Origin of the sequence: Streptomyces sp. NPDC087787 (genome assembly GCF_044743035.1) — a bacterium.
GTDB lineage: Bacteria > Actinomycetota > Actinomycetes > Streptomycetales > Streptomycetaceae > Streptomyces.
The window spans coordinates 1-57405 of record NZ_JBIUVQ010000006.1; the positions used below are offsets into that span (position 1 = coordinate 1).

Here is a 57405-nt window from a genome sequence, read left to right on the forward strand (position 1 = left end):
TTCTTCGACCCGTCCTCGCGGGAGCTGCTGCGGGTGCGGCCCAACCCGCTCAGCGGCGAGGAGGTGCAGCGGCTGCGGGGCCTGCGGCCCGCGGGCCCGCCACCGAGACCGCGGGTGGAGCCGGTCCGGGTGCAGCGGCGGGTCAGCGCGGTCGGCACGGTCATGGTCTGCCGGCAGGTCGTCTCTCTGGGCCGCCCGTACGCGGGCCGGACCGTGACCGTGCACGTGGCGGACTCCACCCTCACGGTTGAGCTGGACGGCCAGGTCCGGGTCATCCGGCGCACCACCGACATCCCCGTCCGCCACGTGAAGGCGAACAAGCCCCACAAGGTTTCCGATGTTGTCTAGGCCCACCGTCAAGCAACAGCTGGGACCAGAACGTCAAACATCACCTGGGACTAGACACCCGCCGTTCGGACACCCGCCGTTCGGACACCCGCCGTTCGGACATGTCCGCCGTTCGGACACCGTCTGGGGCTTGTTCTAAGGGCTGTCCCATCGCTGTGGTTGCGGACAGCCACAGCCTGGTCAGGTGCTCGGGTTTTTCCACAGATGCCGCTCTTCCAGGATCCCGAATCGCACGTCTCCGCGTTCAAGGTCGACGAGGATGGGCCAGCAGTCCAACAGCTGCTCCCTCGCATCACGCGAGGCGAGGTACTGCACAGAGTTGTAAGGCACGATCAGGAGACCATTGCTCTCGCGGACTCGCCCTGCGTCGATGGCAAGAGGCGGCTCGTCATCGCGCTGGCTGTTCGTGAGAAACGCCACCGCGAGCTGCAGGGCTTCGTCCTGCTCCATCATTCGTTTCCCGTCCGTCGACTCAACGAAGGCACCCTAACCGTCCTGGATAGCCCCCTTCACTGGGCGGAGCCGTAGCCGTTGAAGCCTTCTCGGACGATGCGCTGGGCCACGTTGACGCGGGCCGCCGCGAGTTCGGCGGCGATCCGCCGTTCTCGTCCAGCGTCCATCACCACGGCAGCGGGCGCGGGCTCGCCGACGAGCAGACAACTACTCCTGAGGTGGGTCGGCGGATGGGTCGTGTCGACGCTGTGCCCGCGCCGGGAGCCGACACGCCGCTGCCGCTCGTACTCGTACTCGGGGATCGACGCCATATGCGCTCTGAGCCGCTCCCACAGCTCCTCCGCCCCGGCGTTGGCTGTGCGGGAGCCTCGCGGCCCGGCGAGGGCGGCCTGATTGGCCTCGCGCTGGAGGGCGACGACGGCCGAGTCACTGACCAGGAGCCAGTCCATCAGGCCGACGGCCGCCTCGGTCGACGCGGCGCGGGCAGCCTCGCGGTCGGCCAGGTATTCAGCTCGCTGGGTGGCCCGCAGCGTCAGGTGTTCGAGCAGTGTCAGCAAGCCTAGGACAAGCAAATTGGGCGCGATGCAGAGCAGGTTGCCAACCATTTCGACGAAGGACGGGTTCCGCACAGGGAGCAAGACGTAGCGCCAAGTGGTCAGTGAGCGGTACGCCGTCTTCACGACCAATCCGTGGCGGGTGTCTCCGTTGCTGTAGTGGGCGAGTTCGTGGCCCAGCAGTGCGATCCTCTGCTGTGGGGTGAGGATCTCCCACAACGGCAGCCCCAGCACCAACAGTCGACGCCCGCGTACGCCACACGTCGTGACGCTCGCGTTGAGTTCCGCGTCGGCCGTGATCAGGTCCACGCCGCGGGTGCCGACCACCTGGGCGACCTCGTCGACCAGCGCAAAGAGCTCGGGCGCGTCGCTGCGGCGCAGTATCGGGCCCTCCTCGGGCAACTGCACCACCCGCGGTCTGAGAAACCACGCGATCGCCAAGAGGATCACCCCCGGCACCATCCCCGCGCCGCCCCACCCGCGCACCAGCCACCAGATCCCGCCGAAGGCCAGGGCCATGGTGGCGCCGTGCACGAGGAGCGCGATCGCGAAAGCAAGGAGCGAGGAGGCGTCGCGCCGGGCGCGCAGGTTCCCGCCGCCCCGCACCTCGGCCAGCAGCTTCTCGCCGTGCCGTCGGGCCAGGGCGCGCCGCGCTCTGTCCAGCCGATCCCACTCCTGCTGAGGCGTTCCCGGGTCCACGTTCCAGTCACAAGCGCCGCACCAAGTAACGAACCTGCCGCCTGTGCGGATCTCGGCTCCGCACTCCGGGCATGACGGAGACTTTTGCTCGCCGGTGCGCATGGCTGTGCGCTCACTCCCCATCCCCACGACCCTCCCCAGAGGCCGCCCGTTCATGACAATCCGAGATGATCACGCCGATGCGCCCGCGTAAAGCACCTTCGTGGCACGGGGTCCGTCTGTGATCCAAACGAAACGCTCTAGCTCACAGGTGCCATATGCTGAGCTTGCTCAAGGCTTCGGCGCGTTCTGCTCAATGATCTTCATCCGGGCACGTCGCTCGGCTTCATGGTGGTGGGCGTCCTGAGCAGTGCTCTGTCCGGGCCACTTGCGGTAGAGCAATCCGCACTCCTCGATGAACCACCCAGTGCTCACGGCGTTCAGGGCCATCAGGAGGCCGGTGTCATCCCCGTCCCGGAGAAGGGCCAGCGCTACGTGGCGGCCCGCGAGCACGGCATGCATGCCCTGCGGCACTTCTACGCCTCGGTGCTCCTGGACGCCGGGGAGAGCATCAAGGCTCTGAGCCTGTACCTCGGCCACAGCGACCCAGGGTTCACGCTCCGCGTCTACACGCACCTCATGCCGTCCAGCGAGACCCGGACCCGGAAAGCCATCTCCGCGATGTACCCGGGCCGCCGGTCACGCTCATGACGGCCCAGAGACGGCCCAGGCTGCCTGACACGGCCCCTCATCAGCGGGAAACCTGCTGGTGAGGGGCTTTTTCATGCCCTCTCGTGGCAAGTAACACCCCATCTTGCCGTACCGCCACCCCTGGGGGGAAACGCGTGCGGCCGGGGGGGCTGTGACCTGGGGTTTCGCCACCGGCGGCTGGGGCTCGTCCGTCACCGCTGGTTGCCGTCGAGGTCCGTGCCCCATGTCTGACGGACGTCTTACACGCTGCTTGGGGGGTCTGCGGAACCCCCGGCGTTCGTGCCGGGCGCGCGAAGAGCCCGCGGGCCCGGTGGGGACGGGTGGCTCATGCCTGTTCCAGGGCGTCGCCGAACTCGCGGAGGGACTTGCTGCGGTGGGTGCGGGCCAGTTCGTGTCCGACGGCGATGGCGAGCGCGACCGGCCATTCGATGAGGTCGAACGCCGTGAGGAGACCGAGGCCCGCGAGGTAGGCGAGCTGGTCACGCGGCGGCAGTTCGAAGCGGAGACCGCCCACGGAGACGGTCACCGTGTCACCCGAGACGACCCGTTCGGCCGCGGCGCGGGCGCCGTGGTGCTTGGTGATCGGAACCGGTGCGCCGGCAGGCGCTGTGTCGGAGTCTGTCCTGCTCGCGCGCACGGTCATGTCACGTCCCGTTCAACGGCCGGTACCGGGCATCCGCTCGATGTCCCCCCACCACGCTAGGTCAGTTCCCGGCGCTCTTCCTCTTGTGGACGATGCTCAGGGCCGTGGCACCCAGAACCAGCAGGCTGAGGCCGATGGCGGCGATCATCGGAGTCGTGCTGGTGCCACCCGTCTCGGCGAGGTTGGGGTTGGGCGAGGTGTCGCCTCCCGCCATGACGGGGGTGGGTTCGCCGACGGTCTGGGTCACGGTGCCGCTCGGGCTGCCCTGGGTGCGGCAGTCGAGGACGCCGGCGAAGCGCTGCGCGTGGCCGCCGGAGTCCCTGATCGTGAAGTCGTACGCCTGGTCCTCCTGGAGCGGGATCATGATCGTCTCGGACCCGCCCGCGGCGATGGTGTACCGGGTGTCCATCAGCTCGAAGGTGAACGGCTCGTCGCCCTTGTTGGCCGCGCTGATCTCCAGGGCGCCCTTGGCGCAGTTCTTCACCGCGGACAGGGCGGGTATCGCGCCCCCGGCGGCCCAGGCCGCACCGCTGGTGGCGGAGACCGTGGACTCGCTGGAGCCGGCCAGGATCTGGGTCTGGCTGCGGCTGTCGGAGGTGAAGGCGCGGCCGACCGGCACCGTGGTGGAGGCCTGCGCGGTCAGCGTCGCCGAGCCGTCCCCGGCGTCCTCGGGCACGTCGAAGAACACCTGGCTGCCGTCCCGGGCGGACGTGATCTCCTCACCCTTCTTGCCGACGATCCGCACACCGCTGGTCGCGGCGCCCGCCGGAGGTGTCAGGGTCACGCTGCTCGCGTTGGTGTGCACGGTCACCGGGCCGAGCCGCTCGCCCGGGTGGCCGGAGACCGCGGGCGGGTCGAGGGTGAGCGAGGCGCGCGGCTCGGGCAGGTCACCGGCGCTCTTCTCCAGGTAGTCCGCGAGCTTCTCGGCCCGCGGGTCGAGGGCGTCGACGTCCGCGCCGTCGGAGTAGCGCCAGATGGCCACCTGGGTGCCGGCCGCCGCGTCCTGCTCGGTGAGGTTCCTGACGCCGGCCTTCTCGGCGAGCGCCGCGAGATCGTTGACCTGCGGGTAGGAGTTCTGCAGGATCCAGCGGATCTTCCCGGCGTTCTTGTTCGTGGCCAGCGAGGTGCCGCTCCAGGGCGTCTCGCGGTACTTGGCTTCCCGCTGCGTGGGGTTGTGCACGTCTATGCAGTACGTCTGCAGGGTCCCGCCGCCGTCGACGGACATCTCGAACAGGCCCGCGGAGACCTGGTGGTCATCGCCGCCGTCATGGATGACGGCGGTGCCGTAGGTCTTCAGACTGCCGATGGTGGCGGTCGCGCCGCCCGGACTCTGCGGCATGCCGTCGGCGGCGGCCGGGCCGGCGGCGGTCATCAGACCGGCGGCGACGAAACCGGAGACCAGGGTGGCGGCGGCGAGCCGAGCCGCCCCCCGCCTGCGCGCGGACGGCGCAGAGTAAGCACACACAGAAATCCCCTTCGAGCAGGACCCGTTGACGTGGGGGTGCGGTCCCACCGGCAGAATCTTCAAGCCCAGTGACAAGCCCAGAGAGCTGTGTCCGGCATCCTATGGAGCCCGCGCACCAGGACTTCGCTGTCGTATCGTCAGATCGCTGATCCGAATCGCAATCGTTATCACCAAGATCACCTCAACAGGCCGCAACGGCGGGTTCCGGCTCCTGCGGAGACCCGGTGTCCGACGGAGCCGTCTCCCACGTGGGCTCCGGTTGCGGAGGCGGACTCGCCGTCTGCGGCTCCGCCCTGACGGTGCGCCGGAAGGCCGACGTGCCCCGCGTCAGATCGTGGCCGATCGCCAGGGCGTCGATGTCCGCCGAGGTCCGGCTGGTTCCGTCGCGGGTCTCGGTGCGCACCTTCAGCCGGCCCTGCACGATGACGGGGTCGCCCACGGTCAGTGACGCCACCGCGTTGGCGGCGAGCTGGCGGTTGGCCCACACCGTGAAGAAGTTGGTGTGGCCGTCCGTCCAGGCGGCTTTCTCCCGGTCCCAGTAGCGCGAGGTCACCGCCAGCCGGAACCGCGCCGAGGCACCCGAGGGCAGCTCCCGGTGCACCGGCTGCGTCGCCACGTTGCCCACGGTGCAGACGATCGTCTCGTTCATCGTCGAAACCCCTCCCTCGCCCGGACGCCCGGCCCGGGCGGACATGCGTACGGGCCCGTCCCGTACGGCTGCGTCTGTCGTGACGACCGCGTTCGTCGCGATCGCCGCGGGACCAGACTGCCTCCGTCCGGGCCGAGCCCGCCGAGCGCTGTGGACCGCCGCCTGCCTGTGGAAAACTCCCTCACCCTCACGGGTGAAGCCCGCCCCTCGCCCGCCTCACGACTGAAGCCGCCTCACGGCTGAAGCGGCCTCACGGGTGAGGCCCTCCTCGCCCCACCTACCGGCGAAGCCCGCCCCTCATCCGACCCCCGCTCCCTTCACCAGCGCGTACTGCTCCCGCACCTCCCGATATCGCAGGAGTTCCGCCGCCACCGGATCCAGCACCCGGGCCCGGCCGCACCCCGAGGCCGCCTCCCGTAGTCGGCGCTCGGCCTCCTGGCCGTACCGCCGTGCGGGCCCGCGCGCCGCGATCCGGCAGCTCCACTCCACGAGCGGCCCGCCCACGATGCCTGCCAGCATGAGCAGCACGGGGACCCCCAGGTTCGGCACCATCACCCCCGCGATCTGCCCGACCAGCCACAGACCGCCGGCCACCTGAAGGATCGTCATCGCCGCCTGCGCGAGAACCGCGACGGGCCACCAGCCCGGGCGCGGGGGCCGCCCCGGGGGCAGCCCGGCCCGCGCCGCCAGCTGGTCCAGCGCCTCGGGCAGCCCCTGCGCACCGCGTACGGCGGCCTCGCGGACGGCCTGCGCCCATGGCCCCGGCATGCCGGCCGAGGCCTGGTCGGCCACCGTGCGCACCGCGTGTTCGACACGCTGACGCGCGGTGGCCTCCTCGTCCTCCTGGGTGCGCAGCATGAGGCGTCCGGTGGGTGCCTCGCGCCGGCTCCGGCACCACCGCCACAGCCGAAGCCAGGGCGTGCCGCAGGCCTTGTTGGCGTTGCGCAGCCAGGCCCGCTCGGCCGCGTCGCCCGCGGCGGTGGCGCCCACCGCGTCGGCGAGCCGGGCCGAGAACTCCTCGCGCGCCTCCTCGCTGAGCCCGGTGCTCGACCGGGTGGCGTAGACGGGCCGCAGGTGCTGGGCCGCGGCGTCCACGTCGGCCGAGATCCGCCGCACCGCGGCTCCGCGCTCGGCCACGAACTGTCCCAGCGCCTCGCGCAGCTCACCGACGCCGTGCCCGGTGAGCGCGGACAGCGCGAGCACGGTCGCGCCCGGCTCGCCGTACTCGCCGAGGGCGATCCCGTCCTCGTCGAGCAGCCGTCGCAGATCGTCGAGGACCTGGTCGGCGGCCTCGCCGGGCAGCCGGTCGACCTGGTTGAGGACGACGAACATGACCTCCGCGTGGCCGGCCATGGGCCGCAGGTAGCGCTCGTGGAGGACGGCGTCCGCGTACTTCTCCGGATCGACGACCCAGATGACGGCGTCGACGAGCCGCAGGATGCGGTCCACGTGCTCGCGGTGCTGCACGGCCGCCGAGTCGTGGTCGGGCAGGTCCACCAGGACCAGGCCGCGCAGTTGCGGGTCGGCGTCCTGGGCCTGCACCGGGCGCCGGCGCAGCCGTCCCGGGATGCCGAGCCGGTCGATGAGACCGGCCGCGCCGTCGCTCCAGCTGCACGCGATGGGAGCCGCGGTGGTCGGCCGCCGTACGCCGGTCTCCGAGATGGCGACGCCGGCGAGGGCGTTGAACAGCTGGGACTTGCCGCTGCCGGTGGCGCCCGCGATGGCGACGACGGTGTGCTGCCCGGAGAGCCGGCGCCGCGCCGCGGCCTCGTCGAGGACCCGGCCCGCCTCCGCGAGGGTGGCGCTGTCGAGCCGGGTGCGGGACAGGCCGACCAGTTCGCGCAGCGCGTCGAGCCGGGAGCGCAGCGGTCCGTCGTACGCCAGTGGGGGCACGGCCGAGTACCGGGAGGGCCGGGGCTCCACGGGTACGAGTTCGGCGGCGGCCGTCTCGCTGACGCGGCGCGCGATCAGCCCGTCGTCCCAGGCGTCCCCGGCCTCCGTACGGCTCTGTGCGTCGTCGTCCGTCCCACGCGCGTCGTTGTCGTCGTGCTCCACGCGCGCGTGGGCGACGTCGGCCTCCTTGACCATGCTGACCTGTCCCGTCACCTGGTGGTCGGGGGCCGCCGCCCCGGCGACCCGGTGGCCCTCGGCGTCCCCGGGCGTCTCGGCGTCCTCGGCGTCCGGGACGCCTTCGGCGCCGTGGCCGTCCTCGGACCTGGCGTCCGGCGCCCTGTCCCGGGTCCAGTCGTCTCCGCGCGTGTGCTCCCCGCCGGCCGTTCCGTCCGCCCTTCCGTCCGTCTCCTGGTCCGTGAGGACGGTGCCCTGCTTCTGATCGGTGTGTTCCGTTCGGTCCTGGTCAGTGACGGCGGTCACCGGTCACCTCTCCTTCAGCAGTACGGACAGCGCGGCGATGAGTTCGGCCTGGGGCTCGGCGTGCACGTCGAGAGCGTCGAGCGGGGCCAGACGGCGCTCTCGTTCGACGTGGATCACCCGGTCCAGGTGTTCGGTCAGCAGCCGCCCGGCGCGGTCGCGCAGCCGCAGCGCTCCGTGCGCGCCGATCCTCTCGGCGAGCCCCTCTCCCGCGGACCGCGCCCGGCGTCCTCCCAACAGCCCGGTCGCGGCCAGGGCGGCGACGGCTTCGGCGTCCGGCGCGATGCTCCTGTCCAGCCTGCGCACCTCGTCATCGGCGTACTCCTCCAGCTCCCGTCGCCAGCGCCGTACGGCAAGGCCGATGCGGTGCTCGGCGCTCTCCGAGGCGCGGTCGCGGTCGGCGAGCTCCGGCGCCGTGGCGGCCTGCTCGTGCCGCCAGGCGTCGTCCACGCGCTCGTCGGCGGCGGTGACGGCACACAGCAGCAGGGCGGCCAGGCTCTCCACGAGCGCGTCGAGCAGCTCCCCGGCGGTGCAGTCCAGGGGGAAGGCACGCCACCTCTTCAGGGCGTCCCCGGCGAGCACCGCCCCCGCCTGGAGACGTCCTCGTACACGCGCGTGCTCACTGTCGTAGGCGGTCTCTACGGCCGAGGTGAGCCGCAGTGCGGCGGCGTACTGGGAGGCGGTGGCACTGGCCAGCTCGGGCATCCGGGATTTCAGCGAGTCGAGGAGGCCCTGGGCCGTGCGGGCCATGGCGTACTCCCGGGCCCCGGGGTCCTGGGTCTGGTGCACCAGCCAGGTGCGCAGCTGTGCGACGGCGGAGGCGGGCAGCAGGCCACCGCCCCAGGCCGACTCGGGCAGCTCCGGCACGGTGAACCGCGGCACCTCGCCGAGTCCTGCCTTGGTGAGCAGCGCCCCGTACTGGCGGGAGACCTCCGAGGCGACCTGGTGCGGCACCCGGTCCAGCACGGTCACCAGCGTGGCGTCGTACTCCTTGGCCGTGCGGAGCAGGTGCCACGGGATCGCGTCGGCGTACCGGGCGGCCGTGGTGACCATGACCCAGATGTCGGCGGCGCAGATCAGCTCGGCGGCCAGGACACGGTTGTCGGAGATCAGGGAGTCGATGTCGGGCGCGTCGAGGAGAGCGAGCCCGGGGGGCAGGGTGTCGACGGTCTCCACGCGCAGCACCCGGGTGGGGGTGCTCTCCTGCAACAGCAGGTCGTCGCCGGCTCCGGGGTCGCCCCTGGGCACCCACACGCGTGTGAGGTCCGGCAGTACGCGCATGCCACTGAACCAGTGGTGGTCCTCCGGATGGCAGACCAGCACCGGTGTCCGAGTGGTCGGCCGCAGCACGCCCGCCTCGCTGACCCGCCGTCCGACGAGCGAGTTCACGAGAGTGGACTTCCCGGCGCCTGTCGACCCGCCGACGACAGCCAGCAACGGTGCATGGGGCCTTCGCAACCGCGGCACCAAGTAGTCGTCTAGCTGAGCGAGCAGTTCGTCGCGGTTGGCACGCGCGCGTGGAGCCCCCGCCAGGGGCAGCGGGAAGCGTGCGGCGGCGACACGGTCGCGCAGGGCGGATAGTGCGTCGAGCAGCTGAGGCCTTACGTCCAAGGTCACCACATGTGAAGAATGCCCAATTTTAGGGGAATTCTGAAGCATATGAGCATGTCTGCGCGCCGATTGGACACAACGGACGGAAGGGATGACTGGGACGCGGGCACAGTCGAGGCATAACGAGTGCACAACACCAGGTGCGCCGGACGTCAAAAGCGATGCACGATTCGTACCCGCCTGCGATTATCAGGACCGCTTCACTGAACCTCCACATTGAGCCACGGAGGCGAAGCAACCGGGACATGGATCCGGGAGCCCTATCCTTGTCCCCGGCGATGTCACGGATCAGCCCCACCAGGGCACCGCGACAGAGGCCACCACACCTGGCCCCCGTAGCTCAGTGGATAGAGCAGGCGCCTTCTAAGCGCTTGGCCGCAGGTTCGAGTCCTGCCGGGGGCGCCAGTCTCCGCCCTCCCTTCCGGGAGGGCTTTTCGCTGGTCAGGCCGGGTTTCACCGCGCACGACGAAGCCCCGGGCACTCCCCCGACCCCCGTGTCGGTCCACTGCTTGCCGACCTCCGGCGTCGCCGTGCGGGTCAGAAGTTCACCCCACTGGCCCTCGGTACCAGGAGCGGGCAACGTCACGTCTTTCACCTGAATGGCCACTGGGGGCAGAGGCCGAGCCGGAACGGCAAGCGCATCCCGGAGTCAGTGGGTGCTGGCAGGATCCGCCGCATGACTTCCGCCACCGCCGCCGACTACGGCTGGATACGTTCCTCTTCCTCGCTGTTCGCGCACGGGTTGGAGGTCGGGTACACCCTGACGCTGGTGCGGGGAGTCTCGCCTTCGGAGTTGCTCCGGATCGTGGAGGCCGAGCCGCGAGGTGTGTGTCAGGGGCTGAGCGAGCTCATCGAAGCACAGCAGGAGTTCTTGGACGGGTACGAGGCGTGGCCCGAAGCCTTTCTCGCGGGGGCGTTCACCGCGCGGGGCGAGGGAGGGGACTGGACTCTCGCCCTGGAGTTCGGAGGCGATCTGGGCACGCGCCCGCGCCTCATGGAGGCACTCTCCGCCGGGACGCGTGCCGTCTCGCATTCGAGCAACGGGGGGAAGCCCATGGACTTCTTCCACTGGTACGAAGACGGGGAGTTGCGGACCACTTTCGAGTGGCCCGCGGACAGGACCGGCAGCACTCCCGATGCGCTGAACCCCCTGATGCTGGAGGTCGGCCTCAACCCGTCGGGGGACGAAGATCCCGATGTCGACAGGAAGGCAGCGGTCATGGCGCTGGCAGAGCGCCTCACAGGTGTACGGGTGACCGAGGAGATACTGGCGAAGGCCGAGTACCAGGTGGGGGAAGTCCCGGAGGAACCCGTCGAGGAGTGGCAGAGCAAGTAGTACAGGGTGGCGCGCGGTACGCGGGGCGGTGACCGGGGCCGGGTCATAGTGTGTCGTCGCTCCACTGGTCGAGCAGGTCCTCGTCCGAGGGGCCGTCGAACGGTGCCGCCCCGCCGTGCAGGGGCTGCTCGGTCCAGATGACCTTGCCGGTGGGGGTGTACCGGGTTCCCCAGCGCTCGGCGTACCGGGCGATGAGGAACAGACCGCGTCCGCCCTCGTCCGTGGTCGCCGCGTAGCGCAGGTGGGGCGAGGTGCTGCTGCCGTCCGAGACCTCGCAGATCAGCTTGCGGTCGCGCAGCAGGCGCACGTGGATGGGGTCACTGCCGTAGCGGATGGCGTTGGTGACCAGTTCGCTGAGGACGAGCTCGGTGGTGAAGCTGGCGTCCTCAAGGCCCCAGTCCTTCAGCTGCCGGGCGACATCGGCGCGGACGCGGGAGACGGCCGCGGGGTCGCGCGGTACGTCCCAGTCGGCGACCAGGCTGGGATCGAGTACGCGGGTACGGGCGACCAGCAGGGCGATGTCGTCGCTCGCGCGGTCCGGAGGGAGGGCGTCGAGCACAGCCTGGCAGGTCTGCTCCGGGGACCGGTCGGGATGGGCCAGCGCGGCGCTCAGGAGTTCGAGGCCTGTGCCGATGTCCCGTTCGCGGTCCTCGACGAGTCCGTCCGTGTAGAGGACCAGTCGGCTCCCCTCGTGCAGACGCAGTTCGGTGGCCTCGAAGGGGAGGCCGCCCAGGCCCAGGGGCGGGCCCGCGGGCAGGGCCGGGAAGGTCACGGTGCCGTCCGGGTGGACTAGGGCGGGCGGCGGATGGCCGGCCCGGGCCAGGGAGCAGGCGCCCGAGGACGGGTCGTAGACGGCGTACAGGCAGGTGGCGCCGGTGAGCCCCTCCTCACCGCCTCCGGCCTCGCCGTCCCGGTCGAGCCGGGCCACGAGGTCGTCCAGGCGGCCAAGGAGCTCGTCCGGGGCGAGGTCCAGGGTGGAGAAGTTGTGCACCGCGATGCGCAGCCGTCCCATGGTGGCCGCCGCGTGCAGTCCGTGCCCCACCACGTCGCCGACCACCAGGGCCACCCGGGCTCCGGACAGCTCGATCACGTCGAACCAGTCCCCGCCCACCCCCGCCTGGGCGGGCAGATAGCGGTAGGCCACCTCGAGGGCGCCCAGTTCGGGCAGGGCGCGCGGCAGCAGACTGCGTTGCAGGGTGACCGCCATGGTGTGCTCGCGCGTGTAGCGGCGGGCGTTGTCGAGGGCCACGGCGGCCCGGGCGGCCAGTTCCTCGGCGAACGGCACGTCCTCCTCGTCGAAGGGCTCCCCTTGCCGGCAGCGCCAGAAGTCCACCACCCCCAGCACCATGCCGCGGGCGCGCAGCGGCACCGCGATCAGGGAGTGGATGCCTCCCTCCAGGAGGCGGCGCGCGCGATCGGGATCCGTCGTCCGCCACTCCCGCGCGGCCGCCAGATCCGCCACGAGCACCCCGCGGCCGGTCTCCGCGCACCGGGCCTGCGGCGTGCTGGGCGCGAAACTGAGCCGACTGCCCACCCCCGACATCGGTGGGTTCCCGGAACGGCCCCGCACCGCGGCCCGGCGCACCTCGCCGATCGCCCCGGTCGGCTCCTGGCCCCGCAGGACCCCCTCGGCCAGTTCCACGGTGACGACGTCGGCGAAGCCGGGAACGGCCACGTCCGCCATTTCCTGCGCGGTGCGCGACACGTCCAGGGTGGTGCCGATCTCCACGCCGGCGTCGTAGAGGAGTTTCAGGCGCTCGCGTGCCACCTCGGCGCGTCCCGACAGTGCCCGCAGCTCCGTGGTGTCCCTGAGGGTCACCACGCTCCCCGCGTACCCGCCGTACGGGGCGGTGGGCCGCTTGTTGACCGCGAGCAGGCGGTCGGCCGTGAGGTGGACCTCGTCGCTGGCCGTGCGCTCCGACGTCAGCAGCTCGGCGATGCCGGCGTCCAGGGGCAGGTCGGTGACCTTGTGGCCCTCGGCGTCCGGCGGCAGTTCCAGCAGCCGCTGCGCCTCGTCGTTGGCGAGCAGCAGCCGTCCGTCGCCCCCGACGATCAGCACGCCCTCGCGCACCGCGTGCAGCACTGCGTCGTGGTGGTCGTACATCCGTGTCATCTCGGCCGGTCCCAGGCCGTGGGTCTGGCGCAGCAGCCGCCTGCTCACCAGTGCGGTGCCGCCCGCGGCCAGGGCCAGCGCCCCGCCCGCCGTGCCCAGCAGGACCGGAAGCTGGCGGCCTGCCGTACTCTCCACCCTCTGGACCGTGATCGCGACCGCTACGGTGCCGACGGCCTCGCCGCCCGGCCTGGTGACGGGGACGTACGAGACCACCGAGCGTCCCTGGGTGGTCCGCAGGACATGGGTGACGGCGGAGTGCGGCGGTTTACGGGGACCGAGGACCGGTTTGCCGATGAAGGCGGGGTTGGCGTGGGTGTACCGGATCCCGGTCTTGGAGTAGATGACGACGAGGTCGACATCGGCACCCTTCATGATCTTCTGCGCGACGGGCTGCAGCACCTTGGTGGGGTCGGGGCCGGTCATCGCCTTCAGCGTGTCCGGCGCGTACGCCAGCGTCTCGGCGATGCCGAGGGACCGTTCCCGGGCGTCCTTGGTGCTGTCGTCCCTGGCCTGGAGTACGAGGGCGATCAGCGCGGCGGCGACGATCAGGACCCCGATGACCACTTGCAGCAGGAACACCTGGCCCGCGACGCTGCGCGGCCTGAACAGGGACCGCAGTCGCCCCTGGGGCGGCTGCGGCGAGTTGTCGCGCCCGCCGCGCCGGAGAGATCGACGGGAGTGTGCGATCACTTTTCCATTTTGCGCCCTGTGTCCCAGTCGGCATTCCGGCGAGGGCATGGTGGAGCGCACCGCGGCCGGCACTACGGATGGGGGTGGTCCTGAGCCGGCTGCTGCACGGGCGGGTGCGGGCCCCGGTCACGCGCGCCGCGCCGCCTGGCCGGGGCGGGGCGGGCGGGGCCACGGCCCCGGCCCGCGGGCCGGGGCTGCTACAGGCCGAGGCCGGGGCCGGCCGTCAGGTCGGCGCCGGGGGTGGTGCGCAGGACGGGGGCGAGGACGGCCAGTTCCGGTTGCTTGAAGGTGGGCAGCTCGCCGGGGCTGGGGTTGGTCAGGGGGGCGTCCAGGGCCAGTCCCGGGGTCAGGGTCCGGACGTCGGAGGCGGGCAGGCCTACGTCGACGTGGTCGAAGCCGTCGTCGAGGGCGTGGGCCAGCGGGGCGCGCAGCTCCAGGCCGGGCAGGCCGCCGTCGACCGGCAGCCGCGGCACGGTGTGCTCGGGCAGGAGCCGTCCCTCGACGAAGCGCGGGGGCTCCGGCACGACCGGCGCGGGCAGCGGCACCTGGCCGCCGACCTCGGGCAGTTCCGTGCCGAGGGCCGCCTCCGCGCCGCCCAGCGGGACGGGGACGGGAACCGTGCCGGCCGCGGCGGCGGGGGTCGCGGCCGCGCCCATGGCCGCCGCGATGCCCGTGATGACGGCGGCGAGGGTTCCTCGAGTGGTCGACTTCATGTCAGGTACGGTCCTTTTCCGGGTTCGGGGCTCGACGTCCGTACCGTCCAACGATCCTGACGCCACCAGCAGCACGGGATTCCCCCGAGTGCCGCAGTAGTACGACGGTTCACCGGCCGGTACGGAGGCGCCGAGCTGACGCCTTACGTGGCTCAGCGCTGGAGCGCGAGGCCGCCGAGCAGTGGTTTCGGGGCGTTCAGGGTCTTGGCGGTGCCGTTCACCGTGTGGAGCAGTGAGTTCCGGTTCTCGGTGTCGAGGGCGTTGGACTGCTGCTGCAACGGCATGACGTCGACGGGGCCCTTGGTGAGCCTGTTCACGGCGCCGGTGAGGCTGTGGGGCGTGAGGTCGGCGGAGTTCTGGGCGAACGCGGGCGCGGCGGCGCCGGTGAGGGCCAGGGAACCTGCCAGGACGGCGGCAGCCTTCAGGGACTTCATCGTCTTGTTCCTTTCTTCGGCGGCGTCGGTCACCGCGGGGTTTGTGCCGCCGTGTCCAACGAGCTTTGGCCGGACCGGAAACCCCGGCGGCGCGAAATCGCCGGGTCCTCGTGCGGGACCCGGCGACGCATGGGGCTGTGACACGGCCGGCCGCCGTCCCCGGAGGAAACCGGGGGACAGCGGCCGGCCGGACGAATGCGCGCGGACGTCAGCCGTTGACGCAGGCGTTGCCGAACGCCGGGTTCAGCACGCCGATGACGTCGATGGTGTTGCCGCAGACGTTGACCGGGACGTGCACGGGAACCTGGACGACGTTGCCCGACAGCACGCCCGGGGAGTTGGCGGCGCCGCCGGTCGCGCCGCTGCTGGCGGCGGCGATGCCGGCACCACCGGCGACGGCCGCGGCGGCGACGGAGGTAAGGACAAGGCCCTTGGCGATACGCGACATGGAGAAGTGCTCCTTGGGTTGACGCAAAAACACCCGGGCGGGATGCCCGGCGCTGTGTCAACGCGCGGCGCTCCCGCGAGTTGTGCCGCCAAAGGAGTGATATCGAAAGTTCCGGGGCGTGCGGCGGGTTGCGCGCCGGGGGTCACGGGGGCGCGCCAGGCGCGGGCCGAGGTTACGACGGGCGGGGCCCCTGACAGGCCAGGACCGGGGTGGGCCGGTCAGGGTGGGGGCCGGCAGCAGGCCAGGGGCGGGGACGGCGGCAGGTTGGGAGGCGCGACGGAGCGAGGCCGGGTGCGCGACGGAGCCTGCGGCAGGTACCACGGCCGGGGCCGGCGGCACGCCGGGGCGCGGGCCGGCGGCACGCCGGGGCGCGGGCCGGCGGCACGCCGGGGCGCGGGCCGGCGGCACGCCGGGGCGCGGGCCCGCGGCACGCCGGGGCGCGGGCCCGCGGCACGCCGGGGCGCGGGCCCGCGGCACGCCGGGGCGCGGGCCCGCGGCGGGGCCGAGGTGGGCCTGGGCCGCGGGCGGCCCAGGGCTGGTAACCGCGCGAGGCAACAGCACCCGACGACCGCGATCAGCGGCAAGTCGAAGAGAGCCGATGGCACACCGGGGGCAGGGACGCAGCGGGGCCGAGGCCGTGGTCGGGCCGGGGCCGGGAGTGGAGCGGGGCCAACGGCACGCCACACGGCCGGAAGCGACGACGAGCCGGGACGAAGGCCGGCGGTACGCCAGGAGCACAGGGACCCGGTGGGGCCGCGACTTCCCGTGCCAGAGCTGCGGCTGCCCTGTACCTCAAGCAGGCCGGTGCCTCGGGAAGGTCAGCGCCTCCAGCCGGCCAGCGCCCAGGCAGTCCAGGGCCTCGCGCAGAGCTGGGCCGCAGGTGGTCGCTCCGGGCGTCGGCAAGACATGCGCCCGGCCCGGCAGCAGGGCCCGCGCGACGGAAGTCAGCGAGGAAACCGCGTCGGCCGTCTGCGAGACCCCCGACGGAAGTCAGCAGACCACCGCGTCAGCACACGGACGGACGTCAGCAGACCACCACGTCAGCACCCCGACGAAGTCGGCAAGACCACCGCGGCCGGTCGGCTGTGGAGACGCAAACGGGTGCCGGACGTCGTGTCCGGCACCCGTGGGGGCCGATGCGGTGGCCCGGGGTTCAGCTCTGGCGCTGAGTCGCCGTGCGGCCGCGGCGGTAGAGGAACACGCCGCCGGCGATCAGGGCCGCGCTGGCGGCCGAGGACGCCAGCAGGGCGCCGGTGCCGGTCTCGGCAAGCTGCGGGGCCGCGTCGGGCGTTCCCTCCTCGAAGGATGCCGGAGCCGGCAGGGTCTGGGCTCGCTGGGGCTCTGGCGCCGCCTCGTCCACCACTCGCACCGGAGTCCCCGGGTCCGGCGTGGCGTCAACCGGCGTCTGCACCGGCGTCGCCACAGGCGGCGGAGTCGGCGTCGGCGTCGCCACAGGCGGCGGAGTCGGCGTCGGCGTCGCCACAGGCGGCAGAGTCGGCGTCGGCGTCGCCACAGGCGGCGGAGTCGGCGTCGGCGTCGCCGCAGGCGGCGGCGTGACCCCGGGTGTCGGCACCGCGGTCGGCGCCGAGCCGTTGGCGCAGGTGTTGCCGAACGCCGGGTTCAGCAGCGCCACCACGTTGACGGTGTTGCCGCAGACGTTGACCGGCACGTGCACGGGAACCTGGACGACGTTGCCCGAGAGCACGCCCGGGGAGTTCGCGGCGGCGCCGTCGGCGTGCGAGTCGGCCAGGGCGGGGCTGCCGTACATGGTCAGCATGCTCGTCGCGGCGGCGGCCGCGAACACTCCCCTGCTAAGAGTCTGTCGCAATCTCGTTGTCTTCCTGCTTGCAGCCGCTCGCTCCGAGCGGCTTGAAGAAGTGGGAAGGCCGGCCTTGGGCGAGAGATCGGTGTCCAAGGCCGGCCGTGACACAGCCGGTGCGGCTGGGTGCGCCGGACGGTCAGCCGTTGGCGCAGACGTTGCCGAACGCCGGGTTCAGCAGCGCGATGACGTTGACGGTGTTGCCGCAGACGTTGACCGGCACGTGCACGGGAACCTGGACGACGTTGCCCGAGAGCACGCCCGGGGAATTCGTGGCGGTACCCGCGGCTCCGGAGTCGGCGAAGGCGGGGCCCGCCATGCCCAGGGCCACGATGGCGCCGGTGACGACAGCAACGCTCTTCTTCATGAATTGTTCCCTTCTTGGGGTCGATGCCCCGATGGCGGTCTGAAACCGAGTGAACACAACCGATACGGTCGTGATGCTGAACGAGGAATAGCCGTAATGGAAAAACGCGGAACGTGAGTCGCCGAGCACTTCACTCGTTTGACCCGCGCGACCATACGATTCACCCTCGACTGCATTGCCTGGAAAGGGTTCTTCGGAAAGGTACGGGCAGCCCTCGGCAAAGCGGCGGGCCCTGGGCGGACCCGGTCCGGTTCAGCTCCCGGTACTGGCGGAGAGAACCGACAGGTCGTCGCCGATGGCGAGCGCCGCGGGAGCGGCCGCCACCGGCATACCGGCGACAGAGGCGGCGGCTGCCACGGCGACCTTTGCCTTCTTGAGCACTGCCCGTTCCTTTCCTCGTAGCGACGCACGTCCTACGACTTCATCAACCCGGTGCGGCATGTTTGGTTGCGGGGGTTCACCCGCTTGGACCTCACCGCATTCAAAACTGAGGAAAATCACGGGAGTCCAAAAAACACACAAGCAGTCCGGATCGTCGACCGACGGAGTGAAAGGGAAAAACCAGCTCCGGAGCCCCGTCTCTGACCGCGCGCCCGTGCGGAGGCGTGTTCAGTGCCGCGGCGGTGAAGGCTCCGGATGAGGATGTACGTGCCCCGGGTCATGAAGGAGGCAGCCGGGCCGAGGCGCTCACTACCCGAGCCCCCTCACCCGGCTCCGCCGCGAGCAGGGGCTCCTACGAGACCACGTCCTTGCGGGCGAAGCCGCGGAAGGCCAGGGCGAACAGCACCAGTGCGTAGCTGACGGAGACCGCCGTGCCCTGGATCATGCCGGACCACTCGGCGTGCGGCTGCACGGCGTCGGCCCAGGCGTACTGCCAGTGGGCGGGCAGGAAGTCGCGCCAGTGCCCGAGGGCCGTGACGGCGTCCAGGACGTTGCCCACGATGGTCAGGCCGACCGCACCGCCCACGGCGCCCAGGGGCGCGTCCGTCCTGGTGGACAGCCAGAACGCCAGGGCCGCGGTGACCAGTTGCGACACGAAGATGTACGCCACGACCACCAGCAGCCGCTGCGCGGCGGTCCCCGCGTCGAGCGCGCCGCCGGTGGGTATCCGCAGCGGGCCCCAGCCGTAGGCGGCGGTGCCGACGGCGAGCGCGACCAGCGGTAGCAGCACCATCGCGGCCAGGCTGAGCCCGAGTCCGACGACGAGCTTGGACCACAGCAGCCGGGCCCGCGGCACGGGCGCGGCGAGCAGATAGCGCAGGGAGGACCAGCTCGCCTCGGAGGCGACGGTGTCCCCGCAGAACAGCGCCACCGGGATCACCAGCAGGAAGCCCGCCGAGACGAACAGGTTCACCGCGGCGAAGTTGGCGGCGGAGGCGGTGGCCGTGTCCATCAGCGTGACCCGGTCACCGCGGCCGCCCGGACCGCCGCCGATCGCGAAGGCGACGGCCAGCACGAAGGGCAGCGCGGCCAGGATGCCGCCCATGACCAGCGTGCGGCGCCGCTTGAACTGCCGCACCAGTTCGACTCTCAGGGGCAGGGTGCGGCCCGCCCGGTAACCGGAGGCGACCTCGGCGCTCTCGGCGAGCGTGCTCATGCGGAACCTCCGATCAGGGTGAGGAAGGCGTCTTCGAGCCGGCGGTGGGGGCCGACCGCGACGACGGGCACCTCAAGGCGCACCAGCTCCGCGACCAGGTTCTGCGCCGTGCCGCCGGTCTCCAGCCGGACCAGGAGGCCGTCCTCGGTGCGCAGCGCCGAGGCGACGTCCGGCAGGGCGGACACCTTCTCCACGACCGGGTCCTCCACCGGGGTGGCGGTGCCCACGAGCAGCGTGTCGCCGGAGCCGGTGATCTCGCCGACCGGACCCGCCTGCACCAGACGTCCCCGGTCCATCACCACCAGGTGGGTGCAGGACTGTTCGACCTCGGAGAGCAGATGGCTGGAGACGATCACCGTGCGGCCGCCGGCCGCGTAGCGGATCATCACCTCGCGCATCTCGCGGATCTGGGGCGGGTCGAGGCCGTTGGTCGGCTCGTCCAGGATCAGCAGGTCCGGCAGGCCGAGCATGGCCTGCGCGATCGCCAGGCGCTGGCGCATGCCCTGCGAGTAGGTGCGTACGGCACGGGCCAGGGCGTCGCCGAGGCCGGCGATCCGGAGGGCCTCGTCCAGGTGCGCGTCCCCGGGCGGGCGGCCGGTGGCCCGCCAGTACAGCTCCAGGTTCTCCCGGCCGGACAGATGGGGCAGGAAGCCGGCCCCCTCGACGAAGGCGCCGACCCGCGACAGCACGGGCGTGCCGGGCCGTATGGCGTGGCCGAAGACGCGGATCTCGCCGTCGTCCGGCTGGATCAGGCCCATCAGCATGCGCAGGGTGGTGGTCTTGCCCGCGCCGTTCGGCCCGAGCAGGCCGAGGACCTGGCCCTTGTCCACCTGGAACGACAGGTCCCGTACCGCGTACCTGTCGGCCGACTTCGCGTAGCGCTTGCTCAGGCCGGTGATCCGCAGCGGGACGTCGGCCAGTTCCGGGTCGGGCGCGGGCGCGGCCGTGCGGCGGCGGGCGGTCAGCAGCAGGGCGAGCGCGACCGCGGCGCCGGCGAGCGGCAGCCACCACACCCAGGCGGGCAGCGGTGCCGCCGCGGTGGTCACGCCCGGCGCGGTCGGCACCTTCAGGTCGCTCTTCAGGCCGGCGGTGTACGTCGCCGGGGCGGCCGGTGAGGCGTAGCCGAGGTCGGTGGAGGCGAGGACCAGGCGGAGCCGGTGGCCCTTCTGCACCTCGTGGTCGACGGCCGGGAGGGTGAGGGTGACGTCCTTGCCCGCCTTGGCGCCCTCGACGCGCACGGGGGTGACGAGCTGGGAGGGCAGTACCGGCTGCTGCTTGCCCGGTCCGACGTCGTAGAGCTTGGCGAAGAGCACCGCGTCGTCGGCGGTCGAGGTGACGTGGACGGTCACCGTGGGCGATCCGGTGACGCGCAGGCCGGCGCCGAGGGGTGCGGAGTCGAAGCGCGCGTGCTGGCCGGGGAAGTCGAGGGACACCCCGACGCCGAGCGAGGAGAGCTGGGACAGTCCGCCGGAGCCGCCGAGGCCCGGCAGGGCGGACACGGCGGGCGGGTTGGCCCCGGCGGGGTTCTCGAAGCGCCGCTCGCCTCCGCGCAGGGCGACGGACCGCTGCCCGCCTTCGAGGCCCGGGTACGTGCTTCCGCTCGCGCCCCGCAGCAGGGCCCTGCCGTCGGTGGAGTCCACGCCTCCGGTGCGGGTGACGCGGAAGGCGGGGCCGGTGTCGGTGTTCTTGTCGCCCTTGAGGTAGCGGTCGAACCAGGTCTTCACGCGCGCCTGGACGCGGCTGGTCTCCATGTCGCCGCCGTCGTGGCCGCCCGCGATCCAGTCGACGTCGACCGGGGCGCCGTTCGCGCGGATCGCCGTGGCGGCGGCGTCGGCCTGGCCGAGTGGGAAGAGGGAGTCCGTCTGGCCCTGCACGAGCAGGGTCGGCACCTTGATGCGGTCGGCGACGGCGGACGGCGAGCGCTCCTGGAGCAGTGCGCGCGCCTCGGTGTCCGGCTTGCCCGACTCGGCGACCCGCTCGTACATCCGGCACAGCTCGGGCTCGAACTTCGCGCATCCGCCGCCTGAGTTGATGAAGGCGCCCGCCCACAGCTTCTTGAAGACGCCGCCCGGGAAGAGCGCGTCCGCGAGGTTCCAGTAGGTGATCGCCGGGGCGGTGGCGTCCACCCGGTGGTCGTGTCCGGCGGCGAGGAGGGAGATCGCCCCGCCGTAGGAGGCTCCGGCCACGCCCACGCGCGGGTCGCCGGGCCCGTCGAGTCGCACCTCGGGCCGCCGCGCCAGCCAGTCGATCAGCCTGGAGACGTCGGCGACCTCGCCCTTGGGGTCGTTCAGCCCGATCTTTCCGGTGGATCCGCCGAAGCCGCGCGCCGACCACGTCAGCACCGCGTATCCGTCCCTGGCGAGGTCCTGGGCCTGACGCCGTACGTCGTCCTTGCTGCCGCCGAAGCCGTGCCCGAGCAGGACGGCGGGGTGGCGGCCGGACGTGGCCGGGGTGAAGTACGAGGTGTCGACGCGCACCCCGTCGCCCATGGCCAGCACCTGGTCGGCGCGGTGCACCGGAGGCGGGTCGTCGGAGGCGATCGCCGTCCACGTGCCGGCGCCGGCCAGCACGACGACGGCGGCCCCGGCGGCCAGCAGGCGCCGGGGCCTCCGCAGCAGCCCGCGTAGTCCGGGCGGTCGAAGATCCATGTCCTCCACGGTACGGGCCGCCACCGACAACCGAAGCCGCCGCCGGACCGAACCTGCGCACCTCCTCGGGGAGTATGGGGCGGCCGCGGTGTACCGCGTCCGCGGTACGCGGCGGCGGCTCCGTCGTCCTACGGCCGGGCGTCCTCCGGGATGGACACCAGCCAGCGGGTGTCGCGGCGGGGGCGGAGGTAGAGGGCCCAGTAGAGGGTGGCGACGGCCATGATGCCGCCGGTCAGCAGCAGGTAGGTGATGTCCTGCCGGCTGAGGATGTAGGCCAGGAGTGCGATGAGCAGCACGGGCATGGCCGGCCACAGGGGCATGCGCCACGCGGGCGTGTGCTTGTGGGAGCCGCGGCGGGCCAGCAGCGCGCCGACCGCGACGAGCAGGTACATCCCGGTCACCGACACACCCGTGACGCCGTACAGGGTGTCCAGGTTGACGAAGCACAGCAGCGCGCCGGGCACGCCCACCGCGAGGGTGGCGACCCACGGGGAGCCGAAGCGGCCGAGCCTGGAGAAGGCCTTGTTGACCGGCTCCGGCCAGGCCTTGTCGCGGGCGGAGGCGAACAGCACGCGGGAGTTCTGGATGACCATGACGATGCCGGCGTTGATGATCGCCAGGGCCACGCAGAGGCTGACGAAGGTGCCGACCGCGGAGTTGGACCAGGCGATCACCATGGCGCTCAGGTTTCCGCTGGTCAGCTCCTTGATGTCGGAGGCGCCCATGGTGATGGCGACGACGGGCACGAGGATGATCACGGAGGAGATGGCCAGGGTGGCGAGCACCGTGCGGGCGACGTTGCGGCGCGGGTTCTCCAGTTCCTCGGAGAGGTAGACGGCCGTCGAGAAGCCCTGGGTGGCGAAGAGGGCGATGGCGAGCCCGGAGACGACGAGCATGGCCGTCACGGTGTCGGTGTGGCCGCCGGAGCCGGCCACCTGCATGGAGACCAGGCTGCCGACGCCCCGGTGGCTGTGCGCGAAGCCCAGCAGGGCGACCACACCGGCGGCGATGACCTCGAGGACCAGGAAGATGCCGGTGATCCAGGCGTTGGCTCGTAGGTCGAGGAGGCCGGCGAGGGTGGCCATCAGCATCACGCCGGCGCCGGTCAGGGCCGGGTCGAGGTGGACGACCGGCGCCAGGTAGTCCGCGGTGCCCATCGCGATCACCGGCGGGACGATCATGACGACGAGCAGGGACAGCACGAAGACCAGCCAGCCCGCCAGCCGCCCGGCCATGGTCGACACCATGGCGTACTCGCCGCCCGCGCTGGGGATGAGAGTGCCCAGCTCCGAGTAGCAGAAGGCCACGGCGATGCACAGCAGGGAGCCGATGGCGAGTGTCAGCGCGGTGGCGGTGCCGAGCGAGCCGAGGAGGTCGGGGACGACCACGAAGAGGGTGGAGGCGGGGGTCACGCACGAGAGGGTGAGGAGGGTGCCGCCGACGACACCGATGGAACGCTTGAGCTGGGCGGGGCTGTCCGTCGCCTGTGCGGGACCGCCGGCCACTTCCGGGGCGGTGTTCTCGACAGAGCGGAGCAGGTCGGTCATGCGGCGGTTCCGATCGACTTGTGCAACAGGTGGGGCCAGGGAGCCCGCTGTCGCCTCCGGCGGTTCGCGGCCGTTACGCACTCTCGTCCGCTCCCGGCCCGGGTATCGAACATCAACGAAAACCGCCGAGTCAATGGCTGTTAACCTACGGAATCCGTGGCAGTCCGACGATCTACAACTGATTCACGCGTCCAACGGTCCGACTGTTCGGGCCCGTACGGGCGTGCGGGAACCGCAGCGGACCCGCGAAAAAAGACGAGGCCGTCCGAATATCGGACGGCCTCGTCATCTCCTGCGGCGAGAGCGGGGGACGGCCGGGGATCCCGGCCGTCGGGCATCGCGCCGGTCAGTGGTTGCGCGGGAACCCGAGGTCCACGCCCGCGGGGGCCTCGGACGGGTCCGGCCAGCGGGTGGTGACGACCTTGCCGCGGGTGTAGAAGTGCGTGCCGTCGTTGCCGTAGATGTGGTGGTCGCCGAAGAGCGAGTCCTTCCAGCCGCCGAAGGAGTGGTAGCCCACCGGCACCGGGATCGGCACGTTGACACCGACCATGCCGGCCTCGATCTCCATCTGGAACCGGCGGGCCGCGCCGCCGTCCCGGGTGAAGATCGCCGTACCGTTGCCGAACGGCGAGGCGTTGATGAGCGCCACGCCCTCCTCGTAGGTGTCCACGCGCAGCACGCACAGCACCGGGCCGAAGATCTCGTCCTGGTAGGCCTTGGCGCTGGTGGGCACCTTGTCCAGCAGCGAGATGCCGACCCAGTGGCCGTCCTCGAATCCCTCGACCGTGTAGCCGGTGCCGTCCAGGACGACCTCGGAGCCCTCGCCGGCGGCGCCCTCCACGTACGAGGCCACCTTGTCGCGGTGCGCCTTGGTGATCAGCGGGCCCATCTCGGAGGACGGGTCGCTGCCGGGGCCGATCTTGATCTTCTCGGCGCGCTCGCGGATCTTCTCCACCAGCTCGTCGCCGATCGCGCCGACGGCGACGACGGCCGAGATGGCCATGCAGCGCTCGCCCGCCGAGCCGTACGCGGCCGAGACGGCGGCGTCGGCGGCCGCGTCCAGGTCGGCGTCCGGCAGCACCAGCATGTGGTTCTTGGCGCCGCCGAGGGCCTGCACGCGCTTGCCGTTCGCGGAGGCGGTGGTGTGGATGTAGCGGGCGATCGGGGTGGAGCCGACGAAGGAGACCGCCTTGACGTCCGGGTGCTCGAGGAGGCGGTCCACGGCCACCTTGTCGCCGTGGACCACGTTGAAGACGCCGTCGGGCAGCCCGGCCTCGGCCAGCAGCTCGGCGATCCTCAGGGAGGCCGACGGGTCCTTCTCGCTCGGCTTCAGCACGAAGGTGTTGCCGCACGCGATGGCGATGGGGAACATCCACATCGGGACCATCGCCGGGAAGTTGAACGGCGTGATGCCGGCGACCACGCCCAGCGGCTGCCGGATCGCGGCCACGTCGACGCGCGTGGCGACCTGGGTGGACAGCTCGCCCTTGAGCTGCACGTTGATGCCGCAGGCCAGGTCCACGATCTCCAGGCCGCGCGCGACCTCGCCGAGCGCGTCGGAGTGCACCTTGCCGTGCTCGGCGGTGATCAGCTCGGCGATCTCGTCGCGGTGGGCGTCCAGCAGCGCGCGGAACTTGAACAGGATCGTGGTCCGCTGGGCGAGCGAGGACTGCCCCCAGGTCAGGTACGCGTCCTTCGCGGCGGCGACCGCGGCGTCCACCTCCTCCACGGAGGCGAACGCGACCTTGGTGGTGACCTCGCCGGTCGCCGGGTCCGTGACCGGCCCGTACGTCCCCGAGGCGCCTTCGACGGTCTTCCCGCCGATCCAGTGGTTGACGATCTTCGTCATGCCCGGTTACTCCTTCACAGATGGCGGCGACGGGTCGAAACGTGCCGTGCGTACAGCTCATGTGGCGTGACCGGCGACGGGCGCGCCGCGGTCCCGGCCACAGGTACATCCCACCAGGCCTGCGCGGAAGGCGCGCCCGACACTGTGTCTGCGGTTTCCGTCTCCATGTAGACACATGTGGGAGTGTCCGCGGCGCGGGACGCGGCGGGGACGGCGCACTGATTCCGCGCTCGGGCGGAGCGCGGCCGGCCGCCGCCCCGCGGTGGGTTGTCGGGACCTCCGGCGCGGGGCCGTAGCGGGCGGGGAGTCGACGCTCGCACTTCGCTCCTGCCAGGGCGAAGCGGCATCCCGCGCCGGAGGCGTTCTGTGCCCGTGCGCCACGAGGCACGTGCGGGTCTGCGCCCAGCGTGCCCGTACCGCTCGGGTGAGGAAACTCTTGGTCCGCCGGGCCGCGGGCGCGCAGGCGGACACGGCCGCGCGGTGATCGGGTCGCACGCCATCGGCTGCCCTCGGCCTCCCTTCACTCCCCCGGTTCTAGTGCCGGGCACGGACCCCTGTCAATGGTTTGTCCGGACATACGGACGACAGGGTCGCGTCCGGCCGCGTAAACCCCGGGGCAGGTAAGTCGCCTGCTGCAGCTCTGTCACAAAAACCTCTGCCGTGTCACGCATGTCGCGAGTACGCGGATCCTCGGTCACACCCGGCCGACAGCCGCTTGCCGGTGCGCGGTCGGTCTCGTTCACCGACCACAGGCTTGGAGATCGCCAGCGCGGCGCCCGGCTCCCCCGACGGCCTCTCCGGCCGCCGCCGTGGTGCGCGCGGGGAGGTGCACGTCATGACCGACCGAAGGCTCTGGTCGTACAAGGAGATCGCGGCGCACATCCGGGTGCAGCCGGACACCGTGCGGTCCTACCGCAAGCACGGTCTGCTGCCGCCGCCCGACCATGTGGAGGGCGGCAGGCCCTACTGGTACGCCGACACGGTCCGCGCCTGGGTCGCCGCCCGGCCCGGCAACCGCGGACGCAGAGCCGACTGACCCGCGGCCGTCGCGCCGGCATGGCGGTGCCTCACGCGGGGTGGGGCACCGCCGTGCCGGCTCAGCTCCACGGTTCGATGACGGTGACCCCCGATCCCGGCGCCGTGCCCATCGCGGCGAGCGCGTCCGGGACGGCCGCCAGCGGGATGGCCGATGTCACCAGCAGGTCGGGGCGCAGCACTCCGGCCCGCACCAGCTCCAGCATCTCCGGATAGGCGTGCGCGGCCATGCCGTGGCTGCCCAGGAGTTCGAGTTCCAGGGCGATGGCGCGGGCCATGGGCACCGGGGTGGTGCCGGTGGTGGAGGGCAGCAGGCCGACCTGGACGTGGCGGCCCCGGCGGCGCAGGCCGTTCACCGAGGCGGCGCAGGTGGCGGGCGAGCCGAGCGCGTCGAGCGAGAGATGGGCGCCGCCGCCGGTCAGCTCGCGCACCCGCTCCGCCGTGTCCTCGACGGCGGACGCGTCGACGCAGTGGGCGGCGCCGAATTCCCGGGCCAGGTCCAGGGCCCGGGAAGACACGTCCACCGCGACCACCCTGGCCCCCGCGGCCGCCGCGATCATCACCGCGGACAGGCCCACGCCCCCGCAGCCGTGCACGGCGACCCAGTCGCCGGCGGCCGCCCGGCCCTGCTGGACGACCGCGCGGTACGCGGTGGCGAACCGGCAGCCGAGCGAGGCCGCCGTCGCGTAGGACAGGCCCTCGGGTACGGCGACCAGGTTCACGTCGGCGTGGTCGAGCGCCACGTACTGGGCGAAGGAGCCCCAGTGCGTGAAGCCCGGCTGGGTCTGCCGTTCGCACACCTGCTGGTCGCCGGCCGCGCAGGCGGGGCAGGTGCCGCAGGCGCAGACGAAGGGGACGGTCACCCGGTCCCCCGGCCGCCAGCGGGTCACCCGGGTGCCCACCTCCTCGACGGTCCCGGCGAGTTCGTGCCCGGGCACGTGCGGCAGCGTGATGTCGGGGTCGTGGCCCTGCCAGCCGTGCCAGTCGCTGCGGCACAGGCCGGTCGCCTCGACCCGCACCACGACCCCGTGCTCCGCGGGCCTCGGGTCGGCCACCTCGCGCACCTCGGCCGGCTCCCCGTACCGCTCGAACACCACAGCCCGCATCGCCGTCTCACTTTCCGCCCGGTATCTCCGCGGCCCACCGCCGCCGGCGAAACCGTAGTACGCGGGCACATCCCGGACGCGGGGGGCCTGCCTGGTCCCGCCTCCCGCCGACGCCGCGACCTCGCGTCACTCCGTTGCCGGTGACCGCGCGGCGACCCGGCCGCGATTCCTTGGAGGAATACCCCCTAGGGGTATAGTGTTGACGAGTGGAGGGCCCCGATGGCCTCCCCGCGACCCACATGCCCCACCCACCACGACGAGGAGAACGACATGACCGCCCAGACTGGCACTTCGGACACCGTCACGACCGTCTACAAGGTGAGCGGGATGAGCTGCGGACACTGCGAGGGCTCCGTGTCCGCCGAGATCTCCGAGCTGACCGGTGTCAGCTCGGTGAAGGCCGTCGCCTCCACCGGCGAGGTCACCGTCGTCTCCGCCTCCCCGCTGGACGAGGAGGCGGTGCGCGCCGCCGTCGACGAGGCCGGCTTCGAACTCGTCGGCCAGGTCTGACGAGGGCCGGTCCACCAAGCCCGTACGCCGTCTGGAGTACCGAGGATGAACACCCGGATGAACACCCACGCCGTCCCGCAGACGTCCACGGCCGACCGGCCGGGCACCGCCGAGGCCGAGCTGCTCATCGGGGGAATGACCTGCGCCTCCTGCGCCGCCCGCGTCGAGAAGAAGCTCAACCGCATGGACGGCGTCACCGCGACGGTCAACTACGCCACGGAGAAGGCCAGAATCTCCTACCCCGCCGGGGTGTCGGTCGCCGATCTGATCGCCACCGTGGTCCGGACCGGTTACACGGCCGAGGAGCCCGCGCCGCCGGCCCCCGGACCGACGGCGGACGCGGAGTCCCGGCCGGACGAGGAGCGGGAGCGGCGGGATCCCGAACTGGCCACCCTGCGCGGGCGCCTGGTGGTCTCCGCGCTCCTCGGCGTCCCCGTGGTGCTGCTCTCGATGATCCCGGCCCTCCAGTTCACGTACTGGCAGTGGCTCTCGCTGACCCTTGCCGCGCCGGTCGTCGTCTGGGGCGGGCTGCCGTTCCACCGGGCGGCCCTGGCCAACGCCCGGCACGGCACGGCCACCATGGACACGCTCGTCTCGATCGGCACCCTGGCCGCGTTCGGCTGGTCACTGTGGGCGCTGTTCCTGGGTGACGCGGGCATGCCCGGCATGCGCCACGAGTTCCGCCTCACCGTCTCCCGGATGGACGCGGCCTCCACGATCTACCTGGAGGTCGCCGCCGGGGTCGTCGCGTTCATCCTGCTCGGCCGCTATCTGGAGGCCCGCTCCAAGCGGCGGGCGGGCGCCGCGCTGCGGGCGCTGCTCGAACTGGGCGCGAAGGACGTCTCCGTCCTGCGCGACGGCAGGGAGACACGGATCCCGGTGGCCGCGCTGGCGGTCGGCGACCGGTTCGTCGTACGGCCCGGCGAGAAGGTCGCCACCGACGGCACGGTCGTCGAGGGCGTCTCGGCGGTCGACGCCTCCATGCTCACCGGCGAGTCGGTGCCCGTGGACGTCGGCCCCGGCGACACGGTCACCGGGGCCACGGTCAACGAGGGCGGCCGGCTGGTCGTCGAGGCCACCAGGGTCGGCGCGGACACCCAGCTCGCGCGGATGGCGCGGCTCGTCGAGGACGCGCAGAGCGGCAAGGCCGAGGTGCAGCGGCTCGCGGACCGCATATCGGCGGTCTTCGTACCGGTCGTCCTGCTCATCGCCGTGGGCACCCTGCTCGCCTGGCTGCTCGCCACCGGCGAGGTGACCGCCGCGTTCACCGCCGCCGTCGCGGTACTGATCATCGCCTGCCCGTGCGCCCTCGGCCTGGCCACGCCGACCGCACTGATGGTCGGCACCGGCCGGGGCGCCCAGCTCGGCATCCTCATCAAGGGCCCCGAGGTGCTGGAGTCCACCCGCCGGGTGGACACCGTCGTCCTGGACAAGACCGGAACGGTCACCACGGGCCGGATGACCCTCCAGGAGGTGTACGCCACCGAGGGCACCGACGAGAAGCGGCTGCTGCGCCTCGCGGGCGCGCTGGAGCACGCCTCCGAGCACCCGATCGCGCGGGCCGTCGCCGCCGGCGCCGAGGAACGGGTCGGACCGCTGCCCCCGGTCGAGCACTTCGAGAACGTCCCCGGTCGTGGAGTACGCGGGCGCGTGGAGGGCCACGACGTGGCCGTGGGACGGCTCGTGGAACTCGACGACGAGCTGCCCGAGGAGGTGGCCCGCGCCCGGCGCGAGGCGGAGCGCGAGGGCCGTACGGCGGTCGTCGTCGGCTGGGACGGGCAGGCCCGCGGTGTCCTCGCCGTCGCGGACGCCGTCAAGGACACCAGCGCGCAGGCGGTGGCACGGTTGCGCGCGCTGGGGCTGCGCCCGGTCCTGCTGACCGGCGACAACCGCGCCGTCGCCGAGGCCGTGGCACGGGCCGTCGGCATCGATCCGCAGGACGTGGTCGCCGAGGTGCTGCCCGCGGAGAAGGCCGAGGCCGTCCGGCGGCTGCGGGCCGAGGGGCGGACGGTGGCGATGGTCGGCGACGGGGTCAACGACGCCGCCGCGCTCGCCACCGCGGACCTCGGCCTGGCCATGGGCACCGGTACCGACGCCGCCATCGAGGCCGGCGATCTGACCCTGGTGCGCGGGGACCTGCTGGTGGCCGCGGACGCCATCCGGCTGTCCCGGCGGACGCTGGCCACCATCAAGGGCAACCTCGTGTGGGCCTTCGGCTACAACGTGGCCGCGCTGCCGCTGGCCGCCGCCGGACTGCTCAACCCGATGATCGCGGGAGCGGCGATGGCGTTCTCGTCGGTGTTCGTGGTGACGAACAGTCTCAGGCTGCGCACGTTCCGCTGAATGAAAAGCATTCGAGACCGAAGTAAGAGTCCCCCTAGAGTCCAACGCGCGCCTCACATAAGCTCTTCACAAGCCTCGCGCATCATCCTTACGCTTGGGTTCCGGTCGCCATACTTGGGCTCTTGCGTACCTAACGGACATATGCAAGAGACGCAGATCACAGTGATGTGAACGTAACCATCGAAGGGGTTCGAAGGTCTAAGTTGGCGATGTCGGGCCAGCGTCTTGGGGGGCGCTGACCGACATCTGGGGATGTCTTGGGGGACTTCCTCAGAGGTGCGTTGCCGGGGCACGTACACCGGGGAGCTTTGAGCGGCCCTCCCGCGCGTGCGCGTCCCGGCAGACCGCACAGCACCAGGTGCGACGAGTTCTGCTCGTTGTGCTCACAGCGATTCAGGCGCTGGTCCTTGAACGCCCGGCCGGATCCCGTGGGGGGAATCCGCACCGGGACATGGGAAGGCGCCCTGGCCGTCGGCCCGTGGGGGGACCGGCACGCCGGGGCGCCTTCCGCTTCTTCCGTGACTCGTCACCTCCGGGCCCGTTCGTACATCAGTACGTCTGAGAGGTCCGCCCGAGAGGTCCGTCCGCACAGCACGAGGCCCCGTATCCGCGCACTGCGCGCGGATACGGGGCCGGTGATGCTACGGGGCCGGTGGCGCCGCCGGGAGGCTCAGCGCTCCTCGACCGGGAGGAAGTCGCGCTCGACCACGCCCGTGTAGATCTGGCGCGGGCGGCCGATGCGGGAGCCCGGCTCCTTGATCATCTCGTGCCACTGGGCGATCCAGCCCGGCAGCCGGCCGAGGGCGAACAGGACCGTGAACATCTCGGTCGGGAAGCCCATGGCCCGGTAGATCAGACCGGTGTAGAAGTCGACGTTCGGGTAGAGCTTGCGCTCGACGAAGTAGTCGTCGGACAGCGCGTGCTCCTCCAGCTTCAGGGCGATGTCGAGGAGCTCGTCCTCCTTGCCCAGCGCGGAGAGCACATCGTGCGCGGCGGCCTTGATGATCTTGGCGCGCGGGTCGAAGTTCTTGTAGACCCGGTGGCCGAAGCCCATCAGGCGGACGCCGTCCTCCTTGTTCTTCACCTTGCGGATGAAGGTGTCGACGTCGTTGCCCGAGTCGCGGATGCCTTCGAGCATCTCCAGGACGGACTGGTTGGCGCCGCCGTGCAGCGGCCCCCACAGGGCGCTGATGCCGGCCGAGATCGAGGCGAACATGTTGGCCTGCGAGGAGCCGACCAGGCGGACCGTGGAGGTCGAGCAGTTCTGCTCGTGGTCGGCGTGCAGGATCAGCAGCTTGTCGAGCGCGGAGACCACGACCGGGTCCAGGTCGAACTCCTGCGCGGGCACGGAGAAGGTCATGCGCAGGAAGTTCTCGACGTAACCGAGGTCGTTGCGCGGGTAGACGAACGGGTGGCCGATCGACTTCTTGTACGCGTACGCCGCGATCGTCGGGAGCTTGGCGAGCAGCCGGATGGTGGAGAGGTTGCGCTGCTTCTCGTCGAACGGGTTGTGGCTGTCCTGGTAGAAGGTCGACAGCGCCGAGACGACCGACGACAGCATCGCCATCGGGTGGGCGTCGCGCGGAAAGCCCGTGTAGAAGTTCTTGACGTCCTCGTGCAGCAGGGTGTGCTGCGTGATCTCGTTCTTGAAAGAGGAGAGCTCGTCGACGGTCGGCAGCTCACCGTTGATCAGCAGGTAGGCCACCTCCAGGAAGGTGGAGCGCTCGGCCAGCTGCTCGATCGGGTAGCCGCGGTACCGGAGGATGCCCTGCTCACCGTCGAGATAGGTGACGGCGGATTTGTACGCGGCCGTGTTGCCGTATCCGCTGTCCAAGGTCACGAGACCGGTCTGGGCGCGCAGCTTCCCGATGTCGAAGCCCTTGTCGCCGACGGTGCTGTCGACCACCGGGTAGGTGTACTCGCCGCCGTCGTACCGCAGAACTACAGAGTTGTCGCTCACGTCTTCCCTCACCGACGTAGTGCCTCATCTTCGAGGTGCCCTGACTGTCTCTACCATCCCCCATTTGGCTCAGGAGAGTGCACTCGGGGTCGACCATTGGGCCCATTGGCGGCACTCAGTGCCGCCAACCTGTCCATCCTGCCCCTTCACTCCGGCCACGGGAAGTGCTGTGTGACCTTTACGACTCATCTGATCGATCATTTTTTGTGACGGGGCGTCAGGTACTGGGATCCGGCCCTCCGGGCGGCGATTTTCAGCCGCCGGCGAGACGGAAGTCCAGCGCCGTGCAGCGCCGCCCCGCCGACACCGTGCGCACCGCCTGGCCGATCGCCCTGCGCGACCCGACGAGCACGACCAGCTTCTTGGCCCGGGTCACCGCCGTGTAGAGCAGGTTGCGCTGGAGCATCATCCAGGCGCCGGTGGTGACCGGGATCACGACGGCCGGATACTCGCTGCCCTGCGAGCGGTGGATGGTCACCGCGTACGCGTGCGCGAGTTCGTCCAGTTCGTCGAACTCGTACGGCACCTCCTCGTCCTCGTCCGTCAGCACCGTCAGACGCTGGTCGACCGGGTCGAGCGAGGTGACGACGCCCACGGTGCCGTTGAAGACACCGTTCTTCCCCTTCTCGTAATTGTTGCGAATCTGGGTGACCTTGTCCCCGACGCGGAAGACCCGGCCGCCGAACCGCTTCTCCGGCAGGTCGGGGCGGCCCGGGGTGACCGCCTGCTGGAGCAGTCCGTTCAGCGTGCCGGCGCCCGCCGGGCCGCGGTGCATGGGGGCGAGCACCTGCACGTCCCGGCGCGGGTCGAGCCCGAACCTGGCCGGGATCCGGCGCGCCGCCACGTCCACGGTGAGCCGGCCGGCCTCCTCGGTGTCGTCCTCGACGAAGAGGAAGAAGTCCTTCATGCCGTCGGTCAGCGGATGCTGCCCGGCGTTGATCCGGTGCGCGTTGGTCACCACCCCGGACTGCTGGGCCTGGCGGAAGACGCGCGTGAGGCGGACGGCGGGCACCGGGCCGCCGTCCGCCAGCAGGTCGCGCAGCACCTCGCCGGCGCCCACGCTGGGGAGCTGGTCCACGTCCCCGACGAACAGCAGGTGCGCACCCGGGGGCACGGCCTTGACCAGCTTGTTGGCCAGCAGCAGGTCCAGCATGGACGCCTCGTCCACGACCACCAGGTCGGCGTCCAGCGGGCGGTCCCGGTCATAGGCCGCGTCCCCGCCGGGCTTGAGCTCCAGCAGGCGGTGCACGGTGGAGGCCTCGGCGCCGGTGAGCTCCGACAGGCGCTTGGCGGCCCGGCCGGTGGGCGCGGCGAGCACCACCTTGGCCTTCTTGGCCCGCGCCAGCTCCACGATCGAGCGCACCGTGAAGGACTTGCCGCAGCCGGGGCCGCCGGTCAGCACGGCCACCTTCTCGGTCAGCGCCAGCCTGACCGCCGCCTCCTGCTCGGGGGCGAGGTCGGCCCCCGTACGGCCCTTCAGCCAGGTCAGCGCCTTGTCCCAGGCCACGTCCCGGAAGGCGGGCATCCGGTCGGCGTCGGCGCGCAGCAGGCGCAGCACCTGGGCGGACAGGGACAGCTCGGCGCGGTGGAAGGGCACGAGGTAGATCGCCGTCACCGCCTCGCCGCCGTCCGGGCCCGGCACCTTCTCCCGAACGACACCGGGGTCGGCGTCGTCCTCGGGTGGCTCGGCGAGTTGTGCGAGGCACTCGATGACGAGCCCGGTGTCCACCTGGAGGAGCTTGACCGCGTCCGTGATCAGCCGCTCCTCGGGCAGGAAGCAGTGGCCCTGGTCGGTGGACTGCGACAGCGCGTACTGCAGGCCGGCCTTGACCCGCTCCGGGCTGTCGTGCGGGATGCCGACGGACTGCGCGATCCTGTCGGCGGTCAGGAAGCCGATGCCCCAGACGTCGGCGGCCAGCCGGTACGGCTGGTTCTTCACCACCGAGATCGACGCGTCGCCGTACTTCTTGTAGATGCGCACCGCGATCGAGGTGGAGACCTCGACGGTCTGGAGGAAGAGCATGACCTCCTTGATCGCCTTCTGCTCCTCCCAGGCGTCGGCGATCTTCCTGGTCCGCTTGGGGCCGAGTCCCGGCACCTCGATCAGGCGCTTCGGCTCCTCCTCGATGATCTGCAGGGTGTCCACGCCGAAGTGCTGGGTGATGCGGTCGGCGAAGACCGGTCCGATGCCCTTGACCAGGCCGGATCCGAGATAGCGGCGGATGCCCTGGACGGTGGCCGGGAGCACGGTGGTGTAGTTGTCCACCTGGAACTGCTTGCCGTACTGCGGGTGGGAGCCCCAGCGGCCCTCCATGCGCAGCGACTCGCCGACCTGGGCGCCGAGCAGCGCGCCGACGACGGTCAGGAGGTCGGCGGCGCCCCGGCCGGTGTCGACGCGGGCCACCGTGTAGCCGTTCTCCTCGTTGGCGTACGTGATCCGCTCGAGCACGCCCTCCAGCACGGCCGGACGCCGCTCCCCGGCACCGGACTGCCCGCTCCGACTCGCCTCCGTGGTCATGACCCGACGGTACCGCCGGGCGGTGACAGCGCCGCCGGGTGAGCCGGGGCGGCCGGCCGCCTCACCCGGCCTTGCCCTCGGCCAGGGTGTGGGCCACCAGGGCGTTGGCGTGGCCGTGCCCCAGGCCGTGCTCGGCCTTGAGCCAGTTGACGAGTTCCATGTGCTTGGTCAGCGGCGAGGAGCGGATGAGGTCCTTCCATTCGGCGATCGGACGGCCGAACTTCTTCTCGATGGAGGGGAAGTAGCTGGCGGGGCCCTTGGCGGCGGCGGACATGGTGGGTGCCTTTCTGCGGCGGACGTGTGTCGTATGTGATGACTGGCGCCGAAGTACTTACTCATCGCTCGTACGGGGGGCGGATTTGGCGCCGCACACTCCCCGGACGGCAACGATCCGGCTACTAGCCTTGCCTCGGCGGATGTAATCGTTTCCAATACCGTGGTGTAATCGATTCCACGAGGAGGTGGAACGGCGATGGCGAGCATCAAGGACGTCGCCGCCGCGGCGGGCGTGTCCGTCGCCACGGTCTCGCGCGTCCTGAACGAGCACCCGTCGGTCAGCGCCGGCGCACGCGCACGCGTGCTGGCCGCCGTCGAGGCACTGGGCTACCGCCCGAACGCCGTCGCCCGGTCCCTGCGCACCCACCGGACCCGCACCCTGGGCCTGGTCATCAGCGATGTGCTGAACCCTTACTTCACCGCGCTGGCCCGCTCCGTCGAGGAGGAGGCCCGCGCCCTCGGCTACAGCGTGATCATCGGCAACGCCGACGAGCGGCCCGCCCTCCAGGACCACCATGTACGGACGCTGCTCGACCGCCGTATTGACGGCCTCCTGGTCTCCCCCACCGACGGCGGCTCCCCGCTGATGCTGGACGCCGCGCGCGCGGGCACGCCGATGGTGTTCGTGGACCGCTGGATCGAGGGCGTGGACGTACCCGTGGTCCGCTCGGACGGGCGGGCGGCCGTCCGGGATCTCGTCGCGCACCTTCACGGGCTCGGCCACCGGCGGCTCGCGATCATCGCGGGGCCCGCGGCCACCACCACCGGCCGTGAGCGCGTCGAGGCGTTCCGCGAGGCGCTGGCCGCCCACGGCCTCCCGCTCCCGGACGCGTACATCGGCCAGGGCGACTTCAAGGCCGGCAGCGGCCGGCGGGTCACCGAGGGCTTCCTCGGGCTGCCCGGGCCTCCCGAGGCCGTGTTCGCCGCCGACAACCTGATGGCGCTGGGCGCACTGGACGCGATCCGCGCGCGCGGGATGCGGGTGCCGGACGACATCGCGCTGGCCGCGTTCGACGACATCCCGTGGTTCCCGCACACCGACCCGCCGATCACCGCGATCGCGCAGCCCACCGGCGAGCTGGGGCGGGCCGCCGTTCGCGCCCTGGTCGACCGCATGGCGGGACGGCCCGCGCGGTCCGTGACCCTGCCCGCCCGGCTGGTCGTACGCCGCTCCTGCGGCGAGCCGGAGGGCGACGCGGTGACGGGCGACCCGGTGACGGCGAACTGACCCCCCGGCGCCCCCCATGGCCGGTTTCCGTCGGTCGACCGGCGGGCCCCCTCGTGAATCACCCCCGTAAGGAGAGAGCACACATGCATGACTACGACCTCCTGGTCGTGGGGTCGGCCAACGCCGACCTGGTGATCGGCGTCGAGCGCCGGCCCGCCGCCGGGGAGACGGTGCTCGGTTCCGATCTGAGCGTCCATCCCGGCGGCAAGGGCGCCAACCAGGCCGCGGCCGCCGCCCGGCTCGGGGCCCGGACGGCCCTGCTGGCCCGGGTCGGCGACGACGCCCACGGCCGACTGCTGCTCGACGCCCAGCGCGAGGCCGGGGTCGACCCGGCGGGCGTGCTGGTCGGCGGGGCGCCCACCGGGGTCGCGCTGATCACGGTGGACCCGTCCGGGGACAACAGCATCGTGGTCTCGCCGGGCGCCAACGGCCGGCTCACCCCCGAGGACGTCCGCGCGGCCGCCGCCCTCCTGCGCGCCTCCCGGGTGGTCTCGGCGCAACTGGAGATCCCGCTGGAGACGGTCGTGGAGGCGGTGCGGAACCTGGCGCCGGGAAGCCGCTTCGTGCTGAACCCGTCGCCGCCGCGCCCGCTGCCGCGGGAGCTCCTGAATGCCTGCGACCCGCTGATCGTGAACGAGCACGAGGCCAGGGTGATCCTGGACGGCCCCGAGGCGGGCGACACCCCCGAGAGCTGGGCTCGGGGCCTGCTCGCCCTGGGCCCGCGCTCGGTGGTGATCACCCTGGGCGGCGAGGGTGCGCTGGTGGCGTCCGCCGAGGGGGCCGCCCGGGTCCCGTCGGTGAAGGTGGACGCCGTGGACACCACGGGCGCGGGCGACGCGTTCACCGCGGCGCTGGCCTGGCGGCTGGGCGCGGGCGCGTCCCTGGAGGAGGCCGCGGCCTACGCCGCCCGCGTCGGCGCGGTCGCCGTCACCCGGCGGGGCGCGCAGGAGTCCTATCCCACGGCGGCGGAGGTCGACGCCCTGTGACCGCGGCGTGAACGGCGGGCCCTCCTCGTAAGGGAGCAGGTGAGACAGGCCGGTCGGCGTCCTCGGTGGTCAGGAGCTCTCGGGGTTTTCCTCTTCGTCCCGCGGTCGTCGTCCGGCCTGCCGGGCCTCTGTCACCGCCTCACGTATCGCGCGGGGCGACCAGGGCCGTTGGAGGGCCAGTCGTCCGATGACGGAGCCCAGCCAGGCCGGGTCGCCGAACAGGTGGGTGTCGCCTGCCTCGGTGGTCTGGCTCAACAGTTCCTCGAACAGTACGAGTTCGGTGCCACCGTAGAAGCGGGGGTGCCGGTGGAAGCGGGCCACCCAGTTCTCGTAGGGGTGTCGCAGTGTCATGTGCAGGTAACCGCTGCCCCGCCCCCTCCAGGGGCCCGGCAAGCCGCCGAGCAGGCCCATCGGGGAGTAGTTCCCCTTCACCGGGTACTTGGCTCCCAGGGTGAAGAGGATCCCCGGCATGATCCTGGACCACGGGATCAGCTGCCCCTCCGAGTCCGGCTCGTGCTGGTACAGCCCCTCCGCCCGGAGTTCGACCCAGTGACCCCTCGGCCGGCTCGGATCCCCCATCACCCAGCGGCCGTCGGTCAGTTCCAACGGCCCCAGGGACGTTCGCGTGTCCTTCTCCGTCATACGGTCATTGGATCACGTGCGTCACGAACCGCTCCGCCGTCTCCGCCAGCACCTCCCGTCCGTCCCGGGCCCACAACTCCTCGTTGAACAGCTCGACTTCGATGGCGCCGGTGTAGCCGGCCGCCTCGACGTACCGCTTCCACTCCCGCATGTCGATCGAGCCGTCGCCGATCTGGCCCCGGCCGTTGAGCACGCCCTCGGGCAACGGGGTGGTCCAGTCGGCGAGCTGGAAGGTGTGGATGCGGCCGCCCGCGCCCGCCCGGGCGATCTGCTCGGGGGCGTTGTCGTCCCACCAGATGTGGTACGTGTCGACGGTGACGCCCACCTGGTGGGCCGGGAAGCGCTCGGCGAGGTCGAGTGCCTGGGCGAGGGTGGAGACCACGCAGCGGTCGGCGGCGTACATGGGGTGCAGCGGCTCGATGGCCAGGCGGACCCCGCGCTCGGCCGCGTACGGGCCGAGGACGCCGAGGGCGTCCGCGATGCGCTCCCGGGCCCCGTGCAGGTCCTTGCTGCCGGCGGGGAGTCCGCCGGAGACCAGCACCAGCGTGTCCGTGCCGAGGGTCGCGGCCTCGTCGATGGCCGCGCGGTTGTCGTCCAGCGCCTCGGCGCGTCCCGCCGGGTCGATCGCCGTGAGGAAGCCGCCCCGGCACAGGGTGGTGACGGTGAGGCCCGCGTCCCGTACGAGCCTGGCGGCCGCCTCCACGCCGTACGCCTGGACGGGTTCGCGCCACAGGCCCACGCCCGGCACGCCCAACTTCAGGCAGATGTCCACCAGTTCCGGCAGTGACAGCTGCTTGACCGTCATCTGGTTGATGGAAAAGCGTTCCAGGTCCGTGCTCATCGGTTCACCCCGTACAGCGACAGCAGGTTCCTCATCCGCTCCTCGGCGAGCCCCGGGTCCGGGAACAGGCCGAGTCCGTCGGCGAGTTCGTAGGCGCGGGCGAGGTGCGGCAGGGAGCGGGCCGACTGGAGGCCGCCGACCATCGTGAAGTGCGTCTGGTGCCCGGCGAGCCAGGCCAGGAACACCACGCCCGTCTTGTAGAAGCGGGTGGGGGCCTGGAAGAGGTGGCGGGACAGTTCGACCGTGGGATCGAGCAGGCCGCGGAAGGCCTTGACGTCCCCGGTGTCCAGGACCCGTACCGCCTCGGCCGCCAGCGGTCCGAGCGGGTCGAAGATGCCGAGCAGCGCGTGGCTGAAGCCCTGCTCGTCGCCGGCGATCAGCTCGGGGTAGTGGAAGTCGTCGCCGGTGTAGCAGCGCACGCCCCGCGGCAGACGGCGGCGCAGGTCGATCTCCCGCTGCGCGTCCAGCAGCGAGATCTTCACTCCGTCGACCTTGTCGGAGTGGGCGGCGATGACCTCCAGGAAGGTGTCGGTGGCCGCGTCCAGGTCGGCCGAGCCCCAGTAGCCGTCGAGGGCCGGGTCGAACATGGGGCCGAGCCAGTGCAGGATCACCGGGCCGGCGGCCTGGCGCAGCAGGTGCCCGTAGACCTCCAGGTAGTCCTCCGGGCCCTTCGCCGCGGCCGCCAGGGCGCGCGAGGCCATCAGGATCGCCTGGGCGCCCGCCTCCTCCACGACGGCGAGCTGCTCCTCGTACGCGGCCCGGATCTCCGCGAGTGAACCGCCGGTGAGCTGGTCGGTGCCGACGCCGCAGGCGATCCGCCCGCCGACGGCACGGGCCTCGGCAGCGGAGCGGCGGATCAGTTCGGCCGCGCCCGCCCAGTCCAGGCCCATGCCGCGCTGGGCGGTGTCCATGGCCTCGGCGACGCCCAGCCCGTGGGCCCACAGATGGCGGCGGAAGGCGAGGGTGGCGTCCCAGTCGACGGCGGCGGGCGAGTCGGGCGACACGTCGGCGAACGGGTCGGCGACGACGTGCGCCGCCGAGAAGACCGTACGGGAGGTGAAGGGCGTGCCCGGGGTGGAGGCGAGCGGCTCGGTGCGGGGCTCGTAGCTGCGCAGCGCCCCGCCCGCGCCGGGCAGTCGGATGGTCACGGCTGGATCTCCGGTACGTCGAGGCGGCGGCCCTCGGCCGAGGACTTCAGGCCCAGTTCGGCGAGCTGGACGCCGCGGGCGCCGGCGAACAGGTCCCAGTGGTAGGGGGCGTCGGCGTACACGTGCTTGAGGAACAGCTCCCACTGGGCCTTGAAGCCGTTGTCGAAGTCCTGGTTGTCGGGCACCTTTTGCCACTGGTCGCGGAAGACCTCGGTGGCGGGGATGTCGGGGTTCCAGACCGGCTTGGGGGTGGCGGAGCGGTGCTGGACCCGGCAGTCGCGCAGACCGGCGACGGCCGATCCCTCGGTGCCGTCCACCTGGAACTCGACCAGCTCGTCGCGGTTGACGCGGACGGCCCAGGAGGAGTTGATCTGGGCGATCACGCCGCCCTCCAGCTCGAAGACTCCGTAGGCGGCGTCGTCGGCGGTCGCGGTGTAGGGCTTGCCGTTCTCGTCCCAGCGCTGGGGGATGTGGGTGGCGGTGAGGGCCTGCACCGAGGTCACGCGGCCGAACAGTTCGTGCAGCACGTACTCCCAGTGCGGGAACATGTCGACGACGATGCCGCCGCCGTCCTCGGCGCGGTAGTTCCAGGACGGGCGCTGGGCGTCCTGCCAGTCGCCCTCGAAGACCCAGTAGCCGAACTCGCCGCGCACGGACAGGATCCGGCCGAAGAAGCCGCCGTCGATCAGCCGCTTCAGCTTGAGCAGGCCGGGCAGGAAGAGCTTGTCCTGGACGACGCCGTGCTTGACGCCGGCCTCGCGGGCGAGCCGGGCGAGCTCCAGGGCACCCTCCAGGCCGGTGGCGGTGGGCTTCTCGGTGTAGACGTGCTTGCCGGCGGCGACCGCCTTCCTGATCGCCTCCTCGCGGGCCGAGGTGACCTGCGCGTCGAAGTAGATGTCGACGGACGGGTCGGCGAGGACCGCGTCCAGGTCGGTCGAGACGTGCTCCAGGCCGTGCTTCTCGGCGAGCGCCCGCAGCGCGTGCTCGCGGCGGCCGACCAGGACCGGTTCCGGCCACAGCACGGTGCCGTCACCGAGGTCGAGTCCGCCCTGCTCGCGCAGGGCGAGGATCGAGCGGACCAGATGCTGGCGGTACCCCATGCGCCCGGTCACGCCGTTCATGGCGATCCGCACCGTCTTGCGTGTCACGTCAGTCCCTTCGTACGCGGTCCACGCGCCGCGTACGCCCCCGGTGGTGGCACTGGTGAGCGATGCAGCAAGCGCTTTCTATGCACAGAGAAGCTAGCCTCTGGACGGCGGCCGGACAAGAGCGTGTCCAGGACGTGGTGGTTCGAGGCGGCCGACGGGCGGGCCGGGTGGCCGTAAGGTCTGCACGACACCCCGGACCGGGCGCGTCTTCGCGGCGGAGCGCGGGTGGCACGTATCGGGTGGCACGTACGACGACGAGATGCGCGACCGGAGGACGACGAGATGACGGTGACCCTGGCGGACGTGGCGGCCCGCGCACAGGTCTCTCCCGCGACGGTGTCGCGCGTGCTGAACGGCAACTACCCGGTCGCCGCCTCCACCCGGGAACGCGTGCTGAAGGCGGTCGACGAACTGGACTACGTGCTCAACGGCCCCGCGAGCTCGCTCGCCGCCGCGACCTCCGACCTGGTGGGCATCCTGGTGAACGACATCGCCGACCCCTTCTTCGGGATCATGGCGAGCGCCATCCAGTCGGAGATCGGCGGGCCCGGGGGGCGGGCCGGCGGGGAGCGGCTGGCGGTCGTCTGCAACACGGGCGGCTCACCGGACCGCGAGCTGACCTACCTGACCCTGCTGCAACGGCAGCGGGCGGCGGCGGTGGTGCTGACCGGCGGGGCAGTGGAGGACGCGCCGCACGCGGCGGCCGTCTCGGCGAAGCTGCGCAAGCTGGCCGACGCCGGGACGCGCGTGGTGCTGTGCGGGCGGCCGCCGGCACCGGACACCCGGGCGATCGCCCTGGCCTTCGACAACCGGGGCGGCGCGCGGCGGCTCACGGAGCATCTGATCGCCCTGGGCCACCGGCGGCTCGGCTACATCGCGGGCCCCGAGGAGCGGACGACCACCCGCCACCGGCTGGAGGGCCACCGGGAGGCACTGGCCGCGGCGGGCGTCGAGGACGATCCCCGCCGGACGGTGTACGGCCGGTACGACCGCCGGTCCGGCCACGAGGGCACCCTGGAGCTGCTGCGCCGCGACCCGTCCCTGACGGCGGTCGTCGCCGCGAACGACTCCGTCGCGCTGGGCGCCTGCGCCGCGCTGCGCGAGTCCGGTCTGCGCATCCCCGAGGAGGTCTCGGTGGCGGGCTTCGACGACCTCCCCTTCAGCGTCGACACGGTCCCCGCCCTCACGACGGTCCGGCTGCCCCTCGCGGAAGCGGGTGCCCGCGCGGGCCGCATCGCGATGGGCCGCGAGGAGCCGCCGGCGGGCGAGGTCGCGCATGTCCCGGGGGAGCTGATGGTGCGCGGGTCCACGGCTGTGCCGCGCGAGTCCGCGGGGGCGCTGCGGGGGGCGTGAGACGCCGCGCGAGGTGGCAAAGGCCTGGAGCCCGCCCTCCGGGGGCCGGTGAACGGGGCCGTCAGCGCGGGTGTCCGGCCGGTTCCGCCGGGGCGAGGAGGCCGGTGGGGGCGGCGGGCTCCGGAGCCGGGGCGGGCGACGGCTCGCGGCGGCGGCCCGGAGTCACGGACGTCAACGCCACCCCGCCCACCAGCAACGCCGCCGCGCACCAGCGCAGGGGGCTCACCGATTCGCCGAGGAACAGTGCCGCCGAGGACATGCCGAAGGCCGGCACCAGCAGCGAGAACGGCGCCACCGTGGACGCCGGGTGGCGGCGCAGCAGCAGGCCCCAGGCGCCGAAGCCGAAGACCGTGGTGATCCAGGCGACGTAGAGGACCGTGCCCGCGCCCTGCCAGTCCAGGGCGCGCAGCGCGGCCAGGTCCCGGGAGGGCCCCTCGAGGAGCAGCGACAGGCCGAGCAGCGGCAGGACCGGGACCGTGCTCACCCAGACCATGAAGTTCAGCGCGTCCGGCGGCGCCGCCTTGCGGGTCAGCACGTTGGAGACGCCCCAGCAGGCCGCCGCGGCGACGACGAGCGCGAAGGCGCCGACGGGGCCCGCGGTGCCCTCGTCCACGGCGGCGACGCCGATGCCGGCGAGCGCCACGGCCATGCCCAGCACCCGTACGCCCGGGGGCCGTTCACCGAGCGCCAGGAAGGCGAACAAGGCCGTGAACACCGCCTGGATCTGGAGCACCAGGGAGGAGAGCCCGGCGGGCATCCCGGCGTCCATCCCGACGAACAGCAGCCCGAACTTGGCGACACCGAGTACCAGTCCGACCGCCACGATCCACTTCCACGCCACCTTCGGCCGGCCCACGAGGAAGACGGCGGGGACCGCGGCCGCGAGGAAGCGCAGGGCTGAGAAGAGCAGCGGCGGGAAGTGGCCGAGGCCGACCTCGATGACGGTGAAGTTGACGCCCCAGACGGCGGCGACGAGGACGGCGAGCAGGACATGGGCGGGTCGCATGTACCGAGGATCACGCCTGCGAACCGTGAAGCACCAGCGATGATTGCTGCACCATTGCATGAAGCACTGCTAATCGTTCGGCCTTTCGGAGGCTCCGTGCTCGATCTCCAGCGTCTGCGCGCCCTGCACGCCGTCTCCGTGCACGGCACCGTCGGTGCGGCCGCCGCCGCGCTCGGGTACACCTCGTCGGCGGTGTCCCAGCAGATCGCCAAGCTGGAGCGGGAGACCAGGACCGTCCTGCTCGAACGTGAGGGGCGCGGCGTGCGGCTCACCGACGAGGCGCACCAACTGGTCGCCACCGCTGGTGAGTTGCTGGCGATCGTGGAGCGCGCCGAGACCGAGCTCGAGGAGCGGCGCGGGGTGCCCGCCGGGCGGCTGCTGGTGGCGGCGTTCGCCTCGGCGGCGCGCGGGCTCATGCCCCGCGCCCTCGCGGACCTGGCCCGGCGGCACCCGGCCCTGGACGCCCGGCTCAGCGAGGTCGACCCGCACCTGTCGGTGGACCTGGTGACCAAGGGTGCCGTCGACCTGGCCGTCGCGCACGACTGGGACATCGCTCCGCTGCCCGCCCCGGCCGGTGTGCAACAGGCCGTCATCGGAGACGACTTGTGCGACCTGCTGGTGCCGGTCGGGCACCCGTTCGCGGGGCGGACGGGGGTGCGGCGCGAGGAGCTGGGCGGCGAGCGGTGGATCTGCCAGCCGCCGGGCCGGGTGTGCAGCGACTGGCTGCTGCGCACCCTGCGCGCCGCCGGACACGAGCCGGACGTGGTCCATCAGGCCGACGAGAACCCGACCCTGGTCGCCCTGGTCGCCGCGGGCCTGGGCGTCGCGCTGATCCCGCGGCTGGGCCGGGGCCCGCTGCCCGAGGGGGTGGTCGAGGTGCCGCTGGACCCCATGCCCGTAAGGCGGTTGTACGCGCTGTGGCGCACGGGCGCCGCCCGCAGGCCGGCCATCGCGGAGACGGTGCGCACCCTGCGGGAGCACTGGCCGGAGGCGTCCGCGCACACGCCGCGCTGAACTCCCGCGGCCACACCCGCGCCAACGTGCGGGAATCCGCGCCCGCACCGGTTCCTGTGCGCTCCCTTGACTGGCAGAAACTTCCCGGATATTGGTGACTCCTCGGAAGTTTCCTTCAGTGGTACTCCAGCGGATCTCCTCCCGGAAGGGGCGCACGTGCACGACACCAGCACGGGAACCACCGCACTTCCCTCCAGACGCACCGTCCTCGCCGCCACCGCCGGCATCACCGCCGCCCTGGCGGTCACGGGCACCGGCACCGCCCACGCCGCCTCCTACAACGACAAGAAGCTGCGTGCCCTCATCTCCCGGATGACGCTCGAGGAGAAGGTCGGCCAGCTCTTCGTGATGCGGGTCTACGGCCACTCGGCGACCGACCCGACGCAGGCCGACATCGACGCCAACCTCAAGGAGATCGGCGTCCGCACGGCCGCCGAGCTGATCGCCAGGTACCGCGTCGGCGGCATCATCTACTTCGCCTGGGCCAACAACACCCAGAATCCGCACCAGATCGCCGACCTGTCCAACGGGATCCAGAAGGCGTCCCTCGGCCAGCCGCGCGGCCTGCCCCTGCTCGTCGCCACCGACCAGGAGCACGGCATCGTCTGCCGCGTGGGCAAGCCCGCGACCCTCTTCCCGGGCGCCATGGCGGTCGGCGCGGGCGGCTCGGCCGCCGACGCCCACACCCTGGGCCGCGTCTCCGGTGCGGAGCTGCGCGCCCTCGGCATCAACCAGGACTACTCCCCCGACGCCGACGTGAACGTCAACCCGGCCAACCCGGTCATCGGCGTACGGTCCTTCGGCGCCGACCCGGACGCGGTGGCGAAACTGGTGGCCGCCGAGGTGAAGGGCTACCAGAGCTCCAAGGTGGCGGCGACCGCCAAGCACTTCCCCGGGCACGGGGACACCGCCACCGACAGCCACTACGGCTTCCCGGTCATCACGCACAGCCGTGAGCTGTGGGAGAAGCTGGACGCGGTGCCGTTCCGGGCCGCGATCAAGGCCGGCATCGACTCGATCATGACCGCGCACATCCAGTTCCCGGCGCTGGACGACTCCGGAGACCCGGCCACCCTCTCCCACCCGATCCTCACCGGCATCCTGCGCGGCGAACTCGGCTACGACGGGGTCGTGGTGACCGACTCGCTCGGCATGGACGGCGTGCGCACCAAGTACGGCGACGACCGGGTGCCGGTGCTCGCGCTGAAGGCGGGCGTGGACCAGCTGCTCAACCCGCCCTCGCTGGACGTGGCCTGGAACGCGGTGCTGAACGCGGTCCGCGCCGGCGAACTGACCGAGGCCCGGCTCGACGAGTCGATCCTGCGCGTTCTGCGGCTGAAGGCGAAGCTGGGACTGCTGGAGGACCCCTACGTCAGCCAGGCGAACGTCGACCGCGTCGTGGGCATCGGCACCCACCTGGCGGCGGCCGACAGGATCGCCGAGCGGACCACGACCCTGCTGGCCGACGAGGGGCGCCTGCTGCCGCTGTCCCGACGCGGCCACAAGAAGCTGCTCGTCGTCGGCGCCGACCCCGCCTCCCCGTCGGGCACCACCGGGCCGCCCACCGGAGTGCTCGCCGCCGCCCTCACCGAACTCGGCTTCCAGGCCACGGCGTTGTCGACCGGCACCGCCCCGTCGGCCGCGACCGCCGACAAGGCGGTGGCCGCGGCGCAGGACGCGGACGCGGTGGTGGTCGCGACGTACAACGTCACCGCGGGCAGCTCCCAGAAGACGCTGGTGGAACGGCTCGTCGCCACCGGCCGCCCGGTGATCGCGGTCGCGATCCGCAACCCCTACGACATCGCTCAGCTGCCCACCGTCCCGGTCCACTTGGCGGCCTACTCCTGGACGGACGTGGAACTGCGCGCCGCCGCACGGGTGATCGCGGGCCGGGCGAGGCCGCGCGGGAAGCTCCCGGTGCCGGTCCAGCGGGCGGACGACCCGGCGCGGGTCCTGTACCCCATCGGGTACGGCCTGACGTACTGACGTACTGGCCCGGCTCACGCGTCGGGCGTACGGCGTTTACGTCGCGCCCCCGGCGCGCCACCGCAAACTGGCCCGAAGCGCCCCGCACGCCTGGCGTGGCCCCGCTGTGGCGGGCCACGCTGGGCCAGGGGGGTGGACCGGGGGATGGCGAGTCGCGGGACATGGCGGGTGGGGGCGGCGTGCGTCCTGCCCGCGCTGCTCCTGGCCGTGCTGGCGGGCTGCGGACAGCCGTCCGGGTCCACGGACGCACAGGAGCGGAGCGGTGCCCCGGCCACCGCGCTGCCCTCCGGGCACGGCGCGGTGTTCCTCGACGTGGGCGAGTGCAGTTCCTTCGGCACGACGAGCTTCACCGAGGTGCCGTGCTCCGGCGAGCGGGCGGCGGCCCGGGTGACCGCCCGCCACGACGGCCGGCCCGCCGACGGCCCGCCCTGCCCGCCGGACACCGACTTCGTGCTGCACATCGGCGCCCAGCCGGCCGTCCCGGGCCGGGAGGGCGGCGCGATCCCGCAGGGCTACGCCTGTATGCGCAACCTGCAGCCGCCGCACCCCGGCGACCCCGGCGGCGGGGGCGGCCCGCGCACCGTCGTCGGCGACTGCCTCTACGGCTCCGGCCGCGGCCAGGTCCGGGAGACCGCGTGCGACGGCTCGGGCGGGAAGCAACCGGAGTACCGGGTGATACGGGCGGTGCGCAGCCGCGAGCAGTGCCCCGCGTCGACCGCCCTGTACGTCCGGCTGGGCGGTGACGAACCGGTGGGCTGCGCCCGGAGCCTGTGACTCCGGGCGCAGCCCACCGGGATCAGCGCGTCTCGATCAGCGCCTCTCGATCAGCGCCTCTTGGTCAGCGTGCGCTGATCAGCGCGTCACGGCCTGAGCGCGGGCTCGCGCTCCACGTCCCGTACGTCCAGCTTCGCGTCGAAGCCGGCCAGCGGCCTGGCCACCGACGGGTTCGACTGGACCGCCGGGCCGGCGACTCCGGCCCACTCGAGGATCCTCGCCGTGGAGAGCGCCTTCTCGTCCGGCACGAGACCGGCGACGTTCGCCCCGTGGTTCATGCCGGGCGCCGTGAAGACGTACGAGTCCTGCGCCTTCTTGCCGAGGTGGAACCGCTCCGAGCCCCACGGGTCGTTCTCCCCGTACACGAAGAGCATGTGGTTCGCGTTCTGGCGCACCCAGGTGTCCACGTCGCGCATCGCCGACGGCTGGAACTTCATCGGGATGGACCGGGGCACGAAGTTGCGCGGCGGCTGGTAGCCGTAGCGGATCAGCTTCTTCTCGATGTGCGGGAACTGGATGGTCGGCGCGCCGAGCTGCGTGCCCGCCTGGTAGTAGTACGGCGTGTAGGTCTCCAGGCCCTGGTCGGTGTAGGCGTCGAACCCGGAGATGGTGTTGACGGTGTCCCAGATCTGCTGGTCGGTGGCGTTCTTGGCGTCACCCGGGATGGTGCCGCAGTCCTTCAGCAGGCTGTACTGCCAAAAGCCCCACACGTAGTCGAGGACGACGGCCTCGTACGCCTTGTCCAGGTTGCCGATGGTGGTGAAGGTGTAGCCGTTGTCGGCGGCGAACTGGGCGTACTTGTTCTCCAGCGACTCCCGGCGCACCAGCGCCTCCCGCTGCACCCCGTTCAGCCGGTCGCGGCACTCCTTGGTGCCGACGGTGGCGAAGAAGCGGTCGTAGGCGGAGTCCTCCTTGTCGACCACGTCGTTGGGGGCGACGTAGGCGACCACGCCGTCCATGTCACCGGGGTAGAAGCGCTTGTAGTAGGTGGCCGTCATGCCGCCCTTGGAGCCGCCGGTGGCGATCCAGTTGCGGGAGTAGACCGGCTTCAGCGCCTGGTGGATGCGGTGCTGGTCGCTGGCGGCCTGCCAGATGTCGAGCTTGGACCAGTCGGCCGGGGCGGGCCGGGACGGGGTGAAGAACCGGTACTCCATGGAGACCTGGTTGCCGTCCACGATCTGGGTGGGCTCACGGCGGCTGGGTGTCGTGGAGACGTTGTAGCCGCCGGTGTAGAAGACCGTCGGGCGGTCTTCTCCCTTGTGCAGTACGGTGATCCGCTGCTCGAAGGTGCCCTTCGACGGGTGGCGGTGGTCCACCGGCTGCGTGTAGTTGAGGACGAAGAAGCGGTAGCCGCTGTAGGGCTTCTCCTGGATCAGGCTCATCCCCGGGATGGCCAGGAGCCGGTTCAGGATGTCGGTTTCCGAGCCGGCCGCGGTGCCGTTCGTGGCCTCCGGCTGGGCAGCGGTGGCCACCCCCGCCGTGCTCAGCGTGCCGATGGACACGGTGAGCGCGAGCAGCCATCTGAGCGCCTTGCGCATGCACCCTCCCTATGAGACAGATGTTCGCCGGAAGCTATCGGAGCAACTCGGGTGCACACCAGGGGAGCAGGGAAAATACCTGAACGCGTCTCAGCAGTTCGGCACAGGATCAGGGGGTCAGCACAGAATCAGGGGATCAGCACAGGATCCAGTCCGTGTGGACCGACTTCGATCCCACCGATCCGGCGACCCGCACGCACCGGTGGCCCGCGTGCACGGTGACCGGGCCGGCGTGCCGGGAGTAGCGGCCCTTGTCGGTGACCGGACGGTTGCCGCGGGCCTGCACCGTCACCGACATCGGCCGCTTGGGGCCGGGTTTCGTGGCGACGGTGAGGGCGCAGACGTAGCCGTCGCGCTTGTGGACGTGGACGGTGCCGGTGGCGAAGGGCACCGTCCTGACCTCGCGGCCGGCGCAGGCGGCGGCCGCTGCCCCGGCGGTGCCGGGCGCGGCGAACGCCAGCAGCACCGCCCCGGTCAGCACGGCCACGACCGGCAGCGGCCTCCGGCGTATCGCACCACTGTCCACAGTCCCCCCTGACTGCCGGTTACAAGCGTACTGATGTACGGACGCGGCCCGTGGGCCGGACGGTTGCCCCCGCGGGTTCAGCGGGACGCGCTGACCGGCTCCTCCGGCTCGGACGCGCCGACGAACGTCCGCCACAGTTCGGCGTACCGCCCGTCGCGGGCCAGCAGCTCCTCGTGCGTGCCGTCCTCGGCGACCCGGCCGTGGTCCATCACCACCACCCGGTCGGCGCGGGCGGCCGTGGTCAGCCGGTGGGCGACCACCAGCGTCGTACGGCGGCCCGCGAGCCGGTCGGTGGCCTGGTTGACCTGTGCCTCGGTGGCCAGGTCGAGCGCGGCGGTCGCCTCGTCGAGGAGCAGGACGTCGGGGTCGACGAGTTCGGCGCGGGCCAGCGCGATGAGCTGGCGCTGACCGGCCGACAGGTTGCGTCCGCGCTCGGCGACCTCGTGCAGGTAGCCGCCCTCCAGCGTGGCGATCATCTCGTGCGCGCCGACCGCGCGCGCGGCGGCCTCCACCTCGGCGTCGGTGGCGTCGGGCCGGCCGTAGGCGATGGCGTCGCGGACGGTGCCCGGGAAGAGGTACGCCTCCTGCGGCACGACCCCGAGCCGGTGCCGGTACGCGGTGATGTCCAGCTCCCTGAGGTCCGTGCCGTCGACGGTCACCCGGCCGCCGGTCGGGTCGTAGAACCGGGCCACCAGCTTCACCAGGGTCGACTTGCCCGCGCCGGTCTCGCCGACGAAGGCGACGGTCTGTCCGGCCGGGATGCGCAGGTCGACGCCGGTGAGGGCCGCCTCGCCCTCGTCGGCGGCGCCGTACCGGAAGTGCACGTCCTCGAAGGCGACCTCGCCGCGCAGCCCGGGCACGTCGCGGGGCTCGGCGGCGGACCGTGTGGACGTCGGCTCCCGGAGCAGTTCCTGGATGCGGCCCAGGGAGACGGTGGCCTGCTGGTATCCGTCGAAGACCTGGGAGAGCTGCTGGACGGGCGCGAAGAACAGGTCGATGTAGAGCAGGTACGCCACCAGGGCGCCCGCGGTCAGCGTGGCCGCCTCCACCCGGCCCGCGCCCGCGATCAGCACCGAGGCCGCCGCGACCGAGGACAGGAACTGCACGAACGGGAAGTAGACCGAGATCAGCCACTGGCCCCGGATCCGCGCCTGGCGGTAGCTGTCGCTGCGCCCGGCGAACCGCCGTCCGCCGTCCCCCTCGCGCCGGAAGGCCTGCACGATCCGCAGCCCGGCGACCGACTCCTGGAGGTCGGCGTTGACCACCGACACCCGCTCACGGGCCAGCTCGTACGCCCGTACGCTCGCCCGGCGGAAGAAGAACGTGGCGACGACCAGCGGCGGCAGCGTCGCGAAGACGACCAGCGCCAGCTGCACGTCGATCACCAGCAGGGCCACCATGATGCCGAAGAAGGTGACCACGGAGACGAACGCCGTCACCAGGCCCGTCTGCAGAAATGTCGACAAAGCATCGACATCGGTCGTCATGCGGGTCATGATCCGCCCGGTCAGCTCGCGCTCGTAGTAGTCCAGGCCGAGCCGCTGGAGCTGGGCGAAGATCTTCAGGCGCAGCGAGTACAGCACCCGCTCGCCTGTGCGGCCGGTCATCCGGGTCTCGCCGATCTGCGCCGCCCACTGCACCAGCACGGCGAACAGGGCGAGCAGCGAGGCCGCCCAGACGGCGCCCAGGGCCATCCGCGTGACGCCCTGGTCGATCCCGTGCCGGATCAGGACCGGCAGCAGCAGGCCCATCCCGGCGTCCACGGCGACGAGGCCGAGGCTGACCAGGAGCGGCAGGCCGAAGCCGCGCAGCAGGCGGCGCAGGCCGTAGGAGTCCTCCGGGCGGACGGCCCGCCGCTCGTCGATGCCGGGGGTGTCGGTGGCGGGCGGCAGCGCGGCGACCTGGGCGAGCAGTTCGGGGGTGGCGGGCATGCCGGACATCGCCGTGTCCCGGGGCTCGCGCTCCCCCGCCCACAGCGTGGGCGTGATGCCGCGCTCGGCGTCGAACTCGGCGTCCAGCTCCTGCCGTACGGAGACGTCCTCCGGCGGTGCGGCGGGCTGGGCGTGGCCCGGCGAGACGCCGCCGAGCTCGTCGGGGTCGGTGAGCAGGCGCCGGTAGAGGGCGCACCGCTCCTGGAGCTCGTCGTGGGTGCCGAGGTCGGCGAGGCGGCCCTGGTCGAGGACGGCGATGCGGTCGGCGAGGTTCAGGGTGGAGCGGCGGTGGGCGATCAACAGGGTGGTGCGCGCGTTAGCGCTCGATGAGGGGTGGTGGTCGGGCGACGGGAGGGCCGTGCGGCCCTCCATGACCTGTGCCAGGGCCTCGTGGATCTCGTGCTCGACGCGGGCGTCCACGGCGGAGGTGGCGTCGTCCAGGACGAGCAGGCGCGGGTCGGTGAGGATCGCGCGGGCCAGTGCGATGCGCTGGCGCTGGCCGCCGGAGAGGGTCAGGCCCTGCTCGCCGACCGTGGTGTCGTAGCCCTCGGGCAGCTCGGCGATGAAGCGGTCGGCCTGGGCGGCGCGGGCGGCGGCCTCGATCTGCTCCGGGGTGGCGTCGGGGCGGCCGTAGGCGATGTTGGCGCGGACGGTGTCGGAGAACAGGAAGGAGTCCTCGGGCACCAGGCCGATCGCGGCCCTGAGCGAGTCCAGGGTCAGCTCGCGCACGTCGTGGCCGCCGACGAGGACGGCGCCGTGGGTGACGTCGTAGAAGCGGGGCAGCAGCAGGGAGACCGTGGACTTGCCGGAGCCGGAGGAGCCGACGACGGCCAGGGTCTCGCCGGGGCGGATCTGGAACGACAGCCCCTTCAGGACGGGCCGGTCGTCCGCGTAGCCGAACGAGACGTCGTCGAACTCGACGGTCGCGGGCGCGTCGGCGGGCAGCTCCTTGGTGCCCCCGGTCAGGGTGGGCTCGGTGTCGATCAGCTCCAGGACGCGTTCGGTGCCCGCCCGGGCCTGCTGCCCGACCGTGAGCACCATGGCGAGCATGCGGACCGGGCCGACGAGCTGGGCGAGGTAGGCGGAGAAGGCGACGAACGTGCCCAGCGTGATGTGCCCGCGCACGGCGAGCCAGCCGCCGACGGCCAGCATCGCGACCTGGCCGAGGGCGGGCACGGCCTGGAGCGCGGGGGTGAACCTGGAGTTCAGCCGGATGGTGCGCAGCCGCCCGGCGAACAGCCTGCGGCCGACCTCGCGCAGCTTGCCGGTCTCCTGCTCCTCCTGTCCGAAGCCCTTCACCACGCGTACGCCGCTGACCGCGCCGTCCACCACGCCGGCGACGGCGGCGGCCTGCGCCTGGGCGTACCAGGTGGCGGGGTGGAGCTTGGTGCGGCTGCGCCGGGCGATCCAGCCGAGGGCCGGGGCGACGGCGAGGGCGACCAGGGTCAGCGGCAGCGACAGCCAGGCCATGATGACCAGGGAGATCAGGAAGAGCAGGACGTTGCCGATCGTCATCGGCAGCATGAAGAGGAGGCCCTGGATCAGCTGGAGGTCGCTGGTGGCGCGGCCGACCACCTGGCCGGTGGACAGCTCGTCCTGGCGTCTGCCGTCGAGCCGGGTGATCGTCTCGTACATCTCCGTCCGCAGGTCGTGCTGGACGTCGAGGGCGAGCCGGCCGCCGTAGTAGCGGCGGATGTAGGTGAGGACGTAGACGACGAGCGCGGCAGCGATCAGGGCGCCCGCCCAGGGGGTCATACGGCGGCTGTGGTCGCCGATCACGTCGTCGATGATCACCTTGGTGATCAGCGGCACCAGCGCCGTGACGGCCATGCCGGCGAGCGAGGCGCCGAGGGCGAGGACGACGTCCCTCGGGTGACGCCAGGCGTACCCGGCCAGTCTCCGCGCCCATCCCGGCTGCGCTGCCACGTCGGTGCCTCCCTCAAGAACTGATCTTCCGGAAGACACCAACGCGGACGGGGGCCAATTTCATCCCGCCGCGACGACGCGCCCGGCGGCGCGGGGTCACCCGCCGGGGGGAACGGCCACGAACGCCTCCTTGGGTGTGGTGGTCGGCGCGTAACGCGCCGGGTCCGTCGTCGTGGGGACGAGGTCCTTGTGGATGGCCTTGGCGATGTTCTGGATGGTGGTGACGCCGTAGTTCATGGTGCTGTTGTCCTGGGTGAGCACCGTGATCATGTAGTCGCGGCCGGTGCCCTTGAAGGTGCCGACGCTGTGCACCCGCCAGCCGTGCGTGGCGCGCGACAGCCAGCCGTTCTTGACGTGCACGGCGACGGAGGACGGCGCCCCGGCGGGCGTGCCCCAGCGCTGGGAGGTGACGACCTGGCCCATGAGCTTGAGGATGTAGTCGCGGGAGTTGTCGCTGAGTACCGAGTTCTTGGCCGTGATCAGACCGAGCAGCTTCTGCTCGTCACGCACGGTGATCTGGGTCAGGCCCCAGTAACCGTTCGCGCCGGGCTTGGTCTGGGTCATGCCGGCCGCGGTGAGGAAGCCCTTCACCTTCGTCACGCCGAGCTGCTTCCACAGGGTGGAGGTGGCGTTGTTGTCCGACTTGGTGATCATGGCCTTGGCGAGGGTCGTCTCGCGGGTGGTGAGGTAGCGGTTGTGCTTCTTGGCGTCCCACAGCAGGGTGGCGAGGACGGTGACCTTGACGACGCTGGCCGAGTCGTAGGCGGTCGACTGGCGCAGCGTGCAGGTCGTGTCGGTGGTGCGGTCGCGCAGACCGACGGCGACGGTGCCCTTGCGGTCCTTCATCGCCGCGGTGATGTCCTTCTCCAACTTGGCTGCCAGGCCCGCCTTGCCGGACGTGCAGCTGACCATGGGTGTGGCGGCCGCGGCGGGCGACGCGGCGGCCACGCAGGGAATCAGCATCCCGGCGCCCACGCCCGCCGCGAGCACTCTGGCGCGTCGGGTTGTCGAGTGAGTCATGCACCTTTGACATACGGACTGCGGCTCAAGGTTGCGCGAGTTGGGCGAGATTTGACCGGCCGTTACCCGAACGCAGTCAGGGGCTCGCGCGCACGAGCACGAGCCCCTTCCGGTTTCGACGCGGCCTCAGTCCAGATGCGTGGGCGCGAACATCCGCAGGACGGCGGGGAGGACGACCACCGAAGGACCCGGTGCGGCAAGGGCGTTCGCCAGGTCGGCCGCGAGGGTCTCGGGGGTCGTGCGCACGCCCGGGACGCCGAAGGACTCGGCGAGGGCCACGTAGTCGGGGCGGGTGAGCTCCGTGGCCGTGGCCTGGCCGAAGGCGTCGGTCATGTACTCGCGGAGGATGCCGTAGCCGCCGTCGTCGACGATCAGCCAGGTCACGTTCAGGTCGTACTGCCGTGCCGTGGCCAGTTCGGCGATCGAGTAGAGGGCTCCGCCGTCGCCCGACACCGCCAGGACCGGGCGGGTGCGGTCCGCGGCCGCGGCCCCGAGCGCCGCCGGGAAGCCGTAGCCGAGGCCGCCCGCGCCCTGGGCCGAGTGCATGGTGTTGGGGGACTCGGCGTCGAAGGCCGACCAGGCCCAGTACGCCAGGATCGTCATGTCCCAGAAGGACGGCGAGCCGGCGGGCAGGGCGCGGCGGACGGACGCCAGCACGTCCTGCTCCAGGGTGAGTTCCTGGGCGGCGATCCGGTCGCGGACCTTGGCGAGGACCTCGCGCACGCGCTCGGCGGCGGCCTCGTCGGGGCGCTCGTCCACCGTCTCCAGCAGGGCCTGGAGCGCCAGGCGGGCGTCGGCGTGGATGCCGAGCGCCGGGTGGTTGGACTCCAGCTTGCCGAGGTCGGCCTCGATCTGGATCACGCGGCCGCGCGGCTTGAACGTGTGGTAGTTGGAGGAGAGTTCGCCGAGGCCCGAGCCGACCACCAGCAGCACGTCGGCGTCCTCGAGGAAGTCCGTGGTGTGCCGGTCCTCCAGCCAGGACTGGAGGGACAGCGGGTGCTCCCAGGGGAAGGCGCCCTTGCCGCCGAAGGTCGTGACGACGGGGGCGTTCAGCCGCTCCGCGAGGGCCAGCAGCTTGCCGGACGCGTCGGCGCGGACCACCCCTCCGCCCGCGATGATCGCCGGGCGGGCGGCCCCGGACAGCAGGCCGGCCGCCACCGCGGTGAGTTCGGGACGCGGGACCAGTTCCTCCGGGGTGGCGTCCAGGGCCGTCACCACCGGCAGGCTCGTCGGGTCGAGGAGCACGTCCTGCGGGATCTCCACCCACACGGGCCCGTGCGGGACCGTCAGCGCCGACTTCCAGGCGGCTGCGATGGCGGAGGGGATCTGGGACTGGGTACGGACCGTGTGGACCGACTTCACCACACCGCGGAACGAGGCGGCCTGGTCGGGCAGTTCGTGCAGGTATCCGTGGCGGCCGCCGCCGAGCCCGGCCGTCGGGATCTGGCTGCTGATGGCCAGGACGGGGGCGGAGGCCGACGCCGCCTCCTGGAGCGCCGCCAGCGAGGTCAGCGCTCCCGGACCGGTCGACAGCAGCAGCGGCGCGGCCTCGCCGGTGATCCGGCCGTAGGCGTCGGCGGCGAAGCCGGCGTTGTTCTCCACCCGCAGGCCGACGTACGTCAGCTCCGAGCGGCGCAGCGCGTCGAACATGCCGAGGGCGTGCTGCCCGGGCAGGCCGAAGACGGTCGTCGCGCCCAGCCCGGCCAGGGTCTCCACGACCAGGTCTCCGCCGTTGCGGCCGGGGGGAGGATTGAGGGCGGCCTCCGTCTGCTCGGGTGTCGGGCGGAGTACCAGGTCGTGGTCGTGCGTCACTTCGCTTACGCGTCCTTCCGGGCCGCCGCGATCTGGCGGGCCATGATCGTGGTCAGTTCGTACGCGGTGTGGGAGGCGGCCACCGAGGTGATCTCGGCGTGGTCGTACGCCGGGGCCACCTCGACGACGTCGGCGGAGACCAGGTTGCAGGAGGCCAGGCCGCGCAGGATCTCCAGCAGTTCGCGGGAGGTCATGCCGCCCGCCTCGGGGGTGCCGGTGCCGGGCGCGTGCGCCGGGTCGAGGCAGTCGATGTCGATGGAGATGTACAGCGGGCGGTCGCCGATGCGCTGGCGGAGCTGGTCGGCCACCTCGTCGGCGCCGCGGCGGTAGACGTCGGCGGAGGTGACGATGCCGAAGCCCATCTTCTCGTCGTCGGTGAGGTCCTGCTTGCCGTACAGCGGGCCGCGGGTGCCGACGTGGGAGAGCGCCTCGGTGTCGAGGATGCCCTCCTCCACCGCCCGCCGGAACGGGGTGCCGTGCGTGTACTCGGCGCCGAAGTAGGTGTCCCAGGTGTCGAGGTGGGCGTCGAAGTGGAGCAGCGCGACCGGGCCGTGCTTCTTGGCGACGGACCGCAGCAGCGGCAGCGCGATGGTGTGGTCGCCGCCGAGGGTCATCAACCGGGCGCCGGTGCCGAGGAGTTCGTCGGCGGCGGCCTCCATGGTCTCGACGGCCTCGTTGATGTTGAACGGGTTCACGGCGATGTCGCCGCCGTCCGCGACCTGGGCGAGGGCGAACGGGGAGGCGTCCTGCGCCGGGTTGTAGGGGCGCAGCAGCCGGGACGCCTCACGGATGGCGTTGCCGCCGAAGCGGGCGCCCGGCCGGTACGAGACGCCGGAGTCGAACGGCACACCCACGACGGCGACGTCGGCGGTGCCCACCTCGTCGAGGCGGGGCAGCCGGGCGAAGGTCGCGGGGCCGGCGTACCGCGGGACGCGGGAGGAGTCGACGGGACCGCGGGGCGTCTCGGTGCTGCTCATGGTGAAATGCCTTCTTTCTTGCGCTTCGTCGCGTATATGACGGCTCGTGATCGACTCTACTGGTGAGCGGGGGCCGGTTCGGACGCGAGTTCGGGGGTGCGCCCGGCGAGCCGCTCGCGCCAGGCGGCGAGGACGGCCGCGTCGGTCGGCCTGGTCGCCAGGGAGACGATGACATACGCGGCCAAGGAGGACAGCAGACCGTAGTAGACGGGCTCGTTGGCGAGGATGCCGAAGGTCGCCATGAGGCCGATGACCGCGACGCCACCGACGATCACGGAGGCGAGGGCGCCGTGCGCGGTGCCGCGCTTCCACAGCAGTCCGCCGAGGATCGGCACGAGCAGCCCGCCGACGAGCAGGTTGTACGCGACGGTCAGCGCCTCGACGACGTTGTTGAGCGCGATGGCGGTGCAGATCACGCCGACGCCCATGATCAGGATGAAGACGCGGTTGCCCTTGACCTCGTCGTGCGCCTCCCCGTCGCGGCGGACGGCGCCGCGCAGCCGGGACCAGATGTCGTTGTTGGCGACGGTGGCGCAGGCGATCAGCGCGCCGGAGGAGGTGGACATCACCGCGGCCAGTGCGGCGGCGAGCACCAGGCCGCGGACACCGATGGGCAGGTCGTCCTTGACGATGGTGGCGAAGGCGTCGTCGGCGCTGCCGAGGTTGGGGTAGAGCACCTTGGCGGCGGTGCCGATGACCGCGCCGGCGATCGCGTAGACCAGGCAGTAGGTACCGGCGACGGTGCCGCCCCACTTGGC

At 72.1% G+C, this 57405-nt stretch carries 46 protein-coding genes, 1 tRNA gene and 3 pseudogenes (1 of these 50 only partly in view); 13 read left to right on the forward strand and 37 right to left on the reverse strand.

Annotation, left to right across the window (positions count from 1 at the left end; genetic code table 11):
* Positions 1 to 348 (forward strand): annotated as a pseudogene (locus ACIOWN_RS11480) (IS481 family transposase); the annotation flags it as partial.
* Between the two features lie 180 nt (positions 349 to 528).
* Here ACIOWN_RS11480 and ACIOWN_RS11485 read toward each other — a convergent pair.
* The 3 genes from ACIOWN_RS11485 to ACIOWN_RS11495 form a co-directional block, all read right to left on the reverse strand.
* Positions 529 to 798 carry a YrhB domain-containing protein gene (locus tag ACIOWN_RS11485; RefSeq protein WP_401981735.1) on the reverse strand — a complete coding sequence of 90 codons (270 nt, stop codon included), beginning with the start codon at positions 796 to 798 and terminating at the stop codon, positions 529 to 531.
* Between the two features lie 59 nt (positions 799 to 857).
* A complete protein-coding gene (locus tag ACIOWN_RS11490) occupies positions 858 to 2054 on the reverse strand; it encodes a M48 family metallopeptidase (RefSeq protein ID WP_401981737.1) in 1197 nt (398 codons plus the stop codon).
* A gap of 270 nt (positions 2055 to 2324) precedes the next feature.
* Entirely contained in the window at positions 2325 to 2555 is a 231-nt protein-coding gene (locus ACIOWN_RS11495; RefSeq protein ID WP_401981739.1) for a hypothetical protein, read from the reverse strand.
* Here ACIOWN_RS11495 and ACIOWN_RS11500 point away from each other — a divergent pair.
* Complete coding sequence (locus ACIOWN_RS11500) at positions 2550 to 2744, forward strand: hypothetical protein (protein ID WP_401981742.1); 195 nt, start codon at positions 2550 to 2552, stop codon at positions 2742 to 2744. The genes ACIOWN_RS11495 and ACIOWN_RS11500 overlap by 6 nt on opposite strands.
* 325 nt (positions 2745 to 3069) lie before the next feature.
* Here ACIOWN_RS11500 and ACIOWN_RS11505 read toward each other — a convergent pair whose 3' ends face one another.
* The 5 genes from ACIOWN_RS11505 to ACIOWN_RS11525 all read right to left on the reverse strand — a co-directional run bounded on the left by ACIOWN_RS11505 (position 3070) and on the right by ACIOWN_RS11525 (position 9491).
* Entirely contained in the window at positions 3070 to 3387 is a 318-nt protein-coding gene (locus ACIOWN_RS11505; RefSeq protein WP_362347833.1) for a hypothetical protein, read from the reverse strand.
* Positions 3388 to 3448: 61 nt separating this feature from the next.
* The gene (locus tag ACIOWN_RS11510) at positions 3449 to 4852 is read right to left on the reverse strand and encodes a Cys-Gln thioester bond-forming surface protein (protein ID WP_362347835.1); all 1404 of its coding nucleotides are present in this window, start codon (positions 4850 to 4852) and stop codon (positions 3449 to 3451) included.
* Positions 4853 to 5033: 181 nt separating this feature from the next.
* On the reverse strand, positions 5034 to 5501 hold the full coding sequence (locus ACIOWN_RS11515; RefSeq protein ID WP_362347837.1) for a single-stranded DNA-binding protein: 468 nt from the start codon (positions 5499 to 5501) through the stop codon (positions 5034 to 5036).
* A 297-nt stretch (positions 5502 to 5798) separates the two neighbouring features.
* Positions 5799 to 7874: a GTPase gene (locus tag ACIOWN_RS11520; RefSeq protein ID WP_401981747.1), complete on the reverse strand. Its 2076-nt coding sequence runs from the start codon at positions 7872 to 7874 to the stop codon at positions 5799 to 5801.
* Between the two features lie 3 nt (positions 7875 to 7877).
* Positions 7878 to 9491, reverse strand: coding sequence for a dynamin family protein (locus ACIOWN_RS11525; protein WP_362347841.1), 1614 nt, complete (start codon positions 9489 to 9491; stop codon positions 7878 to 7880).
* Positions 9492 to 9811: 320 nt separating this feature from the next.
* Between ACIOWN_RS11525 and ACIOWN_RS11530 the strand changes: the two genes are divergently transcribed.
* Positions 9812 to 9887, forward strand: a tRNA-Arg gene (locus tag ACIOWN_RS11530).
* A 271-nt stretch (positions 9888 to 10158) separates the two neighbouring features.
* On the forward strand, positions 10159 to 10818 hold the full coding sequence (locus tag ACIOWN_RS11535; protein WP_401981750.1) for a DUF6461 domain-containing protein: 660 nt from the start codon (positions 10159 to 10161) through the stop codon (positions 10816 to 10818).
* 43 nt (positions 10819 to 10861) lie between these two features.
* On the opposite strand, the gene ACIOWN_RS11540 is transcribed toward ACIOWN_RS11535, so the two are convergent.
* The 13 genes and pseudogenes from ACIOWN_RS11540 to ACIOWN_RS11600 form a co-directional block, all read right to left on the reverse strand.
* Entirely contained in the window at positions 10862 to 13669 is a 2808-nt protein-coding gene (locus tag ACIOWN_RS11540) for a SpoIIE family protein phosphatase (protein ID WP_401981753.1), read from the reverse strand.
* 149 nt (positions 13670 to 13818) lie between these two features.
* Complete coding sequence (locus ACIOWN_RS11545) at positions 13819 to 14334, reverse strand: hypothetical protein (RefSeq protein WP_362347883.1); 516 nt, start codon at positions 14332 to 14334, stop codon at positions 13819 to 13821.
* Between the two features lie 152 nt (positions 14335 to 14486).
* Positions 14487 to 14768 carry a hypothetical protein gene (locus tag ACIOWN_RS11550; protein ID WP_401981756.1) on the reverse strand — a complete coding sequence of 94 codons (282 nt, stop codon included), beginning with the start codon at positions 14766 to 14768 and terminating at the stop codon, positions 14487 to 14489.
* Positions 14769 to 14976: 208 nt separating this feature from the next.
* Positions 14977 to 15216: a chaplin gene (locus ACIOWN_RS11555; protein ID WP_362347887.1), complete on the reverse strand. Its 240-nt coding sequence runs from the start codon at positions 15214 to 15216 to the stop codon at positions 14977 to 14979.
* Positions 15217 to 16369: 1153 nt separating this feature from the next.
* Positions 16370 to 17044 (reverse strand): chaplin, encoded by a 675-nt coding sequence (locus ACIOWN_RS11560; protein ID WP_401981759.1) that lies wholly within the window; start codon positions 17042 to 17044, stop codon positions 16370 to 16372.
* 130 nt (positions 17045 to 17174) lie between these two features.
* Positions 17175 to 17402: a chaplin gene (locus ACIOWN_RS11565; protein ID WP_100569166.1), complete on the reverse strand. Its 228-nt coding sequence runs from the start codon at positions 17400 to 17402 to the stop codon at positions 17175 to 17177.
* Positions 17403 to 17654: 252 nt separating this feature from the next.
* The gene (locus tag ACIOWN_RS11570; RefSeq protein WP_362347890.1) at positions 17655 to 17783 is read right to left on the reverse strand and encodes a hypothetical protein; all 129 of its coding nucleotides are present in this window, start codon (positions 17781 to 17783) and stop codon (positions 17655 to 17657) included.
* A gap of 352 nt (positions 17784 to 18135) precedes the next feature.
* Positions 18136 to 18999: an ABC transporter permease gene (locus ACIOWN_RS11575; RefSeq protein WP_401981763.1), complete on the reverse strand. Its 864-nt coding sequence runs from the start codon at positions 18997 to 18999 to the stop codon at positions 18136 to 18138.
* Entirely contained in the window at positions 18996 to 21647 is a 2652-nt protein-coding gene (locus tag ACIOWN_RS11580) for an alpha/beta fold hydrolase (protein WP_401981766.1), read from the reverse strand. Before ACIOWN_RS11580 ends, ACIOWN_RS11575 begins: the two co-directional genes overlap by 4 nt.
* 128 nt (positions 21648 to 21775) lie before the next feature.
* Positions 21776 to 23194, reverse strand: a complete 1419-nt coding sequence (locus tag ACIOWN_RS11585; protein ID WP_362347895.1) for an APC family permease — start codon at positions 23192 to 23194, stop codon at positions 21776 to 21778.
* A gap of 346 nt (positions 23195 to 23540) precedes the next feature.
* Positions 23541 to 25043 carry a CoA-acylating methylmalonate-semialdehyde dehydrogenase gene (mmsA, locus tag ACIOWN_RS11590; protein ID WP_362347897.1) on the reverse strand — a complete coding sequence of 501 codons (1503 nt, stop codon included), beginning with the start codon at positions 25041 to 25043 and terminating at the stop codon, positions 23541 to 23543.
* A 14-nt stretch (positions 25044 to 25057) separates the two neighbouring features.
* Positions 25058 to 25249, reverse strand: a pseudogene (locus tag ACIOWN_RS11595) (3D-(3,5/4)-trihydroxycyclohexane-1,2-dione acylhydrolase (decyclizing)); the annotation flags it as partial.
* Between the two features lie 47 nt (positions 25250 to 25296).
* Positions 25297 to 25434 (reverse strand): annotated as a pseudogene (locus ACIOWN_RS11600) (5-deoxy-glucuronate isomerase); the annotation flags it as partial.
* Between the two features lie 444 nt (positions 25435 to 25878).
* On the opposite strand from ACIOWN_RS11600, the gene ACIOWN_RS11605 reads away from it, so the two are divergent.
* Positions 25879 to 26079, forward strand: coding sequence for an AlpA family transcriptional regulator (locus ACIOWN_RS11605; protein WP_100569385.1), 201 nt, complete (start codon positions 25879 to 25881; stop codon positions 26077 to 26079).
* A 61-nt stretch (positions 26080 to 26140) separates the two neighbouring features.
* Here the strand turns inward: ACIOWN_RS11605 and ACIOWN_RS11610 are convergent, their stop codons facing one another.
* Positions 26141 to 27184, reverse strand: a complete 1044-nt coding sequence (locus ACIOWN_RS11610; protein ID WP_401981770.1) for a zinc-dependent alcohol dehydrogenase family protein — start codon at positions 27182 to 27184, stop codon at positions 26141 to 26143.
* Between the two features lie 270 nt (positions 27185 to 27454).
* Between ACIOWN_RS11610 and ACIOWN_RS11615 the strand changes: the two genes are divergently transcribed.
* On the forward strand, positions 27455 to 27694 hold the full coding sequence (locus ACIOWN_RS11615) for a heavy-metal-associated domain-containing protein (RefSeq protein WP_398142279.1): 240 nt from the start codon (positions 27455 to 27457) through the stop codon (positions 27692 to 27694).
* Between the two features lie 45 nt (positions 27695 to 27739).
* Positions 27740 to 30037: a heavy metal translocating P-type ATPase gene (locus ACIOWN_RS11620; protein ID WP_401981773.1), complete on the forward strand. Its 2298-nt coding sequence runs from the start codon at positions 27740 to 27742 to the stop codon at positions 30035 to 30037.
* 670 nt (positions 30038 to 30707) lie between these two features.
* On the opposite strand, the gene ACIOWN_RS11625 is transcribed toward ACIOWN_RS11620, so the two are convergent.
* The 3 genes from ACIOWN_RS11625 to ACIOWN_RS11635 form a co-directional block, all read right to left on the reverse strand.
* Entirely contained in the window at positions 30708 to 31997 is a 1290-nt protein-coding gene (locus ACIOWN_RS11625) for a citrate synthase (protein ID WP_326802515.1), read from the reverse strand.
* Between the two features lie 253 nt (positions 31998 to 32250).
* Positions 32251 to 34515: an ATP-dependent RecD-like DNA helicase gene (locus tag ACIOWN_RS11630; RefSeq protein ID WP_401981776.1), complete on the reverse strand. Its 2265-nt coding sequence runs from the start codon at positions 34513 to 34515 to the stop codon at positions 32251 to 32253.
* Positions 34516 to 34576: 61 nt separating this feature from the next.
* Positions 34577 to 34789, reverse strand: a complete 213-nt coding sequence (locus ACIOWN_RS11635) for a DUF4287 domain-containing protein (protein WP_362347905.1) — start codon at positions 34787 to 34789, stop codon at positions 34577 to 34579.
* Positions 34790 to 34987: 198 nt separating this feature from the next.
* Here ACIOWN_RS11635 and ACIOWN_RS11640 point away from each other — a divergent pair, with 198 nt between their 5' ends.
* Together ACIOWN_RS11640 and ACIOWN_RS11645 are read left to right on the forward strand one after the other, a co-directional pair.
* Positions 34988 to 36019 (forward strand): LacI family DNA-binding transcriptional regulator, encoded by a 1032-nt coding sequence (locus tag ACIOWN_RS11640; RefSeq protein WP_362347907.1) that lies wholly within the window; start codon positions 34988 to 34990, stop codon positions 36017 to 36019.
* 83 nt (positions 36020 to 36102) lie between these two features.
* Entirely contained in the window at positions 36103 to 37005 is a 903-nt protein-coding gene (locus ACIOWN_RS11645; protein ID WP_362347908.1) for a ribokinase, read from the forward strand.
* 69 nt (positions 37006 to 37074) lie between these two features.
* On the opposite strand, the gene ACIOWN_RS11650 is transcribed toward ACIOWN_RS11645, so the two are convergent.
* Genes ACIOWN_RS11650 through ACIOWN_RS11665 form a run of 4 tightly spaced genes read right to left on the reverse strand, consistent with a single transcriptional unit; the run spans position 37075 to position 40784 of the window.
* Positions 37075 to 37647, reverse strand: coding sequence for a hypothetical protein (locus ACIOWN_RS11650; RefSeq protein ID WP_362347910.1), 573 nt, complete (start codon positions 37645 to 37647; stop codon positions 37075 to 37077).
* Positions 37648 to 37651: 4 nt separating this feature from the next.
* On the reverse strand, positions 37652 to 38488 hold the full coding sequence (locus ACIOWN_RS11655) for a sugar phosphate isomerase/epimerase family protein (protein ID WP_362347912.1): 837 nt from the start codon (positions 38486 to 38488) through the stop codon (positions 37652 to 37654).
* A complete protein-coding gene (locus ACIOWN_RS11660) occupies positions 38485 to 39636 on the reverse strand; it encodes a dihydrodipicolinate synthase family protein (protein WP_401981781.1) in 1152 nt (383 codons plus the stop codon). Before ACIOWN_RS11660 ends, ACIOWN_RS11655 begins: the two co-directional genes overlap by 4 nt.
* On the reverse strand, positions 39633 to 40784 hold the full coding sequence (locus ACIOWN_RS11665) for a Gfo/Idh/MocA family oxidoreductase (RefSeq protein ID WP_362347916.1): 1152 nt from the start codon (positions 40782 to 40784) through the stop codon (positions 39633 to 39635). The genes ACIOWN_RS11660 and ACIOWN_RS11665 overlap by 4 nt, the downstream gene beginning before the upstream one ends.
* 282 nt (positions 40785 to 41066) lie before the next feature.
* On the opposite strand from ACIOWN_RS11665, the gene ACIOWN_RS11670 reads away from it, so the two are divergent.
* Entirely contained in the window at positions 41067 to 42137 is a 1071-nt protein-coding gene (locus tag ACIOWN_RS11670; protein WP_401981784.1) for a LacI family DNA-binding transcriptional regulator, read from the forward strand.
* Between the two features lie 61 nt (positions 42138 to 42198).
* Here ACIOWN_RS11670 and ACIOWN_RS11675 read toward each other — a convergent pair whose 3' ends face one another.
* On the reverse strand, positions 42199 to 43143 hold the full coding sequence (locus tag ACIOWN_RS11675) for an EamA family transporter (RefSeq protein WP_362347920.1): 945 nt from the start codon (positions 43141 to 43143) through the stop codon (positions 42199 to 42201).
* 96 nt (positions 43144 to 43239) lie between these two features.
* Here ACIOWN_RS11675 and ACIOWN_RS11680 point away from each other — a divergent pair, with 96 nt between their 5' ends.
* From ACIOWN_RS11680 to ACIOWN_RS11690, 3 genes are all read left to right on the forward strand, one after another.
* On the forward strand, positions 43240 to 44157 hold the full coding sequence (locus tag ACIOWN_RS11680; protein ID WP_401981787.1) for a LysR family transcriptional regulator: 918 nt from the start codon (positions 43240 to 43242) through the stop codon (positions 44155 to 44157).
* A gap of 156 nt (positions 44158 to 44313) precedes the next feature.
* Positions 44314 to 46143 (forward strand): glycoside hydrolase family 3 N-terminal domain-containing protein, encoded by a 1830-nt coding sequence (locus ACIOWN_RS11685; RefSeq protein WP_362347924.1) that lies wholly within the window; start codon positions 44314 to 44316, stop codon positions 46141 to 46143.
* A 144-nt stretch (positions 46144 to 46287) separates the two neighbouring features.
* Complete coding sequence (locus ACIOWN_RS11690; RefSeq protein ID WP_362347926.1) at positions 46288 to 46917, forward strand: hypothetical protein; 630 nt, start codon at positions 46288 to 46290, stop codon at positions 46915 to 46917.
* 86 nt (positions 46918 to 47003) lie between these two features.
* Here the strand turns inward: ACIOWN_RS11690 and ACIOWN_RS11695 are convergent, their stop codons facing one another.
* The 7 genes from ACIOWN_RS11695 to ACIOWN_RS11725 all read right to left on the reverse strand — a co-directional run.
* On the reverse strand, positions 47004 to 48455 hold the full coding sequence (locus ACIOWN_RS11695; RefSeq protein WP_401981792.1) for a S28 family serine protease: 1452 nt from the start codon (positions 48453 to 48455) through the stop codon (positions 47004 to 47006).
* A 136-nt stretch (positions 48456 to 48591) separates the two neighbouring features.
* The gene (locus ACIOWN_RS11700) at positions 48592 to 48981 is read right to left on the reverse strand and encodes a hypothetical protein (protein WP_362347929.1); all 390 of its coding nucleotides are present in this window, start codon (positions 48979 to 48981) and stop codon (positions 48592 to 48594) included.
* Between the two features lie 77 nt (positions 48982 to 49058).
* Positions 49059 to 52838, reverse strand: a complete 3780-nt coding sequence (locus ACIOWN_RS11705) for an ABC transporter ATP-binding protein (RefSeq protein WP_401981795.1) — start codon at positions 52836 to 52838, stop codon at positions 49059 to 49061.
* Between the two features lie 96 nt (positions 52839 to 52934).
* Positions 52935 to 53801, reverse strand: coding sequence for a serine hydrolase (locus ACIOWN_RS11710; protein WP_401982127.1), 867 nt, complete (start codon positions 53799 to 53801; stop codon positions 52935 to 52937).
* 183 nt (positions 53802 to 53984) lie between these two features.
* Positions 53985 to 55670, reverse strand: coding sequence for a thiamine pyrophosphate-binding protein (locus ACIOWN_RS11715; protein WP_401981798.1), 1686 nt, complete (start codon positions 55668 to 55670; stop codon positions 53985 to 53987).
* Positions 55671 to 55675: 5 nt separating this feature from the next.
* On the reverse strand, positions 55676 to 56647 hold the full coding sequence (gene speB / locus ACIOWN_RS11720) for an agmatinase (protein WP_100569187.1): 972 nt from the start codon (positions 56645 to 56647) through the stop codon (positions 55676 to 55678).
* 56 nt (positions 56648 to 56703) lie between these two features.
* Positions 56704 to 57405: the end of a sodium:solute symporter gene (locus tag ACIOWN_RS11725; RefSeq protein WP_362347936.1), read on the reverse strand. The gene runs 759 nt beyond the window's last position; only the last 702 of its 1461 coding nucleotides appear in the window; its start codon lies off the right edge, out of view; its stop codon occupies positions 56704 to 56706.

Excerpts from the sequence above, each read along its gene's own strand:
- ACIOWN_RS11485 (WP_401981735.1), bottom strand. The coding sequence starts at position 798 with ATGGAGCAGGACGAAGCCCTGCAGCTCGCGGTGGCGTTTCTCACGAAC.
- ACIOWN_RS11500 (WP_401981742.1), top strand. The coding sequence starts at position 2,550 with ATGCATGCCCTGCGGCACTTCTACGCCTCGGTGCTCCTGGACGCCGGG.
- ACIOWN_RS11495 (WP_401981739.1), bottom strand. The coding sequence starts at position 2,555 with ATGCATGCCGTGCTCGCGGGCCGCCACGTAGCGCTGGCCCTTCTCCGG.
- ACIOWN_RS11505 (WP_362347833.1), bottom strand. The coding sequence starts at position 3,387 with ATGACCGTGCGCGCGAGCAGGACAGACTCCGACACAGCGCCTGCCGGC.
- ACIOWN_RS11515 (WP_362347837.1), bottom strand. The coding sequence starts at position 5,501 with ATGAACGAGACGATCGTCTGCACCGTGGGCAACGTGGCGACGCAGCCG.
- ACIOWN_RS11535 (WP_401981750.1), top strand. The coding sequence starts at position 10,159 with ATGACTTCCGCCACCGCCGCCGACTACGGCTGGATACGTTCCTCTTCC.
- ACIOWN_RS11540 (WP_401981753.1), bottom strand. The coding sequence starts at position 13,669 with ATGCCCTCGCCGGAATGCCGACTGGGACACAGGGCGCAAAATGGAAAA.
- ACIOWN_RS11545 (WP_362347883.1), bottom strand. The coding sequence starts at position 14,334 with ATGAAGTCGACCACTCGAGGAACCCTCGCCGCCGTCATCACGGGCATC.
- ACIOWN_RS11550 (WP_401981756.1), bottom strand. The coding sequence starts at position 14,768 with ATGAAGTCCCTGAAGGCTGCCGCCGTCCTGGCAGGTTCCCTGGCCCTC.
- ACIOWN_RS11555 (WP_362347887.1), bottom strand. The coding sequence starts at position 15,216 with ATGTCGCGTATCGCCAAGGGCCTTGTCCTTACCTCCGTCGCCGCCGCG.
- ACIOWN_RS11565 (WP_100569166.1), bottom strand. The coding sequence starts at position 17,402 with ATGAAGAAGAGCGTTGCTGTCGTCACCGGCGCCATCGTGGCCCTGGGC.
- ACIOWN_RS11575 (WP_401981763.1), bottom strand. The coding sequence starts at position 18,999 with ATGAGCACGCTCGCCGAGAGCGCCGAGGTCGCCTCCGGTTACCGGGCG.
- ACIOWN_RS11580 (WP_401981766.1), bottom strand. The coding sequence starts at position 21,647 with ATGGATCTTCGACCGCCCGGACTACGCGGGCTGCTGCGGAGGCCCCGG.
- ACIOWN_RS11585 (WP_362347895.1), bottom strand. The coding sequence starts at position 23,194 with ATGACCGACCTGCTCCGCTCTGTCGAGAACACCGCCCCGGAAGTGGCC.
- mmsA (WP_362347897.1), bottom strand. The coding sequence starts at position 25,043 with ATGACGAAGATCGTCAACCACTGGATCGGCGGGAAGACCGTCGAAGGC.
- ACIOWN_RS11605 (WP_100569385.1), top strand. The coding sequence starts at position 25,879 with ATGACCGACCGAAGGCTCTGGTCGTACAAGGAGATCGCGGCGCACATC.
- ACIOWN_RS11610 (WP_401981770.1), bottom strand. The coding sequence starts at position 27,184 with ATGCGGGCTGTGGTGTTCGAGCGGTACGGGGAGCCGGCCGAGGTGCGC.
- ACIOWN_RS11615 (WP_398142279.1), top strand. The coding sequence starts at position 27,455 with ATGACCGCCCAGACTGGCACTTCGGACACCGTCACGACCGTCTACAAG.
- ACIOWN_RS11620 (WP_401981773.1), top strand. The coding sequence starts at position 27,740 with ATGAACACCCGGATGAACACCCACGCCGTCCCGCAGACGTCCACGGCC.
- ACIOWN_RS11630 (WP_401981776.1), bottom strand. The coding sequence starts at position 34,515 with ATGACCACGGAGGCGAGTCGGAGCGGGCAGTCCGGTGCCGGGGAGCGG.
- ACIOWN_RS11635 (WP_362347905.1), bottom strand. The coding sequence starts at position 34,789 with ATGTCCGCCGCCGCCAAGGGCCCCGCCAGCTACTTCCCCTCCATCGAG.
- ACIOWN_RS11640 (WP_362347907.1), top strand. The coding sequence starts at position 34,988 with ATGGCGAGCATCAAGGACGTCGCCGCCGCGGCGGGCGTGTCCGTCGCC.
- ACIOWN_RS11645 (WP_362347908.1), top strand. The coding sequence starts at position 36,103 with ATGCATGACTACGACCTCCTGGTCGTGGGGTCGGCCAACGCCGACCTG.
- ACIOWN_RS11650 (WP_362347910.1), bottom strand. The coding sequence starts at position 37,647 with ATGACGGAGAAGGACACGCGAACGTCCCTGGGGCCGTTGGAACTGACC.
- ACIOWN_RS11655 (WP_362347912.1), bottom strand. The coding sequence starts at position 38,488 with ATGAGCACGGACCTGGAACGCTTTTCCATCAACCAGATGACGGTCAAG.
- ACIOWN_RS11670 (WP_401981784.1), top strand. The coding sequence starts at position 41,067 with ATGACGGTGACCCTGGCGGACGTGGCGGCCCGCGCACAGGTCTCTCCC.
- ACIOWN_RS11675 (WP_362347920.1), bottom strand. The coding sequence starts at position 43,143 with ATGCGACCCGCCCATGTCCTGCTCGCCGTCCTCGTCGCCGCCGTCTGG.
- ACIOWN_RS11690 (WP_362347926.1), top strand. The coding sequence starts at position 46,288 with ATGGCGAGTCGCGGGACATGGCGGGTGGGGGCGGCGTGCGTCCTGCCC.
- ACIOWN_RS11695 (WP_401981792.1), bottom strand. The coding sequence starts at position 48,455 with ATGCGCAAGGCGCTCAGATGGCTGCTCGCGCTCACCGTGTCCATCGGC.
- ACIOWN_RS11710 (WP_401982127.1), bottom strand. The coding sequence starts at position 53,801 with ATGCTGATTCCCTGCGTGGCCGCCGCGTCGCCCGCCGCGGCCGCCACA.
- speB (WP_100569187.1), bottom strand. The coding sequence starts at position 56,647 with ATGAGCAGCACCGAGACGCCCCGCGGTCCCGTCGACTCCTCCCGCGTC.